This is a genomic window from Archangium sp., assembly GCF_057119385.1.
Genome location: NZ_DBNGVP010000190.1, coordinates 1 through 56,113 on the forward strand (window position 1 = coordinate 1; position 56,113 = coordinate 56,113).

52 protein-coding genes are annotated in these 56,113 nt (G+C 69.3%); 21 read left to right on the plus strand and 31 right to left on the minus strand.

Annotation, left to right across the window (positions count from 1 at the left end; translation table 11 throughout):
* Positions 1-229 precede the first annotated feature (229 nt).
* The 4 genes from AC16DP_RS44520 to AC16DP_RS44535 all read right to left on the minus strand — a co-directional run bounded on the left by AC16DP_RS44520 (position 230) and on the right by AC16DP_RS44535 (position 5,119).
* A complete protein-coding gene (locus tag AC16DP_RS44520; RefSeq protein WP_329726779.1) occupies positions 230-1,426 on the minus strand; it encodes a hypothetical protein in 1,197 nt (398 codons plus the stop codon).
* 21 nt (positions 1,427-1,447) lie between these two features.
* Complete coding sequence (locus AC16DP_RS44525; RefSeq protein ID WP_414640679.1) at positions 1,448-3,127, minus strand: RluA family pseudouridine synthase; 1,680 nt, start codon at positions 3,125-3,127, stop codon at positions 1,448-1,450.
* 246 nt (positions 3,128-3,373) lie between these two features.
* Complete coding sequence (locus tag AC16DP_RS44530) at positions 3,374-3,805, minus strand: hypothetical protein (RefSeq protein WP_329726780.1); 432 nt, start codon at positions 3,803-3,805, stop codon at positions 3,374-3,376.
* A 618-nt stretch (positions 3,806-4,423) separates the two neighbouring features.
* Entirely contained in the window at positions 4,424-5,119 is a 696-nt protein-coding gene (locus AC16DP_RS44535; RefSeq protein WP_329726781.1) for a hypothetical protein, read from the minus strand.
* Between the two features lie 250 nt (positions 5,120-5,369).
* Between AC16DP_RS44535 and AC16DP_RS44540 the strand changes: the two genes are divergently transcribed.
* Positions 5,370-6,338, plus strand: a complete 969-nt coding sequence (locus tag AC16DP_RS44540; protein WP_329726782.1) for a pyridoxal-phosphate dependent enzyme — start codon at positions 5,370-5,372, stop codon at positions 6,336-6,338.
* 10 nt (positions 6,339-6,348) lie between these two features.
* On the opposite strand, the gene AC16DP_RS44545 is transcribed toward AC16DP_RS44540, so the two are convergent.
* Entirely contained in the window at positions 6,349-7,728 is a 1,380-nt protein-coding gene (locus tag AC16DP_RS44545; protein WP_329726783.1) for a cytochrome P450, read from the minus strand.
* 17 nt (positions 7,729-7,745) lie between these two features.
* Positions 7,746-8,450, minus strand: a complete 705-nt coding sequence (locus AC16DP_RS44550; protein ID WP_329726784.1) for a Coq4 family protein — start codon at positions 8,448-8,450, stop codon at positions 7,746-7,748.
* Positions 8,451-8,570: 120 nt separating this feature from the next.
* On the opposite strand from AC16DP_RS44550, the gene AC16DP_RS44555 reads away from it, so the two are divergent.
* The 3 genes from AC16DP_RS44555 (at position 8,571) to AC16DP_RS44565 (ending at position 10,792) form a co-directional block, all read left to right on the plus strand.
* Positions 8,571-9,284: a TetR/AcrR family transcriptional regulator gene (locus AC16DP_RS44555; protein WP_329726785.1), complete on the plus strand. Its 714-nt coding sequence runs from the start codon at positions 8,571-8,573 to the stop codon at positions 9,282-9,284.
* Between the two features lie 237 nt (positions 9,285-9,521).
* The gene (locus AC16DP_RS44560; protein WP_329726786.1) at positions 9,522-10,043 is read left to right on the plus strand and encodes a hypothetical protein; all 522 of its coding nucleotides are present in this window, start codon (positions 9,522-9,524) and stop codon (positions 10,041-10,043) included.
* The gene (locus AC16DP_RS44565) at positions 10,040-10,792 is read left to right on the plus strand and encodes a hypothetical protein (RefSeq protein ID WP_329726787.1); all 753 of its coding nucleotides are present in this window, start codon (positions 10,040-10,042) and stop codon (positions 10,790-10,792) included. The genes AC16DP_RS44560 and AC16DP_RS44565 overlap by 4 nt, the downstream gene beginning before the upstream one ends.
* A 27-nt stretch (positions 10,793-10,819) precedes the next feature.
* Here AC16DP_RS44565 and AC16DP_RS44570 read toward each other — a convergent pair whose 3' ends face one another.
* The 10 genes from AC16DP_RS44570 to mutM all read right to left on the minus strand — a co-directional run bounded on the left by AC16DP_RS44570 (position 10,820) and on the right by mutM (position 21,288).
* Positions 10,820-12,034 (minus strand): cytochrome P450 family protein, encoded by a 1,215-nt coding sequence (locus tag AC16DP_RS44570; protein WP_329726788.1) that lies wholly within the window; start codon positions 12,032-12,034, stop codon positions 10,820-10,822.
* Between the two features lie 22 nt (positions 12,035-12,056).
* Entirely contained in the window at positions 12,057-12,554 is a 498-nt protein-coding gene (locus AC16DP_RS44575; protein ID WP_329726789.1) for a hypothetical protein, read from the minus strand.
* 15 nt (positions 12,555-12,569) lie between these two features.
* A complete protein-coding gene (locus tag AC16DP_RS44580; protein ID WP_329726790.1) occupies positions 12,570-13,991 on the minus strand; it encodes a tetratricopeptide repeat protein in 1,422 nt (473 codons plus the stop codon).
* The gene (gene folK, locus AC16DP_RS44585; protein WP_329726791.1) at positions 13,991-14,515 is read right to left on the minus strand and encodes a 2-amino-4-hydroxy-6-hydroxymethyldihydropteridine diphosphokinase; all 525 of its coding nucleotides are present in this window, start codon (positions 14,513-14,515) and stop codon (positions 13,991-13,993) included. Before folK ends, AC16DP_RS44580 begins: the two co-directional genes overlap by 1 nt.
* Complete coding sequence (locus tag AC16DP_RS44590) at positions 14,512-15,279, minus strand: fumarylacetoacetate hydrolase family protein (protein WP_329726792.1); 768 nt, start codon at positions 15,277-15,279, stop codon at positions 14,512-14,514. The genes folK and AC16DP_RS44590 overlap by 4 nt, the downstream gene beginning before the upstream one ends.
* Entirely contained in the window at positions 15,276-16,058 is a 783-nt protein-coding gene (gene dapB / locus AC16DP_RS44595) for a 4-hydroxy-tetrahydrodipicolinate reductase (protein WP_329726793.1), read from the minus strand. Before dapB ends, AC16DP_RS44590 begins: the two co-directional genes overlap by 4 nt.
* Positions 16,059-16,243: 185 nt before the next feature.
* Complete coding sequence (gene dapA, locus AC16DP_RS44600) at positions 16,244-17,131, minus strand: 4-hydroxy-tetrahydrodipicolinate synthase (RefSeq protein ID WP_329726794.1); 888 nt, start codon at positions 17,129-17,131, stop codon at positions 16,244-16,246.
* A 16-nt stretch (positions 17,132-17,147) separates the two neighbouring features.
* A complete protein-coding gene (gene lysA, locus AC16DP_RS44605; protein ID WP_329726795.1) occupies positions 17,148-18,389 on the minus strand; it encodes a diaminopimelate decarboxylase in 1,242 nt (413 codons plus the stop codon).
* 158 nt (positions 18,390-18,547) lie between these two features.
* Entirely contained in the window at positions 18,548-20,353 is a 1,806-nt protein-coding gene (locus tag AC16DP_RS44610; RefSeq protein ID WP_329726796.1) for a TIGR04551 family protein, read from the minus strand.
* Between the two features lie 77 nt (positions 20,354-20,430).
* Entirely contained in the window at positions 20,431-21,288 is an 858-nt protein-coding gene (gene mutM / locus AC16DP_RS44615) for a bifunctional DNA-formamidopyrimidine glycosylase/DNA-(apurinic or apyrimidinic site) lyase (protein WP_329726797.1), read from the minus strand.
* Positions 21,289-21,445: 157 nt separating this feature from the next.
* On the opposite strand from mutM, the gene AC16DP_RS44620 reads away from it, so the two are divergent.
* Positions 21,446-22,051 carry a superoxide dismutase gene (locus AC16DP_RS44620; RefSeq protein ID WP_329726798.1) on the plus strand — a complete coding sequence of 202 codons (606 nt, stop codon included), beginning with the start codon at positions 21,446-21,448 and terminating at the stop codon, positions 22,049-22,051.
* An 11-nt stretch (positions 22,052-22,062) separates the two neighbouring features.
* Here the strand turns inward: AC16DP_RS44620 and ku are convergent, their stop codons facing one another.
* Positions 22,063-22,959 carry a non-homologous end joining protein Ku gene (ku, locus tag AC16DP_RS44625; RefSeq protein WP_329726799.1) on the minus strand — a complete coding sequence of 299 codons (897 nt, stop codon included), beginning with the start codon at positions 22,957-22,959 and terminating at the stop codon, positions 22,063-22,065.
* Between the two features lie 246 nt (positions 22,960-23,205).
* Between ku and AC16DP_RS44630 the strand changes: the two genes are divergently transcribed.
* Positions 23,206-24,030, plus strand: a complete 825-nt coding sequence (locus tag AC16DP_RS44630; RefSeq protein WP_329726800.1) for a M48 family metallopeptidase — start codon at positions 23,206-23,208, stop codon at positions 24,028-24,030.
* A 24-nt stretch (positions 24,031-24,054) separates the two neighbouring features.
* Here AC16DP_RS44630 and AC16DP_RS44635 read toward each other — a convergent pair whose 3' ends face one another.
* Positions 24,055-25,125 (minus strand): YihY/virulence factor BrkB family protein, encoded by a 1,071-nt coding sequence (locus AC16DP_RS44635; protein WP_329726801.1) that lies wholly within the window; start codon positions 25,123-25,125, stop codon positions 24,055-24,057.
* A gap of 56 nt (positions 25,126-25,181) precedes the next feature.
* On the opposite strand from AC16DP_RS44635, the gene AC16DP_RS44640 reads away from it, so the two are divergent.
* Complete coding sequence (locus AC16DP_RS44640; RefSeq protein WP_329726802.1) at positions 25,182-25,916, plus strand: hypothetical protein; 735 nt, start codon at positions 25,182-25,184, stop codon at positions 25,914-25,916.
* A gap of 11 nt (positions 25,917-25,927) precedes the next feature.
* On the opposite strand, the gene AC16DP_RS44645 is transcribed toward AC16DP_RS44640, so the two are convergent.
* From AC16DP_RS44645 to AC16DP_RS44655, 3 genes are all read right to left on the minus strand, one after another.
* Positions 25,928-26,884, minus strand: a complete 957-nt coding sequence (locus AC16DP_RS44645) for a DMT family transporter (RefSeq protein ID WP_329726803.1) — start codon at positions 26,882-26,884, stop codon at positions 25,928-25,930.
* A gap of 188 nt (positions 26,885-27,072) precedes the next feature.
* Positions 27,073-28,092: a tRNA epoxyqueuosine(34) reductase QueG gene (gene queG / locus AC16DP_RS44650; RefSeq protein ID WP_329726804.1), complete on the minus strand. Its 1,020-nt coding sequence runs from the start codon at positions 28,090-28,092 to the stop codon at positions 27,073-27,075.
* 17 nt (positions 28,093-28,109) lie between these two features.
* Positions 28,110-28,670 carry a cob(I)yrinic acid a,c-diamide adenosyltransferase gene (locus AC16DP_RS44655; RefSeq protein WP_329726805.1) on the minus strand — a complete coding sequence of 187 codons (561 nt, stop codon included), beginning with the start codon at positions 28,668-28,670 and terminating at the stop codon, positions 28,110-28,112.
* A 198-nt stretch (positions 28,671-28,868) separates the two neighbouring features.
* Here AC16DP_RS44655 and AC16DP_RS44660 point away from each other — a divergent pair, with 198 nt between their 5' ends.
* Positions 28,869-29,663, plus strand: a complete 795-nt coding sequence (locus AC16DP_RS44660) for a thymidylate synthase (RefSeq protein ID WP_329726806.1) — start codon at positions 28,869-28,871, stop codon at positions 29,661-29,663.
* Complete coding sequence (locus AC16DP_RS44665) at positions 29,660-30,142, plus strand: dihydrofolate reductase (protein WP_329726807.1); 483 nt, start codon at positions 29,660-29,662, stop codon at positions 30,140-30,142. The genes AC16DP_RS44660 and AC16DP_RS44665 overlap by 4 nt, the downstream gene beginning before the upstream one ends.
* Here the strand turns inward: AC16DP_RS44665 and AC16DP_RS44670 are convergent.
* Positions 30,123-30,962, minus strand: coding sequence for a helix-turn-helix transcriptional regulator (locus AC16DP_RS44670; protein WP_329726808.1), 840 nt, complete (start codon positions 30,960-30,962; stop codon positions 30,123-30,125). The two genes, AC16DP_RS44665 and AC16DP_RS44670, sit on opposite strands and share 20 nt — an antisense overlap.
* A gap of 113 nt (positions 30,963-31,075) precedes the next feature.
* Between AC16DP_RS44670 and AC16DP_RS44675 the strand changes: the two genes are divergently transcribed.
* Both AC16DP_RS44675 and AC16DP_RS44680 read left to right on the plus strand, forming a co-directional pair.
* Positions 31,076-31,549, plus strand: coding sequence for a hypothetical protein (locus tag AC16DP_RS44675; protein WP_329726809.1), 474 nt, complete (start codon positions 31,076-31,078; stop codon positions 31,547-31,549).
* Entirely contained in the window at positions 31,546-31,902 is a 357-nt protein-coding gene (locus AC16DP_RS44680; RefSeq protein ID WP_329726810.1) for a hypothetical protein, read from the plus strand. The genes AC16DP_RS44675 and AC16DP_RS44680 overlap by 4 nt, the downstream gene beginning before the upstream one ends.
* Positions 31,903-31,939: 37 nt before the next feature.
* Here the strand turns inward: AC16DP_RS44680 and AC16DP_RS44685 are convergent, their stop codons facing one another.
* Together AC16DP_RS44685 and AC16DP_RS44690 are read right to left on the minus strand one after the other, a co-directional pair.
* Entirely contained in the window at positions 31,940-32,629 is a 690-nt protein-coding gene (locus tag AC16DP_RS44685) for a hypothetical protein (protein ID WP_329726811.1), read from the minus strand.
* A 162-nt stretch (positions 32,630-32,791) separates the two neighbouring features.
* Complete coding sequence (locus AC16DP_RS44690; protein ID WP_329726812.1) at positions 32,792-33,277, minus strand: hypothetical protein; 486 nt, start codon at positions 33,275-33,277, stop codon at positions 32,792-32,794.
* Positions 33,278-33,498: 221 nt separating this feature from the next.
* Here AC16DP_RS44690 and AC16DP_RS44695 point away from each other — a divergent pair, with 221 nt between their 5' ends.
* The gene (locus tag AC16DP_RS44695) at positions 33,499-35,343 is read left to right on the plus strand and encodes a cytochrome c/FTR1 family iron permease (RefSeq protein ID WP_329726813.1); all 1,845 of its coding nucleotides are present in this window, start codon (positions 33,499-33,501) and stop codon (positions 35,341-35,343) included.
* 52 nt (positions 35,344-35,395) lie between these two features.
* On the opposite strand, the gene AC16DP_RS44700 is transcribed toward AC16DP_RS44695, so the two are convergent.
* The 5 genes from AC16DP_RS44700 to AC16DP_RS44720 form a co-directional block, all read right to left on the minus strand.
* The gene (locus AC16DP_RS44700) at positions 35,396-37,324 is read right to left on the minus strand and encodes a response regulator (protein WP_329726814.1); all 1,929 of its coding nucleotides are present in this window, start codon (positions 37,322-37,324) and stop codon (positions 35,396-35,398) included.
* Positions 37,314-37,778: a response regulator gene (locus tag AC16DP_RS44705; RefSeq protein WP_329726815.1), complete on the minus strand. Its 465-nt coding sequence runs from the start codon at positions 37,776-37,778 to the stop codon at positions 37,314-37,316. Before AC16DP_RS44705 ends, AC16DP_RS44700 begins: the two co-directional genes overlap by 11 nt.
* Positions 37,779-37,789: 11 nt before the next feature.
* Positions 37,790-39,070, minus strand: coding sequence for a PAS domain-containing sensor histidine kinase (locus AC16DP_RS44710; protein WP_329726816.1), 1,281 nt, complete (start codon positions 39,068-39,070; stop codon positions 37,790-37,792).
* A gap of 114 nt (positions 39,071-39,184) precedes the next feature.
* Entirely contained in the window at positions 39,185-40,699 is a 1,515-nt protein-coding gene (locus tag AC16DP_RS44715) for an MBL fold metallo-hydrolase (protein WP_329726817.1), read from the minus strand.
* Positions 40,696-41,985, minus strand: coding sequence for an HD domain-containing protein (locus tag AC16DP_RS44720; RefSeq protein ID WP_329726818.1), 1,290 nt, complete (start codon positions 41,983-41,985; stop codon positions 40,696-40,698). Before AC16DP_RS44720 ends, AC16DP_RS44715 begins: the two co-directional genes overlap by 4 nt.
* A 113-nt stretch (positions 41,986-42,098) precedes the next feature.
* On the opposite strand from AC16DP_RS44720, the gene AC16DP_RS44725 reads away from it, so the two are divergent.
* From AC16DP_RS44725 to AC16DP_RS44740, 4 genes are all read left to right on the plus strand, one after another.
* A complete protein-coding gene (locus tag AC16DP_RS44725; RefSeq protein ID WP_329726819.1) occupies positions 42,099-43,229 on the plus strand; it encodes a D-alanine--D-alanine ligase family protein in 1,131 nt (376 codons plus the stop codon).
* The gene (locus AC16DP_RS44730) at positions 43,183-43,566 is read left to right on the plus strand and encodes a GNAT family N-acetyltransferase (protein WP_329726820.1); all 384 of its coding nucleotides are present in this window, start codon (positions 43,183-43,185) and stop codon (positions 43,564-43,566) included. The genes AC16DP_RS44725 and AC16DP_RS44730 overlap by 47 nt, the downstream gene beginning before the upstream one ends.
* A 36-nt stretch (positions 43,567-43,602) precedes the next feature.
* Positions 43,603-45,147, plus strand: a complete 1,545-nt coding sequence (locus AC16DP_RS44735; protein ID WP_329726821.1) for a transglutaminase-like domain-containing protein — start codon at positions 43,603-43,605, stop codon at positions 45,145-45,147.
* Positions 45,148-45,234: 87 nt separating this feature from the next.
* Positions 45,235-46,494 carry a hypothetical protein gene (locus tag AC16DP_RS44740; RefSeq protein WP_329726822.1) on the plus strand — a complete coding sequence of 420 codons (1,260 nt, stop codon included), beginning with the start codon at positions 45,235-45,237 and terminating at the stop codon, positions 46,492-46,494.
* 91 nt (positions 46,495-46,585) lie between these two features.
* Here the strand turns inward: AC16DP_RS44740 and AC16DP_RS44745 are convergent, their stop codons facing one another.
* A complete protein-coding gene (locus AC16DP_RS44745; RefSeq protein ID WP_329726823.1) occupies positions 46,586-48,664 on the minus strand; it encodes a thioredoxin domain-containing protein in 2,079 nt (692 codons plus the stop codon).
* A gap of 198 nt (positions 48,665-48,862) precedes the next feature.
* Here AC16DP_RS44745 and AC16DP_RS44750 point away from each other — a divergent pair, with 198 nt between their 5' ends.
* The 5 genes from AC16DP_RS44750 to AC16DP_RS44770 all read left to right on the plus strand — a co-directional run bounded on the left by AC16DP_RS44750 (position 48,863) and on the right by AC16DP_RS44770 (position 55,140).
* On the plus strand, positions 48,863-50,185 hold the full coding sequence (locus tag AC16DP_RS44750; RefSeq protein WP_329726824.1) for an ArnT family glycosyltransferase: 1,323 nt from the start codon (positions 48,863-48,865) through the stop codon (positions 50,183-50,185).
* A 71-nt stretch (positions 50,186-50,256) separates the two neighbouring features.
* On the plus strand, positions 50,257-51,978 hold the full coding sequence (locus tag AC16DP_RS44755; protein WP_329726825.1) for an LVIVD repeat-containing protein: 1,722 nt from the start codon (positions 50,257-50,259) through the stop codon (positions 51,976-51,978).
* A gap of 121 nt (positions 51,979-52,099) precedes the next feature.
* Complete coding sequence (locus AC16DP_RS44760; RefSeq protein WP_329726826.1) at positions 52,100-52,642, plus strand: DUF350 domain-containing protein; 543 nt, start codon at positions 52,100-52,102, stop codon at positions 52,640-52,642.
* 6 nt (positions 52,643-52,648) lie between these two features.
* A complete protein-coding gene (locus AC16DP_RS44765) occupies positions 52,649-53,593 on the plus strand; it encodes a transglutaminase-like domain-containing protein (RefSeq protein WP_329726827.1) in 945 nt (314 codons plus the stop codon).
* 203 nt (positions 53,594-53,796) lie between these two features.
* Positions 53,797-55,140, plus strand: a complete 1,344-nt coding sequence (locus AC16DP_RS44770; protein WP_329726828.1) for a hypothetical protein — start codon at positions 53,797-53,799, stop codon at positions 55,138-55,140.
* A 91-nt stretch (positions 55,141-55,231) separates the two neighbouring features.
* Here AC16DP_RS44770 and AC16DP_RS44775 read toward each other — a convergent pair whose 3' ends face one another.
* Entirely contained in the window at positions 55,232-56,020 is a 789-nt protein-coding gene (locus AC16DP_RS44775) for a tyrosine-type recombinase/integrase (RefSeq protein ID WP_329726829.1), read from the minus strand.
* Positions 56,021-56,113 lie beyond the last annotated feature (93 nt).

The window sequence follows — 56,113 nt, forward strand, 5'->3', positions numbered from 1 at the left end:
CCTGCCACACCACCGGACAGGCGGATCCGCATCCGGCGGTTCGGTTGGTTGAGGTTATCTCTCCCGACGTCCGTTTTCGTTCGCCGCCCTCGGCGCTTCGCCGCTTCGCTGGTCCTTCGGGGCTTCAGGATCGAGTGTCGCCGAGGGGCGGCCCTGCCGAGAGAGCATCGAACATGGTCGGTCATATGATCTGACCGGAACACTCAACTGACTTCCGTAATGACAGCGCTCAGGAACCGGTGGGCTCGGTCTGCCCGCCCTCGCCCGCCGCGACGGGCTGGGCCTCGGCGCTCGGAGACTGAGACAGCAGCGCACGGGCGGCGATCTCCGTGAGCGTGTAGAGGATGAAGGCGTCCTGGTCGTCGATGGGGCGCTCGTCCTGCAGGGCGTGGATCTTCTTCCGCCGCTCGTTGAGGGCCGAGAAGATGTTGTCCTCGAAACGGCCGATGAGCCGGTACTGGCGGCAGGCGCCCACCAGCTCGCCCAGTGTCGCGCGGTCCACGTCCTTGTTGCCCACGCTCGTCACCGGTGGCTCATGGGCAGCCAGCAGCCCCCGCAGCAACCGCTCGCAGCAGCGCGCGCACGCCACCACCACCTTCTGCGCCTGCCGTTCCTCGAGTGCCAGACGCGCCAGGGCCAGTTCCTGCAACAACTCCAGATCATTCGTCTGCCAGGTGAAGAGCGACACGGGCAGGGCGAGCGTATCGGTCCCCAACGAGGTGAGGGTGAGCTGTGGGCCGTGCTGCTCGTCCACCACGTCCAGGTAGCCGAGCGCCACCAGCTTGCGCAGCCGCAGGTTGAGATCCCTCGTCCCGATTGCCATGTCGTTGATCATCACCGCGGCCACATCGCTGCCACTCTGGGCCACCAGCTGCAGCACCCGGTAGTCGAGCGTGTCGAGCGGCGTGCGGGTGGACGGCAACGGCCGGGCCTCGCCGAGCGCGCTCCGCGCCGAGAGCACCTTCTGGGGGTCGAACCCCGCCAACCAGCTCTGGTGGTGCAGTACCGCTGGCAGCAGGCCCACGCTCGCCACCGAGAGCAGCAGATCGGCCCAGAAGCTCGGCAGGGAGAAGCGCTCGGGCCAGACGACGAGCAGGAAGCCGTCGAGCGCCACCAGGACCTGGAAGAAGTTGCAGAAGACGGGGTAGAGCCGCAGCAGTGCGCGGTGCTGGTACACGGACACGTCGGTGATGCCCAACCGCACCAGCACCAGCACGGCCGGGTAGGCGCCCGCGAGTACGAACAGCCCGCCCAGCCTCACCAGCAGCCGCACCTGCACCAGCGCCGAGGCCCCCACCCAGCCCGGGAAGGTGAGCCGCGCCACCAGCGGTGTCGCCACGCCCAGCGCCACCACCGCCAGGATGATCGCGGCCCGCTTGTCACGCAGGGCCCCCAGCTCCAAATGCTTGCGTCCGGCGTTCGCCATGGCCGTACAGCATAGCCCGCATCAGAACGGCGCACGGCACTCCAGCTCGACACGTGCACCCGTGTGCGGATGAACGAAGGTCACGGCCTCGGCGTGGAGCAGCAGGCGCGTGTCATCAACACCGTACAGCCGGTCGCCGGTGATGGGTGCGCCAAGACCGAGCGGATGCGCGGCATGAACGCGGAGCTGGTGCGGGAGCCAGGTGTGGGGCCAGAGCGACACCCGGGTGCGAGTGCCACTCCGTTGCGTCACAAACCATCCGGTGGTGGCGCGCTTGCCGTGGCGTGGATCGACGAGGTGGCGGCGACGGTCCTCCCGGTCGGGCCGGATGGGCAGCTCGATGATGCCCTGGTCGCCAGAGACCTGACCGTCGAGCCATGCGACGAAGCGCCTGTCGGCCTCGCGCCGCGCGAACTGCCGCTGGAGCGCCGCGTGGGTCGCGGTGTCCCTGGCCACGAGCAACAACCCGGAGGCCTCGGGTTCGAGGGCATGCACCACGAGCCATCCGGATGCGTCCGGGTCTCGACGCCGGAGACGGACGAGTACCGAATCGCGTGACGGCTCGTGACGGCCGGGAATCGACAGGAGGCCCCGCGGCTTGTCCACGACCAGCAACCACGCGTCCTCGTACAGGATCCGAAGCTCCTCCACCGGACCCGGTGCCACACCGGAGAGTGGACCCAATTCGACATGCAACCCCTCGAGCATGTACGGCAGCACGCCGCCGCACTTGCTCCGGCACGCCGGGTAGTACGCGCCCGCGTGCCGGCCGCCCGTGAGCGGCGATGCCCCCCACCAGAACTCGGCGAGCGCCAGCGGCCGCAAGCCATGACGGTAGGCCTGAGCGAGCAGCTTCGGTGCGGCGCAGTCCCCCGCCCCTCCCGGCGGCGGCTCGGGCGCGAAGAGCGCTCCCACGGTCCGGCTCTCGCCGCGCGCATTCGGGATGACGTAGCTCTCGGAGATCCGCCGCCAGAGTTGCCTCGAGCGCTCGGCGCGCACGTGCTCGAGCCCGGCACGTTCCGTATCGAGCGCTCGGAGGGCCGACACCAGGGCCGCACGCTCCTGGCCGTGCTCCACCTCCAACCGCTGGCGTTCCGCGGCATCGGCCCGGCTCTCCTGCCCGAGCGCGTGAAGCGCCACCTGCCGCTCCTCCTCGCTGACATCCCCGCTGGCCAGACGCTGGCGTGCGTCGTGCCGCAGGCCCCGGTTCGCGTCGTGGCGCTCGCGCAGGCCCTCCCTGGCGGCATCGTGGCGCGCGGTCAGCTCGGCGAGGCTCGCACGGAGAGCGGTGGGTTGCGCACCCTCGAGCAGCTCGGCGTGGCGCTCACCGAGCACGCGCAACTCCGCCTCACCCGCGGGCAGGAACGCGTCGCGCGCGATGGGGTCGAAGAGTGGCGGCGCGAACCCATCGACCTGCCAGCGGCCATCGAGCATGCCCGAGAACCCGCGAAGGTAACCGATGCGGCCATCCGGAGCCGCGACGACCAGCACCCCGAACATCTTGCCCTGGCCAGGTGCATTGAGGGCACCGAGGCCGGGTCCTCCGTGGCGCAGGAACCCCATCAGCTCCTCGGCGGCCCGGCGAGCCAGGGGATGCGGAGGGCCCTCGGCGAACGGATCCGTGAGCCGCACCGGCACCTCGGCCGGAGCCGACTGCGGCTCGAAGTACATCACGACATCTCGCGAAGGCACCCCTGTCATTACCTCGCCCGCACGCGGTTGTATTCCTGGAGGGCCGGAGGGTACTCGTCCCAGAAATCGAGCGAGCCTTTGTTCCCTCATTTGAAAGGCCCCCCGTGTGGAACCCGGGTTCCACACAGGGCGGTAGAGCCACAAAATTGGGGCGGGCGCCCCCGCAGCACATCATCCGCCGGACGGGTACCCCGATTCCACCTCATCCCTGGTTGTTGCAACTGAGGCCAAGCGCGAGAACAGAAATAGCCGCTGTTACTTGCCTCGCAGGAATAGCAGCCCCCATGTTGCCAGTGTAATGAGAGGGACCCCCCAAAGAGTGGCATTGCCCCAGAAGATCGTGCTTGCAAGCCCCATATCGCGGTTGGCCGAATCTCCAAGCAGGGGCATGGGCAAGCCAGTCTTATCCCTCACGACTCGCTCCACCTCCGCGCGCACAATCTGTAGCTTTGTGAGCACTCTCTTCGCCGCCAGAATGCTGGGCCCCATTACGAACGTGATTGCCAACCCCAACAGCATGAGCACACCTCGCAGGTGTGCTGCTGAATCGGGTGCCGCCACATAAGCATAAGCCCCAAAGAGGAATGCCTGCGATGTCATGAACGCCCCGAACCGCTGACCGATCAAATTGATCTCATGGGCAATTTTCGTTTCGTTGAGTTCACCCACGAGGATGAGTTGCTCCAACGAGAGGGCTTCATGAAGTTTTGAAGGAGCCTTGGGACGCCCCTCATCGTTCAGTGGTTCGGAAGAGACAGGCTGTAGTGAGGGACGCCCCTCATCGTTCAGTGGTTCGGAAGACACAGGCTGTAGTGAGGGACGCCCCTCATCGTTCAGTGGTTCGGAAGACACAGGCTGGAGTGGGGGTGAGCCCTGGGACATGGCGCCTCCGTGACAAACAGCGGAACCAAGGCTCATTTAACTTCCAGTGCGAGTCCATGCTCAACTTCCAGTCAAAGGAGCATCGCCCTTTCGATAAGCCTCAAGTGGCTGTGGTCCCGATGTGTGGAACGCGCCCCTGTGTAGGATGAACTGGTGCGAATCGTCGCTCCGGGCGCGCGCCGAGGAGGATAGAGCCTGCTCCGGTTTTGAGGCTCTCCCGTACTTCCTGTGGTTCCGGGGCGGCGAGTGGGCGAGCCTCGTTCGAAAGACCATCCGTGTGGAACCCGGGCTCCACACTGGGCGGTAGAGCCACAAAACCGGGGCAGGCTCACTGCTGGATTGATTGGGGCTGCCGTGGGGGGAGCATGGCAGTCGTGTAACACTTGCCCTGGTGCTCGTAGAGTTCCTCCGGGCACGGCGCCTTCAGTTCGTGAGGCACCCAGCAAGCGCCCATAATCTCCACCTCGATACGAGGAGTGCAGGGAGGCCGCTTCTGCCCTTTATAGGGTTTGCGCGGGAAGGGTGGGAGATGGCCGACGGCCCTCCGTCCACGCTGTCCATGAGCGAATGGCCCGTGAGGGGTATCTCGATGTCCGTCGGAACCTCCTGGCTCATGGGCGCTGGCGCGACTCCCGCCAGGGGAGCCGGACCTCCTGGCGCTTGGGACAAAGGCGCCTGACGGAACAGAGCGAAAACCAGGGCGAGCATGGCGACAACGCCAGCCAGTGCCAGCCCAAGACGCCATCGGAGGCGAGGTTCATCGTAGACGGGGAAGGCGCGGGCCATGCGCTTTACGCCCTCGTGCACATCCTCGAACCCGCACATCAACTCCTCCACGGAGTGCCTGTCGGGAGCAGCGGACCCTGGAGCAGGCTCCATCTCCAGCGCGAGGTAGCTGGGAGAGGCCGAGGAGATGCACCGCACCCGCCAGTCCGTCAGCGGCGCCGAGCCGTCCTCGGCGGGCCTGAGCACCAGGGCCGACGCCCCACTCGTCTCGTGCGTGGCCCGGTAGAGTTCGCCCCGGCTGTGCTCGTCCTGCGGCACCTGCTCGTGGAGCTGGTACGGCCCCACCTGCTCCACGCCCTCGCTGCACACCTCGGACTTCTTCTCCTCGTCCACGCGTGCTCCTTCCTAGCCTCACACCCCTGCGCGAGACCCATGACGCTTGTTTGCACCGGGCCCAACGCCCGCTCCAGGACGTGCATGGTGACTCCGAAAAGCCCTACTCCTCAGTACTTCAAAGATTGCGTTTCCGTCCATGACCCATCGAGTAGGCTCATCTCGCGAGGATTTCGTCATTTGGATGACCGGTGCATCCCGCCAAGCTTCTCCTGGCGTACCCCGAGGGGTATGGAGCGTTCCCACCCTCATGCGCCCCCTGCACATCACCACGCCCCTGCTCCCGCACGACGCACTCTCGGCCGCGCTCGGCAAGGACGTGCTCCTCAAGGTGGAGAGCCTCCAGCCCTCCGGCTCCTTCAAGCTGCGCGGCATCGAAAGGATGTGCCAGCGCGCGGTGGAAGCCGGTGCACGGCAGCTCATCTGCCCCTCCGGTGGCAATGCCGGCTTCGCCGCGGCGGTGGCCGGGCGGGCCCTGGGCGTGCCCACCACCATCCTGGTCCCCCATTCGACACCGGAGTCGGTGCGGCGGCAGATCGCCGCACTCGGCGCGACGGTGGTGGTGCACGGCACCGTCTGGGACGAGGCCAACGAGGAGGCCCTGCGCCGCTGCGGCTCCGGCGAAGCGGCGTACGTGCCGCCGTTCGACCACCCGGACATCTGGGACGGCAACGCCACGCTCATCGACGAGGCGGTGGCCCAGGCCGAGCAGGGCTTCTACGCGGTCGTCTGCGCGGTGGGAGGCGGCGGGCTCCTGTGCGGAGTACTGGAGGGGCTGTACCGCAACAAGCTGGAGCACGTGCCGGTCATCGCCGTGGAGACCGAGGGCGCCGCGTCGCTGCACGCCGCGGTGAAGGCCGGCAAGCTCGTCACCCTGCCGGCCATCACCACCATCGCCACCACGCTCGGGGCCAAGCGCGTGGCGCAGGCGGCCTTCGAGTGGACGCGCCGCCACCCGGTCCACAGCGTGACGGTGAGCGATACGCAGGCGCTCGATGCGTGCCTGCAGTTCGCCGATGACCTGCGCATCCTCGTCGAGCCGGCGTGCGGCGCCGCGCTCGCGGTGGCGTACCAGGGGCTCGAGGTGCTGGCGCCCTACCGCCGGCCCCTCCTCGTGGTGTGCGGCGGAATCGCCGTGGACCTGGAGAAGCTCGGGGTGTGGCGGCAGGAGCAGGCCTCCCGCCGCGCACTCGCCAGGGACGTGCCCTCGGGCCCCTGAGTGGAGGCGCTCACCGCGCTTCGATCAACATCGGCAGGCCGTTGGCCGAGCCGAGGGTGCCGAACATGTCGAACTTCGGCACGTGGCCGGGCTTCATCCGCAGCTTGAAGCGGCGTGCGAGCATCGCCGTCATCACGTGCGTCTCCAGCAGGGAGAAGTTGTTGCCCAGGCAGATGCGCGGCCCGATGGCGAACGGGTGGTAGGCGTGCGCATGACGTGCCGCCTCGTGCTCGGGCAACCAGCGGTCGGGATCGAAGCGCTCCGGCTCGTCCCAGAACTCGGGGTGCCGGTGGGTGGCGTAGGAGAAGACGATCGTCCTCGTGCCGGCCGGGATGCGGATCCCATCGAGCTCGTCATCAGCGACGGCGTCACGGGCGTACATCGGCGCAGCCGGATAGAGCCGGAGGACCTCCTTCACGACCTGGAGGGTGTACGGAAGCTTCCTCAAGTCGTTGAGTGTCGGAGGAGCCTCGCCCAGCACCGAGTCCAGCTCGGCATGCAGCCGCCGCTCCACCTCGGGGTTCTGGGACAGCGCGTACCACAAGAACGAGAGCGTCCGTGCCGTGGTCTCATGCCCGGCGGCGAACAGGGTCAGGCCGTTGTCGACGAGGAGCTGCTCCGCCATGAACGTTCCCGACTCCTCGTCCCGGGTCGTCATCATCTTCGTCAGCAGGTCGTCCGGCCACTGCTCGGTGGGGATGGCCCGGCGCCGCGCGATGAGCTCCTGGATGTAGGCCGTCACGAGCTTCTTGGCCCGATTGAACCGCAGGTTCCCGGGGGTGGGTACCCACATGGGCACCTGGATGGGGCGCATCTGCGAGTTCGAGATGTGGGAGACCAGCGTCTCGATCGAGTTCTTGACGCGCAGCAGGGTCTCGCCCGAGTCGGTGCTGAAGACCGAGTGGAGGATGACGGCGGCGGTGACCTGCATCATCTCGTCGAGCATCTCGACAGGGCGGCCAGAGCCCTGGTGGTGGGACTGCCAGTGCTCGATGAGCTTCTGCGTGTCGGAGAGGAAGATGGGGAAGAACTTCTCCACGCCGCGAGGAGTGAAGAACGGCGCCATGAGCCTGCGCTGCCGGCGCCAGTCCTCCCCGGTGGCGGTGACGATGCCATGGCCGAGCAGCAGCTCGCGGAGGGAGTCGTAGCTCTCCCCCTTGTCGTAGCGCTCGCGGCCCGTGACGTTGACGTGGCGCACGTGGTCCGGGTGGGTCACCATCAGGAGCGACTTCGAGCCCATCCGGATGCGGATCAGATCCCCGTGCTTGCGCCAGGTGCTCATCAGCCAGCCGAGGAACCCCTCTCGCCGGGTCGCCGTGAGCAGCTCGAGGGTGGAGGGGGCGTACTCGGTGAGGGTCCGGGGCCTATCGAGGGAAGGTGCCGTATTCATGGTCGTGGAGTCCTGGGTCAGGCCGGCGTCAGCGGGGGAATCCGGAGCTGCTGGCGCACGGCCTCGACCGTCGCCTCCCAGGAGCGCTCGTAGCGCATGCGGACGAGCCGCTCGGTCCGCTGGCCCCGCCGGTATGCCGCGCGCAGCTTCCGCGCGTACTTCCAGATGGGAGGGAGGCCATGCGGCCGGAGCAGCGCGGCGAACAGGAGGATGAGGACGCTCGTGCGGAGTCCCATGTTGCCGGCCACGAAGGCCTGGAGCTCCATCTCGCCGAGCGGGTCCGTCCCGTAGCCGGTCACCACGTGGTGGAGGTCGTGCGTCTCCCGGTACCACTTGACGAGGTAGTCCACGTCGTTGCGGACCTCGTAGGGGCTCTCGAACGGGCTGATGCCGTTGTCCTTGAAGTAGCGGGCGAACGCGTTCCCGAGCGTCCCTTCCGGGAGCCGGCCGAGCGCCGCGAGGTCGATGTTGCTGCCCTGGAGGCTGGGGCGCGCGGTGAGCAGCTCCCGGCCGTCCTCGCTCTTCGCCAGCTCCGTGCAGAGCCGCTGGAAGACGTCGCCGTCGAGGCTCGCGTTGAACAACGGCGCGGCGATGCCGTCATCGGGCTTCTTCTCGAGGACCTTCAGGGCGCGGACCGCCACACGCAGACGTGTGAACAGGGATGCGCCTTCGGGCAGGAAGAGGCCGTCTTCGATGCGTGCGGTGGGTGAGCTGAAGCTCATCTCGGTTCTCCGTGGGGGGTGGGCAGCTGGAGTGTGGCAGTTCATGCCACGGAACTGGCAGAAACCGCCACCTGCGCCCGGGTGTGACAGTTCCTGCCATGGCTTGTTAGGCTCCGCGCCATGCCCCAGCGAGTGCGCCTCCCCTCCCAGGAACGGCCGGCCACGGGTGCGGACCGCGAGGCTCCGCACCTCACCCTTGCCCCACGCGAGGGGCGAGACCAGGCGATGCTCGAGGCCTCGCATGCCGTCATCAGCCTGTTCCTGCGGGAGCGCACGAGCGACTTCTCCGTCAAGGAGCTCGCGGCCCACGCGGGCCTCTCGGAGCGGACCTTCTACCGGTACTTCCCCCGGAAGGAGGACGCCATCCGCCCGGCCGTCGACGCGTCGCTCGCGCGCATCGTCTCCGAGCTGCGCGCCGCCCCCCGTGGCAAGAGCCTGCGCGAGGCGCTGGTGGAGGCGCTCCGCCGGAGCCTCGCGCAGGAGAGCGCCATGAACTGGGAGAACCTCCTCTCCGTGCTGAACGAGACGGAGAGCCTGCGCGCGGTGTGGCTGCAGATCCTCACGGACGCGGAGGTCGCGCTCGCGCACGCCGCCGCCGAGTGGCTGGGGCTCTCCCCGGACTCGCAGCGGGCGCGCCTGGCCGGTGCCGTCCTGGCCACCGCGGGACGCCTCGCGCTGGAGCAGCCATTCACCGCGGGGAGGAAACGCGACGCGAGCAAGGTGCTCGCCGAGTGCCTCGAGTTGCTCGGCCCGGCCCTGTTCGAGGAGCCCGCGGGTGAGCGCGGGCCCGTGAGACGCTCACCGCCCCGGCGCTCCCGGAAGGGACGCGGGTAGGCGCGCAACAGCACCACACGCGGGATGAGAAGTCCTCCTACTCACCACGGAAATGGTGCCTTCGGATGCGCTGACACTCGGGGCACACGCATGCTTCTCCGTGGAGTAGGAACACCACCAATGGGTTCGTCGCCTTGGTTCCGCGGCCTCGTTTTCCTTCTTCAAGCCTGCCTCCTGCTTTCCTGCGGAAGCAGTATCCGTTCCGTTCATCCGCCCGCGCCCGAGGAACTCCCCAAAATGGCTCTGGTCATCCAGGAAGGAGCCGATGACCAGGTCGTGCATTCCTGGCGGCCGGCAGCGGAGTTCCAGAAGGAGTTACAGAGCCTGCCGTCCTCCATCATCAGCAGCACTACCTCGGGGGACATTGTCCTCGTCGGTGGCCGTCGTCGCGACTGTGATCAGGAGCAGATTGACTGTCACCGCAACTGCATGCGGCGCAAGCTGCCTGCGCCTCTCAACTACATTCCGCGAGGCCACCCCAGGCATGACAAAATCTGCCGTGAGAATTGCTTGAGCGCCTACAATGACTGCCTGGCTGCCGAGAAGGCCAGAGCCTTGAGGTTCTCCGCCGTAGACCATGCAACCGAGTGGCTGAAGGAGCATCGGACGCAACTCCTCCTAGGCACCGTGGTCGTCATCGCAGGTGTGAGCTTTGTCGTTGTCTTCTCAGGAGGGGGGCTGTTCGCTCTCGCTCCTCTCGTCCTGATGGCTTCGGCGGACAGTGCGGACGCACCGCTGTGTAGCGGAGGTGCGCAATGAATCGCGATGAAATGGACAGGATGGTGGGAGCCCTCCGGAGGGCGCAGGAGCTTCTCAACGGCTCGCCCGGAGCCTCCGATGCCCTGCGGCCTGCCCTGAATGTCTCGTACTTCATCATGGAGTCAGGACACGCACACAACTTCGAGGACTACCTCGCGACCTTTCGCGGTGCGCCTGTTCCAGTTGTCGGTGCGTTCTCCAGCCGGGAAGAGTTGGACACCTGGTTGAGAGCGCACCCGGTGCCTCCTCCGAGAGGTGCGGTCGAGCTCGGGGGAGAGCGCTACACCCTCGGCTACTCCCGGAAGAGCGGGCAGCATTTGCTGTTGCGGCTCCCATCGGCCGCGGACGTGAGAAGACCGGGGAGTGTCCAGGAACAGGAGCGGCTCTGGCTCGCGCTCGATCAAGCCCAAGCAGTACTCCATTCCTCACCGGAGGACCTGAAAGGACTGCAGTGCGCCGCACTGGCGCTTCACTTCGTACAGGAGTCAGGCTGTGCGCAGGAGTTCGAGCACTTCGTGGCGCATTTCGACGAACCCAGTCCCCCGCTCTGCTCCTTCACCACATGGGAAGAAGCAGACGCGTGGTTGAAGGAGCACCCAAGTCCTCCGCATGGCGCCACCGTGCGGGTAGGGGAGGACGAGTTCTCTGTCGGGTACTGGCCCCAAAGTGACCACCGGGTTCTATTGCGCGCTCCCACATACGAACCACTCGATGACGTGGAAGAGGAGGACGAAGACCCCGCTTCATGAGCGAGGTCCCCTGCCTCGTCCCGCGTCCTAGGAGAGCTTGACCGGCAGCTGCCTCGGCCCGCGCATGAGGATGCCCGTGCGCCACTTCAGCGACTCGGCCGGCCTGGCCAGGCGCAGGTTCGGGAACCGGTTCACCAGCGTCTGGATGGCGATCTGCCCCTCCAGCCGCGCGAGCGGCGCCCCCAGGCAATAGTGGATGCCCATGCCGAAGGACACGTGCTTGTTCGGCTCCCGGCCCAGGTCCAGCGTGTTGGGGTCCTTGAAGTAGCGCTCGTCCCGGTTCGCCGAGGCCAGCACCGCGAAGACCAGGTCCCCACGCGGAATCGCCACCCCGCTCACGGTGATGTCCTCTCGCGCGACGCGCTCCGTGGAGACCTCCACCGGGCTCGCGTAGCGCAGCAGCTCCTCGACCGCCGGCTCGATGAGGGCCGGGTCCTTCCTCAGCCGCTCCAACTGCTCCGGGTGCTGGAGCAGGGCGAGCGTGCCGCCGGAGATCAGGTTCACCGTGGTCTCGTGTCCGGCCACGAGCAGCAGGAACGCCATGCTGACCAGCTCGTCCGGGGTCAGCTTGTCGCCCGCCTCCTCCGCCTGGATGAGCGCCGAGAGCAGATCGTCCCCCAGGGACGTGCGCCGCTGCGCGATGAGCTTGCGCAGGTAGCGCGTGAACATCACCACGCTCGGGACGGAGAGCAGCACGTCCGACATGTCCGTGTTCGAGACGAGCCGGTTGGACCAGCGCTGGAACTTCCGGTAGTCGCCCGGAGGCACGCCCAGCATCTCGGCGATGATGGTCACGGGCAGCAGGAACGCGAACTCCTCCACGAGGTCCATGGAGCCCTTGCGCGCGGCCGCGTCCAGCAGGCTGTCCGACAGCGTCTGGACACGTGAGCGCAACCGCTCGATGTACTTCGGCGTGAAGGCCTTGTGCACGAGCGCGCGCAGCCGGGTGTGGTCCGGCGGATCCCGGCTCAGCATGTTCTGCACGAGCGGCGTGAAGAACTTGAAGAACCAGGGCAGCTTCGCCCGCTGCGCCTCGGTCATGCTGCCGATGCGATCCTTGCTGATGCCACCGTGTTTCAACACCTGGTTGACGTCTTCGTAGCGCGTCACCAGCCAGCCCGCCTCGGCGCCGGGGACCTTGATGCGGAAGACGGGTGCCTCCTCGCGCAAGCGCGCGTAGAGGGGGTATGGGTTGGCCTTGAAGCGCTGAGACTTGAAATCGGGCTGCGTCAGGGTCTGCATGACGATCCTCCCAGGGGAGGATCTAACACGGCCCGGACAGCGGCGCGGCGGCGCATCCGGACTCCGTCCCCGCGAAAGCGCCTCCGTACAGCTGGCGCCGCACGCGCTCGGCCTCGGTCCGCAGTCCCGCCTCGTCGAGGTGCCACGCCGCCCAGGCCCTCGCCGAGTCCATGCGGGTCACCAGGGTGTAGGGCACCGGCGGCGGCCGGAAGTGGAAGATGACACTCATCGTCAGCACCACCGTGGGCGAGGTGACGACGTACGCGAGCCCCAGCAGCGTCTGGCGCATCAACGCCGCGTTCTTCTCGAGCCACAACGCGTGCCGCTGCCGCTGCTCGCTCGACAGCAGCCACAGGGCGCTCAAGTCGAAGATGCAGACGTGGGGCCCTCCCCGCTGCAAATATCGAGTGGAGCTGTCGAGGAAGGCCTCGAACTCCTGGCGCGAGGGCTCGCCCGTGAGACGCACGCCCAACAGGGGCCAGAGGGAGTCGTCGAAGGTGAAGGGGGCCGCGCGATTCATTATGGGTTTCCGGGACTACTGGCTCAGCTTGGCCTGCAACGAAGCCTGGGACGCGTAGTCCGGCGCCGAGGCGGCCAGCTTCGTCCAGAGCGCCTTCGCGCCCTTCATGTCGCCCTTGGCCTTCAGGGTCTCGCCCAGCTGGTCCACCGCCGCCGGATCCGAGCCCACCGCCACGCCCCACACCCGGTCCGCCGTGGGCTTGCCCAGCCCCACCAGCGTCCACGCCAGGCCCGCCTTCACCCGCCCATCCGGCCGCAGCGGCATCACCTGCCGGTACGCCGCCAGCGCCTCGTCGTAGCGACCCTTCGCCAGCAGGTCCTCGCCCTGCTCCACCGTCTGCGTCAGCTGGGCCTCGAGCTCCGGCGTGCGCTCCACGTTCTGCATCGCCTGCACCGTCTCTTGCGAGATGTTCGGCGCCGCCGTGTTGTCACCGCCACCCGCCATCGGTCCGGCCGCGCCGCCGCCTCGCAGGCCACCGCCCGCCATCGGGCCCTGCGCCATCATCGGCCCGCCACGCGACAGGTCCAGCTTCGAGGCCCGGATGCGCCGGTCCTCGGCGCGCGAGACCTGCCACTTCGCCATGCCGCCGGCCTTCACCGCCTCGTCCGTCATGCGGCCCAGCTTGCGCGCCAGCGCCGCCCGCGGCGAGTCCGGGTGCGCCGCCAGGAAGGCCTCGAAGCCCTCGTGCGCGGACTGCAGGGACTTCAGGTCCTCGCCCTTCGTCTCGTACAGCAGCGCCGAGCGCCCGAAGAGCGCGTCCGCCGACGTGGGCTCCACCTCCAGCACCCGCTCGTACGTCTTCAGCGCTCCCGCCACGTCGCCGGAGAGGAAGTGCGCGTTGGCGCGCATCGACTCCACCTCCAGCACCGGCTCCAGCGCCGCGCGCGCGCAGGCCGCCGCGCCCGCCGTGTCCCCCTTCTTCGCGCGCTCGGCCGCCACCGACGCCATCTCCTCCACCGGCGTCGCCGGAGAGAAGCCGCACTTCGCCTCCGTGGGGTTCTGCACCGCCGCCTTGCCCAGCTTCTCGCGCTGCGCCAGGAAGAGCTCGCGCGCCGCCTTCCCCTTCTCCTCGGCCTGCAGGAAGTAGGGGATGGCGTCCGCCGCCCGGCCATTCGTGTAGTAGAGCTTGCCCAGCGACGAGGCGATCTCGAACGTCTTCTCCCGCTCGCGCAGGCCCTGCATGCCGTCCAGCTGCTGGAGCAGCTCCGCCGCCGTGGGCGGGGCCCGGCCCGTCATCGGCGGGTGGCCCTCCGGCATGGCACCCGGGTCCGCGGCGCCCGAGGGGCTCGAGCCGAAGGTGGGATGGCCCTCGGGCAGGCCCTGGGAGGCGGCGGCCGGACGCTGGGCCTCCGAGCCGAGGGGCGGGTGTCCGGCGGGCAGGTTGGGGGGCTCGGCCGCGAGCAGGGCCGCGGCGGTCAAGGCGAGGGAGAGGGTCATCACTCGGTTACCGGGAGAAGGGTTTCGGGCCACTGGGTGGCCTCGCACCGGCGCACGTCCTGGGGAGCCAGCTGGGAGAGCAGCTCCGCCACCGTCATGCCGAGCACCGGGTGCTCCGCTTCGGGAGCGAGCTCGAAGAGCGGCTCCAGGGCGAAGCGGCGTTTGTGAAGTTCCAGGTGCGGCACCTGGAGGTTGGGGTCCGCCACCACCTCACCCTCCCACAGGAGGATGTCCAGGTCGATGGGCCGGGGCCCCCAGCGCGGTCCGCCGGGTTGGCGGCCCAGGTCGCGCTCGATCTGCTTGAGGATGCACAGCAACCGCTGCGGTGGCAGGCCGCACTCCAGGGCCACCACGGCGTTGAGGTAGTGCGGCTGGGGCGGGCCCACGGGCGCACTCTCGAAGAGAGACGAGCAGTGGAGGACCGCCACGGCATCGATCCGGGACATCGCCTCCAGGGCGGAGACGAGTTGGGCTTCGCGGTCTCCCTCGTTGGAGCCCAGCCCTACATAGACGGTGGCGCTCAAGGCCCCATCTCAACAGGGTTGGCCAGGGTCCCGATTCCCTCCAGCTCCACTTCCACCACGTCCCCGGCCACCAGCCGGCCCACGCCCGAGGGCGTCCCCGTGCTCACCAGGTCGCCCGGCAGGAGGGTCATGATGTGGGAGATGAAGGACACCAGCCTGGCGGGGCTGAAGACCATGTCGGACGTGCGGCTGTCCTGTCGCACCTGTCCATTCACCCGGCAGAGAATCTGGAGGTCCGCCGGGGACAGGCCGGCGACGCTCCAGGGCCCCACGCACGCGAAGGTGTCGTAGCTCTTGGCGCGGGTGTGCTGGATTTCGCGGCGCTGGATGTCGCGGGCCGTCACGTCGTTGATGCAGGTGAGGCCCCAGATGGCGCGCGCGGCGGTGGCCTCGTCGGCGTTCTTCAGCCGCTCGCCGATGACGAGCCCCAGCTCCGCCTCGTGGTGCACCTCCTGGCTCGCCTTGGGAATCTGGATGGGCGAGCGGTGCGCGTTGAGCGCGGTGGAGGGCTTGATGAAGAGGAGCGGCTCGGCCGGGACGGGCTTGCCCATCTCCTCGGCGTGCTTGCGGTAGTTCTGCCCGATGCACACCACCTTGGAGGCCTCGGAGGGCACCAGGAGTTGCACGGCGCTGAGGGCCACGCGCCGGCCGGTGTCCGCTCCGCCGGCCCACGGCGCGCCGGAGAGCACCACCACCTGGTCACCCTCGATGCGGCCGTGGTGCGCACCGCCCTCGTGTTGGAAACGGCAATAACGCGTCGTCATGACGTCCTCTGGAAGCCGAGCACGTCGGCCATGTCGTAGAGCCCCGGCGAGCGCCCCGTCACCCACCGCGCCGCCCGCAGCGCCCCGAGGCCGAACTGGTCCCGGTTCGTGGCCCGGTGGGTGAGCTCGATGCGCTCGCCCTCGCCAAAGTAATACACGGTGTGCTCCCCCACGACGTCTCCGCCGCGCAGCGTCTGCACGCCGATCTCCTGCTTCGGACGCGCGCCGATCTGCCCATGCCGGGCGAAGGTCAGGTCCTCCTGGCTCCGGCCCAGCGCCGAGGCGAGCACCTCGGCCAGCTTGAGCGCCGTGCCCGAGGGCGCGTCCTTCTTCATGCGGTGGTGCGCCTCGAGCACCTCCACGTCGTAGCCCTCGCCCAGCACGCGGGCCAACTCGGCGGCCATGCGGATGACCACGTTCACGCCCACCGAGGTGTTGGGCGCCAGCACCACGGGGATGGACTTCGCGCTCGCGGCGACCTCGGCACGGGACTCGGAGGTGAAGCCCGTGGAGCCGATGACCATGGCCACCCCACGCTCGGCGCACTGGCGCGCGTGGGCCACGCTCGCCTCCGCGCTGGTGAAGTCGATGACCACCTGGGCCTTCGCCGTGTCGAGCACCCGGCCGAGAGCATCGCCTCCGGGCACACCGAGTGAGTCGAGGCGCGCGGTCTGGCGCGTCGTGGCTCCGGCGAGCTCCAGGTCCTTGGACTCACGGACGAGCCGCAGCAGGGTGCCGCCCATGCGGCCAGTGACTCCAGTGATGACGGTGCGGATCATGGTGTCCTCGATACCCTCACCCCGTCCCTCTCCCGGAGGGAGAGGGGATGTGTTGGCCCTCTGTCCACAGTGCGTGGTTCACAGTGCGTGGTTCACAGTGCGCGGTCCACAGTGCGTTGCTCCCTCGCGCCATTCCCCTCTCCCCTCGGGAGAGGGACGGGGTGAGGGTGCCACGCATCCCAGGTTCAGCCCTGGACGAGGCCCAGCTTGCGCAGCTCGGCCTCCAGCTTCTTCGCGTTGGGCTCGGACATGGGGACCAGCGGCAGGCGCAGCTCCGGTCCGAACAGTCCCAGCTTGTGCAGGGCCCACTTCACGGGAATCGGATTGGACTCGATGAACAGCAGCCGGTGCAGCTCGTTCATCCGCACCTGGATGTCCCGCGCCTTCGCCAGCTCACCGGCGCGGGCGGCGGCCACCAGGTCCGCCATCATCCGCGGGGCCACGTTGGAGGACACCGAGATGACGCCTTTGCCGCCGCAGGCGATGAAGGGCAGCACCGTGAAGTCATCCCCGGACAGGAGCGTCAACCGCTCGCCGCACTTCTCCACCAGGTCCACCGCGCGGGCCATGTTGCCCGTGGCCTCCTTGATGGCCACGACCTCGGGGAAGTCGCACAGGCGCAGCGCCGTCTCGGGCAGCAGGTCCACGCCCGTCCGGCCCGGCACGTTGTAGGCGATGATGGGGAAGCCCGGGTGCGCCTTCGCCACCGCGCGGAAGTGCTCCACCAGGCCCGCCTGCATGGGCTTGTTGTAGTAGGGCGTGACGATGAGCGTGCCATCCGCGCCGGCCTCGCGGGCGCGCTTCACGTTCTCCACCGTCTCCGCGGTGCTGTTGGAGCCCGCGCCGGCCACCACCGGCACCCGGCCCGCGGCCTCCTCCACCGCCACGCGGATGGCGCGGAAGCGCTCCTCGGCGGACATCGTCACCGCCTCGCCCGTGGTGCCCATGGGGATGAGCACGTTCGTCCCTCCGGCGATCTGCTGCCGGACGAGCGCACGGAAGGAAGCCTCATCGAACGCTCCCTCCCGGAACGGGGTGGCGAGCGCGGTCATCGAGCCTTCGAAGGTCCTCATGCTGCGGCTTATATGTTCAGGGCCGCTCGCCGCGCCAGAGGTCCTCGACGCTCTCCCGTTCCCGGACCACCCGCCAGGCATCCCCGTCCACCAGCACCTCGGCCGGCCGGGGCCGCGAGTTGTAGGTGGACGCCATGCTCATGCCGTAGGCCCCGGCCGTCATCAGCGCGTACAGCTCGCCCTGGTTGGGCAGCACCACCTTGCGTTGACGGGCCAACACGTCGGTGGACTCGCACACCGGCCCAACCACGTCCACCTCCACCTCCTTGCCGCGCCGCTGCACCAGCGGCTGCAGCCCGTGGTGGGCGTCGTAGAGGGCGGGGCGCATCAAGTCGTTCATGCCCGCGTCCACCACCACGAACTGACGGGCCGGCGTCTTCTTGCGGAAGAGCACCCGGGTGACGAGCACGCCGGCGTTGCCCACCAGCAGGCGGCCCGGCTCGAAGATGAGGGTGGCGCCCGTATTGCCCGCAGCGGCGATCGCGGTGCGCGCGTACTCGGCGGGCGTGGGGGGCGTCTCCTCGGTGTAGGTGATGCCCAGGCCACCCCCAATATCCAGGTACTGCAGCGCGTGCCCCTGGGCCTTCAGCTCCTGGTAGAGCCCGGCCATCTTCGTGAGCGCGGCCTTGAAGGGCGCGGTGCGCGTAATCTGCGAGCCGATGTGGCAGTCCACCCCCACCGCCTGAAGGCCCTTCATCTTCTTGGCCCTGGCGTAGAGCGCCACCGTGTCCTCGAAGGGGACGCCGAACTTGGACGTCTTCAGGCCGGTGGAGATGTGACGGTGGGTGCGTGCGTCCACGTTGGGATTCACGCGCAGGGCGAAGGGCGCGCGCTTGCCCTGGGCGCGGCCCACGGCGTCGAGCAACTCCAGCTCCTCGGCGCTCTCCACGTTGAAGAAGAGGATGCCGGCGGAGAGGGCCTGGGCCATCTCGTCCGCCGTCTTGCCCACGCCGGCGAACACCGTCTTGCCCGGCTGGCCGCCCGCGGCCTTCACGCGGGCCAGCTCACCGCCGGAGACGATGTCGAAACCACTGCCCTCCTCGGCCAGCAGCCGCAGCACCGCGAGCGTGGAGTTGGCCTTCATCGCGTAGCACACCAGGTGCGGGTGCGAGCCGAAGGCCTCCGTCACCACCCGGAAGTGCCGGCGCAGCGTGGCGGTGGAGTAGACGTACACGGGGGTGCCCACGGCGTCGGCGATGGCCGGCAAGGGCACGTCCTCGGCGTGCAGGACACGCTTGCGGTAGCTGAAGTGATTCACGGCGTCCCAGCGTCAGGGGAGAGAGTCGCGGCGGGAGGCGGCGGCTGCGCCTCCGGAGCGCGGGCGGGCGGGCGAGGCGGCCCCTTGATACCGCAGGCCGCCCCGGCCAGCACCACGAACAACAGGATGAAACGGCGCGGCCCGGGCATTCCGCGCGCCTAGAAGCGGATGCCCAGCGTGCCGCGAATGGCGTGGGCCGTGGCCAGCTCCACCCGCGTGGCCGCGGTCGACTCGTTCAGGCCGCCGAGCGGGAACAGCACGGACCAGTCCACGCGCGCCACGAAGCCGTCCTCCGTCTCGTAGCGGGCGCCCAGGTTCGTCTCGATGCCCAGCATCCGCTCCGTGCTGGAGGGCGTGGACTCGGCGTAGATGGCCTGCGAGTAGATGGCGCTGCCGAAGAGATCGAACCCCTGCGTCAGCGTGTAGCGGATGGTGGGCTTCACGTAGACGGCGTCGGTGACACTGCCCACCAGCTCGCGCCACAGGATGCTGTCCACGCGGTAGGCGCGGTTGAAGCGGAAGTTGCGGATGGCGCTGTCGCGGCAGCCGCCGGTGCCGCAGGCGAACTGCGGACCCTCCACGTTGCCCGGCTCGGTGGCCCCGTTGGTCCCCGTGCCCAGCGGCTCGCCCGGGTAGGCGCCGAAGCCCGGCGCCCGGTCACCCGAGGCGAAGCCCACCTCCAGCTGGAGGTTGAGCTGCCCGTTGAGCAGCCGGTACTCGCCCACCGCCGCGCCGCCGAAGGACAGCACGTCCAGCGTCTGGTTGAAGCCCGCCGTGCCCACCTGCCCCGCCGTCTGCGCCAGGCCGGTGATCTGCCCCAGGTACGCCGCCAGCTCGAACTCCAAGCGGAAGTTGCGCTCCTCGTAGCGCAGCCACACGTCCGGGATGTAGAGGTTGGCGCCCCGCGGCACGAACCCGCCCTCGGGATCCAGCTCCCCCTCACTGGTGCGCGCCACGCTGTAGCGCTGGGTGCGCCAGCTGAAGTGCAGGCCGTAGTTGAGGATGCCCTGGTTGTTGTCCAGCTTGGCCTTCACCTGCTGCGGGGTGTCCCGGCGCGCCACGGCCAGCACCCAGCTGTGGCTGTCGTCCGCGTTGGAGATGTCCACCGGCTGGCCCTGCTCGCCGTTGGGGTAGGTGGTGAGGCCCTCGCTGTTGAACTCGAACATGGGCGTCACGTAGAAGCCGTCGAAGGGCTCCGTGACGAACATGACGCGATCCACCACGTCACCGAAGTCGCACTCCAGGCAGTTGCCGTCGTTGCGCAGCAGGCCCAGGCCCCAGTGCGCCGTCATGCGGCCGAAGCGCAGCAGACCCACCGGCGTGGACACCTCGCCGTAGGCCTCGCGCAGCATCAACGAGTCCTTGAAGCTGTTGATGGCCGAGCGGGGAGACACCTGCCCGTCATTGAAGACGTCGAAGAGGTAGAAGTACCGGTCCACGTCGCTCACCGGATTGGAGCCCAGGATGACGTTGTCCAGGGCGTCCAGCTGGAGCTTCACCCGCACCTCCTCGGAGATGTTGAAGGTGGGCTCCAGGCGCAGGCGCATGTCGGCGAAGGACTGCGTCTTCTCCGTGGGCCGGGGCGACGGGAAGAGACGGCCCGGCCCCGCGGGCTTGCCCAGGCTGAACTGGTAGTAGAGGTTGGGGCGCATCCGGTAGTAGCCGTCGAGGGTGAAGACCTCGAGCTTGCGCTTCTCCTCGACCCACTCCTCCTGCCAGTCGGTGGCGAGCGACTGGGTGGCGAGCTGCGCGCGAATCTCCTCGCGCATCTCCTGCTTGGCGGCCTCCACGCGCTTCTCCACCTCCTGGCGGATGCGCTCCTCGGCGGAGTCGGCACCCTCGGGGGTGGCGGGAGCGGCGTTCTCCTGGGCGGGAGCCGGCGACCCGGACGGGGGCGCGGGAGTCTGGGCGGAGGCCGTGGCGGAGGCGACGAGCAGTGCCGCCAGCAGGGCGTTGGACGACATAGGGGATTCTTCTCCGAGGCCGCGCGAGTGCGGCGGGTGCAAAGGGCGGGCGAGTCAAGCGGACCCGGCCAGGGGTGTCAACGACGGCGAGCGCTTGTCTTCCTTCGTCCGTCCGGGGGTTTACGGCCAGGGTGTTTCGGTTGGCACTGCGGACAGCAATGGGTGGTGCGGCCTCCCTGGGGGAAGGATTGCACGGTCGTCCCGCACCGGGCACACGCCGTCCCGGCGCGCCCGTAGACCAGGAAACGGTTCTCCGCGCCGTCCTCCAGGTACGCGGGCTCCTCGCCCTGCTGCTCCTCGAGGCCGAAGGTGATGGAGGCGTGGATGGCCTCCGCCAACCGCAGCCACTCCTCGGGCGTGAGCGAGCCGGGCTTGCGCGAGGGGTGCAGGCCGGCCCGGTAGAGGGCCTCGGCGGCATGGATGTTGCCCAGCCCCGTCACCCGGCCCTGGTCCATCAGCGCCACCTTGAGCTCCTGCTTCGAGGGGCCCACGGCCTCCTGGAGCTGCGCGGCGGTGAGGCCATCGGCGAGCGGGTCCCGCCCCAGCTCCTTTACCGCGTCCAGCGCGTACAGGCGCGAGGCGGCGCACGGCTCCATGCGGCCGAAGAGGCGCGAGTCGGCGAAGTGGATGACGTCGCCGGAGTCCAGGTGGAAGCGGGCGCGGCTGTACGGGACGGAGGCACCCTCGGGGCGGCGGACGAAACGGCCCGTCATGCCCAGGTGGGCCATGAGGCCCCGGCCTCCCTCGAAGGTGAAGAGGAGGTATTTGCCGCGCCGCTCCAGGGACACGAGGCGGCCCTTCAGGGACGCGAAGTCCTCGCGGCGGGCCCCGCGGAAGACGCGGGAGTCATCCGCCTCGGCCCGCACCACGCGGCGGCCGTCCAGCCAATGGACGAGGTTGCGCCGGGCGATTTCGACTTCCGGAAGCTCGGGCATGCGGGTGTGCGGCATAACACCCCGCGCACGTCCCACGCAGTGCTTAGTTGTTGCCGCGCTCACATCTGCGCGAAAGAACCCCCCGCGCCCCGGCGCGCCCCGAGTACAAGGGACGCCCTCTTCGCAACGCTCCTTCTCCCCATCCGGAGGCCCTCACATGGCCGACATCCAGAAGAAGTACACGCCCATGCAGTTCACCCACCTCAAGGGACTCAAGGGCATCAGCGACGCGGTGCTCGAGTCGCACTTCAAGCTGTACGAGGGCTACGTCAACCGCACCAACAAGCTCACCGAGCTGCTCTCGGGCCTGCAGGCCAAGGGCGAGGCCCTCGGCTCCAACCCGGCCTACGCCGAGATGACCCGCCGCATGGGCTTCGAGTACAACGGCATGGTCCTGCACGAGTACTACTTCGGCAACATGAAGCCGGGCGGCTCCAGCACGCCGGGCGGCAAGCTGAAGCAGGCCATGGAGCAGAGCTTCGGCTCCTATGAGAACTGGCTGACGGACTTCAAGGCCGTGGGCACCTCGCCTGGCATCGGCTGGGCCGTCACCTTCCAGGATCCGCGCACCGGCTGGCTCTCCAACCACTGGATCACCCTGCACGAGAACGGCAACATCGCCGGCTACACGCCCATCATCGTCATGGACGCGTGGGAGCACGCCTTCGTGCCGGACTACAAGCCGTTCGAGCGCGCCAGGTACGTGGACGCCTACTTCCAGAACATCGACTTCGACGCGTGCGAGGCGCGTCTGAAGAAGTAGTCCCTCACGGGTCAGGACTTCTTCTTCCCACCCCGGGGCCGCGGCGTCCGTTCGCGGCTCTCCCGCGCGGCCTGTGGACGCACCCGGAGCGAGCCCCGGGTGGCGGGCTCGCGCACCTCGCGGCGTCCGGCCGCCCTGCCCTCCCGGGCGACGCGCGGCACCTGCACCTCCTCCACCCGCGCCTCCGGGGCCGGAGCCTCGGGAGGCACCTCGCGGACGCCGTGCTTCTGGGCCCGCCGCTCGAGGAAGCCGAGCAGCCGCTCGCGGTGCGTGTCCTGGTAGCGCTGGGGCTCGAAGTCCACGGCGCGGGCCTCGACGGCGCGCAGCACGGCCTCCACCTCCGTCTCCACGGGACGGGGCGTGGGCAGGGACAGCTCGGGGAAGCTGTCCTGGGAGATGACCTCGTCCGCGTAGTGCAGCGTGGAGAGCACGAGGCCCCGTCCATGCGGCCACACCACGCACAGGTGCCCCTTGAGGTGCATCACCAGCCGCCCGATGCCGGCCCGGCCCGAGGCCCGCAGCGCCATGGCCAGCGTGGCGTAGGGCCGCAGCGCCTTCTCCCCCGGCATCACGTGGTAGGTGGTGTCGAAGAGGATGGGATCGATCTCCGACAGCTCGATGAAGTCCTCCAGGTCCACGGTGCGGCTGGCCAGCGGGTCGAAGGCCTCGAGCTCACCCCGCGTCACCTCCACGTAGCGGCCGGGGCGGATTTCATAACCCTTCACCACGTGCTCGAAGGGCACCTCCTCCCCATCGGCGGAGCACACGCGCTTCTGCTGGATGCGGGCACCCTCCGCGTCGTGCAGGAGATGGAACTGCACCTGCCGGGGCGACACGGCGCCGTAGAGCCGCACCGGGACGTGCATGTGCCCGAAGCCGATGGCGCCAGTCCAGACGGGACGAGACATGTGGGGCCTCCCTGGCACCCGCAGGGGCGCCGTCTCCTAAAATCCGCAGTGCCCGGAAGAGCGGCAAGGCACTCCGCGCTCACGGCCAGGGGCCCGCAGGGACGGCTGCCTCGGCACATTGCATCTCCGTTCACAGGCGGCCGTCTGGCGATGAAGACACCCGGCAACGGACGCTTGCCCAGTCCCGGGACGCTGAGTACGACCCCCGGGTCATTCCGGCAGCACCCAGAACAAGGAAGGCAACGCATGAAGCGGATTCTCTCGGTGGTCATGACCCTCTCGCTGGCCATGGGGTTCACGACCGGTTGCGCGGCGGGCAAGAAGGTCAACGTGGGGCGCACGGCGGCGGCCCTGCTCATCTCCGACCAGCAGGAGGCGCAGCTGGGCATGCAGGTGAAGCAGGAGCTCGAGACGAAGGAGAAGATCAAGTACGTCGAGGACCCGGCGGTGGTGGAGTACGTGAACAACCTGGCGAAGCCCATCCTCCAGGCGGCGAACCGGGACCGGGCGAACGTGAAGTGGAAGGTGAGCGTCATCGATGACCCGAAGACGGTGAACGCGTTCGCCACGCCGGGCGGCTACCTGTACGTGTACACGGGCCTGCTGCTGGCGGCGGACAACGAGGCGGAGCTGGCCGGAGTGCTCGGGCACGAGGCCGCGCACGTGACGGGCCGGCACTCGGCGCAGGCGCTGATCCTCCAGTACGGCCAGCAGGCCATCATCGAGGCGGCGCTCGGGAAGAACCCGGGCACGGCGGCGCAGATCGCCTCGAGCCTGGCGGGCACGGGCACGGGGCTGGCCTTCAGCCGGAGCAACGAGACGGAGGCGGACGAGCTGGGCGCGAAGTACACCTCGGCGGCGGGCTATGACCCGCACGGGCTGGTGACGTTCTTCCAGAAGCTGGCGTCGGCCGAGGGCAAGACGCCGGGCTTCATGAAGTGGCTGAGCACGCACCCGCCCAGCGCGGACCGCGTGCAGCACCTCAACAGCTACATCGCGAAGAACCACCTGACGGGCTCGAACCAGGGAACGGGCGGTCTGGCCGCCATCAAGGCGCGCCTGAAGCAGTAGGCCGCCGGGCCCACGCCGGGGCCCTCAATGCAGGGGGGGGTGCTGTCCCGGCTCCTCCCGCGGCGGCGAGCCCTCGCCGGAGTCCTCCTGGACCTCGGCGGGGGGAAGGACCTCGGGGGAGGCGCGCTCGGCCATGCGCCGGCGCCAGCGCCAGAAGGCGAGCCGCTCCCGGCCCGAGCGCGGCCCCCGGGGAGCGCCCTGGAGGTGGGGCGCCTCGATGGGCGGAGGCTTGCCTTCCGCCTGGGCGGCCTCGGCCTCGGCGTGCTCGAGGACGGCATTCACCTCGCCGCCGAGGATGAAGATGAGGCCGGTGAGGTAGAGCCACAGCAGCAGCACGACGACACCGCCGATGGAGCCATAGGTGACGTTGTAGCGGCCGAAGTGCTCGACGTACTGCGTGAAGCCCCAGGTGGTGAGCAGCCACAGCAGGGTGGCGAGCACCGCGCCGGGCGAGAGGAACTGGTAGCGGTGCCGGACGGCGGGCAGGCGCCAGTAGCACAGGGCCAGCGCCAGCATGACGAGGCATGCGGTGAAGGGCCAGCGCAGCCAGTACCAGACGGCGTGGTAGACGTTGAGGAAGTGGAGACGCCCGGCGATCCACTCGCCCACCCGGCCGCCCAGCAGGAAGAGCGCGAAGGCGAGCGGGAGGAGCAGCGAGCCCGCCACGGTCATGAGGATGGCGAGCCCCTGGGTCTTCCAGTAGGGCCGGTACTCGGGGACGTCGTAGGCGAGGTTGAGCGCGCGGCGGAACGCATCCACGCCCCGCGAGGCGGTCCAGAGCGCCACGAGGAAGCCGAGCGTGATGAGGCGCGGCTGGCTGTCCTGGACGAGCGACTGGAGGTGGGCCTGGACGACCTGCAGGGCCTCGGCGGGCATGAGGGGGCCGAGCCGCTCCATCATGGCGTCCACGGCGCCCGGGGCGAACGGCAGATAGGCCGCGAGCGTCACGAGGAAGAAGAGGAAGGGGAAGAGGGCGAAGAGGAAGTAGAAGGCGAGCTGGGCGGCGCACTCGGTGACGGCGTCCTCCTCGAGCTCGACCCAGAGACGCCGGGCGAACTCCCGCCAGGTCAGGTGTCCGGGCTTTCGGAACGGCATGGCCTCCCCGCACTGTCGCGGATTGAAGCCTCGAAGGTGGGGACGGGTGGGCCTTCGTGCAGCAAGGAACCGGGCAGGGGCTCGGCGTCTACTCCCCTGCCCTGGACCTGCTAGCCTTCGCCTCCACCATGCTTCCGTTCCCTCTCGTCGTCTTCCTGACGCTCGCCGCTGGATCCGATCGCACCGTGCCCGTGGGGTGCCGTGAGGATTTCGAGACCTGCCGCGAGGACTGCACCATCGACTACGGTGGCAGCACGACGAAGTACCGCCAGCTCCGCCAGTGCCTCCAGGGCTGTGAGAAGGAGCAGTCGGAGTGCACCACCCGGCACTACTCGCTGCGGGACACGGGCTACGACGAGCCCGAGCGGGACAACCAGGAGCCGGCGGCGCGTCCGGAGACGCCTCGGGACGGGGTGCGCCGGGGGGTCTACCGGGCCGGGGACTCGGACCCGGCGCCCGAGGCGGAGCCGGCCATGACGAAGGAGCCGGAGCCCGAGCCGAAAGCGGAGGCGGAGCCGGAGCCCGAGCCAAAGGCGGAGTGGAAGCCGGAACCCGAGCCCGAGGAGCGGCCGGCGCCGAAGCAGAAGAACGCGGTGAAGAAGGCATCGGGGAAGAGCGGGGACATGCGCATCTTCGGTGATGAGGAGCCCGAGGCCGAAGCCGCGGCCGAGCCCGAACCGGAGCCCGCGCCGAAGCCGGCACCGAAGCGGATGGAGCCGCCACCGCGACCGGCGCCGCCGCCGGAGCCGAAGAAGAAGGACATCTCGGACTGGGATCCGAACGAGCGCTGATCTCCCCGCCCCTACGCCTCCCCCGCCACCTCCACCTCGCGCCGAGCAGCGGGCACGAGCGGAGCACTCTGCGTCAGCCGTACACCCGCAATCACCAACCCGCCCCCGAGCGCCAGCCCCCAATGAAGCGCCTCGCCGAGCAACAACCAGGCGGCGAGAGCGGTGGTGGCGGGCTGGAGGTTGGAGAAGACGGCGACGCGAGAGGCGGGGACCTTGGAGAGGGCGTAGTACCAGATGAGGTAGGCGACGACGGACGTGAGGACGGCGAGGTACGCGATGCTGCCGAGCGCGGGGAGGCTGGCGGAGAAGGTCCGGGCGGGAGCCAGCGCGAAGGGAGTGACGGGCAACAGCAGCACGGCGGCGGCGATCATGCTCCAAGCGGTGGAGCGAATGGGCCCGTGAGCGGCGGCGAAGGGCTTGCCCTCGGTGGTGTAGACGACCCAGGCGCTCACGGCGGCGAGGATGAGCAGATCACCCACGAGCGAGCCGCGAGCCGAGGCCAGTCCACGGCCGAGCAGCAGCACCACCACACCGGCGAGCGCGGTGAGAATCCCGAGCGTGGCGCGAAGGGACGGAGGCTCGTGCCCGCGAGCGAGGCTCACCAGGTACACGCCGAGCGGCGTGAGCGCATAGAGCAGGGCGGCATGGGCCGCGGTGGACTGGGAGAGCCCGTAGAAGAACAGCATCTGGTTGATGGGGCCGGCGAGCAGGCCGAGCATCAACACGCGGCGCCACTCGGAGCGCGGAGGCAGCTTGGGGCCGGGCGTGAAGAGGAGCAGCAGGCAGAAGACGGAGGCGCAGAGGAGGAAGCGCCAGAGCACGACGGTGACGGGAGGCAGCTCCTCCATGGCGCGTTTGCCGGCGAGGTAGGTGCCCGTGTTGATCAACACCTGGACGAGCAGCGCGGCGTAGATGGGGCCGAGCGACGCCTGGCGAGGAGAGACGGCTTCGAGGGAGGATGCGCGCATCGCTTCGCGCCACGTAGCAGATTGCCCGGCGGCCCGGAACATCGCCGGGCACTTCGAGCAGGTGACGCGCCGCATCTTGTCGGCTGGAAGGAGGCCCGGCGCACCCCGAGTCCGCGCGAGGCGAGCCCCGAGGTACGGGGGCGGCCAGGGCGAAGCCGCTCCGGCCACCGGCGTGCGGAACGAGGCAGCTACGCGTCCAGGTGACGGAGCGCCCACTGCGCGGCGTGACGCACCTGCTCGCTGGAGTCCTGGCTCAGCGTCTCCAGCAGGGAGCGGGCCTCGGCCTGCTTCATCGCGCCCAGGGCGTACACGGCATTGCGGCGCAGGCCGTCGTACCTGGCCCGCGCGAGCGGCGTCCCGGGAATCAGCCGCTCGTACTGCTCCGGGGTGAGCGCGGCCAGCTCCATCACGCCGAGCTCCGCCACCGCCCGGGGCGAGAACCGCTCGTTGGGCGTGAACACGGGGCTGCGGTTGAGGGGACAGACGTCCTGGCAGATGTCGCAGCCGAAGACGATGTTGTCCATCTCCACGCGGAAGGACTCGGGCACCTCGGCGTGGCGGTTCTCGATGGTCTGGTAGGAGAGGCAGGCCCGGGCGTCCACGCGGCCCTGGCCCAGCAGCGCGCCGGTGGGGCAGGACATGATGCACTTGCGGCAGTGGCCGCAGCGGTCGCTGGCGGGGCCTCCGGCGTACGCATCCACCTCCGCGTCCAGCACGAGCGCGGACAGCAGCACCCACGAGCCGAAGGGCTCGGTGATGAAGCACCCGTTCCTGCCCACGTAGCCCAGGCCCGCGCGCGCGGCCCACACCTTCTCCATCAGCGGGCCCGAGTCCACGCTGCCGTAGTGGTGCACGTCGGGGTACGCCTCCGAGAACAGCTTGCGGAAGGCCTTCAGCTTGTCGCGCAGGGTGGAGTGGTAGTCGCGGCTGCGCGCGTAGCGGGCGATGGGCGAGTCCGCGGCCCGGGGCTCATCGCGGTAGTAGTTGGTGGCGAACGCGATGACGGTGCGCGCACCGGGGAGCAGCTGGGAGACATCCAGCCGCTCGGCGGCCCGCGTGCCCATCCAATCCATGTCCGCGGCACAACCGGACTCCAGCCAGCCGAAGAGGAACTCGGGAGGAATGGGCTCCGCGCGCGCGAAGCCCACCAGGTCGAAGCCGACCTGCTCGGAGAGCTGACGGAGATGGGCGGTGGGCAGCGGAGTCACGGTCCCCTACATAACGGCTACTTCGACGGCTTCTCCGGTATCCACTTCACGTCCTCGACGCCAGCCCGGTGGTTGGCGATGCGAGCCATGACGAACAGCAGGTCCGAGAGCCGGTTGAGGTAGACGACGGCCTCCTGCTGGGCCTCGCCCTCGCGCAGGGCGGCGACGACGCGGCGCTCGGCCCGGCGGCACACCGTGCGGGAGAGGTGCAGCGCGGCGGCCGCCTGGCTGCCTCCCGGCAGGATGAAGTGCGTCATGGGCGACAGCTCCGTCTCGAAGGTGTCGATGGCCTTCTCCATGTCCGTCACCCACTCGGCCTTGAGCTTGGGGATGTGCTCGGAGGCCTTGGTCCCCACCGGTGTGGCCAGCACCGCGCCCACGGTGAAGAGCTGGTCCTGCAACCGCAGCAGCAGCGCGTCCAGGTCCGACGGCATGGACAGGGAGCGCGCCAGGCCCAGCGAGGCGTTCAGCTCGTCCACCTCGCCGTAGGCGTCCACGCGCACGCTGTCCTTGCGCACCCGGCCTCCGCCGAACAAGCCCGTCTCTCCCGCGTCCCCGGTCTTCGTGTAGATCTTCATGGCGGCGCCCTTCTAATGGCTTCCCGTACGTCACCGCCACCGGAAGGCGTCTCCATCGTGTACGGCGGGCTCGTACCGGGTGCCTCCGTTGTGGATCCAGCATCCCCCGTGCGCCGGAATGTCGCGCGTTCCACAGCACCTGGGATAGAAGCCCGTCCCCCCTTTGCGCCTGGCGACGGGCGGGTGATCGATCCGACCATGAAACAGTACCTCGCCCTGCTCGAGCACGTCCTCCACCACGGAAACAAGAAGAGCGACCGGACCGGGACCGGGACGCTGAGCATCTTCGGCCATCAGATGCGGTTCGACCTCACGCAGGGGTTCCCGCTGGTGACGACGAAGAAGCTCCACCTCAAGTCCATCATCCACGAGCTGCTGTGGATGCTCGCGGGTGGCACCAACGTGAAGGACCTGCAGAAGCACGGCGTCACCATCTGGGACGAGTGGGCGGACGCGGAGGGCAACCTCGGCCCCATCTACGGGCACCAGTGGCGCTCGTGGCCCAGGCCCGGCGGCGGCTCCATCGATCAAATGAGCCAGCTCGTCGAGCAGCTGAAGAAGAATCCGGACTCGCGCCGGCACATCATCAGCGCGTGGAACGTGGCGGACCTGGACGCGATGAAGCTGCCGCCCTGCCACATCCTGTTCCAGTTCTACGTGGCGGACGGGAAGCTCTCCTGCCAGCTCTACCAGCGCAGCGCGGACATCTTCCTCGGGCTGCCCTTCAACATCGCCTCCTACGCGCTGCTGACGATGATGGTGGCGCAGGTGACGGGGCTCCAGGCCCACGAGTTCATCCACACCACGGGCGACGCGCACCTGTACCTCAACCACGTGGAGCAGGCCCGCGAGCAGCTGAAGCGCGAGCCTCGTCCGCTGCCGAAGATGACGCTCAACCCCGACGTCCGCTCGCTCTTCGGCTTCAAGTACGAGGACTTCACGCTGAGCGGCTACGAGCCGCATCCCGCCATCAAGGCGCCCGTGGCCATATGAGGACCGTCTCCGCCATCGTGGCCATGGCCACCAACCGGTGCATCGGCCGGGACAACACCCTGCCCTGGCGGCTGCCGGCGGATCTCAAGCGCTTCAAGCAGCTCACCCTGGGGCACACGCTCGTCATGGGCCGCAAGACGTACGAGTCCATCGGCCGGCCACTGCCGGGCAGGACCACGGTGGTGGTGACGCGCCAGCGCGACTACGCGCCCGAGGGCGTGCAGGTGGCGCACTCGCTGGAGAAGGCCCTGGAGCTGGCGCGCGGCGACGAGGTCTTCATCGCGGGTGGCGCGGACCTCTACCGGCAGGCCATGGCGCACGTGCGGCGGCTGTACCTCACGCGCATCGGCCGCGACTACGAGGGCGACACCTTCTTCCCCGAGGTGGACCTGTCCGCCTGGAGGCTCGTCTCCGAGGAGCACCACCCGGCCACCGCCACCGAGCCGCCCTTCTCCTTCCTCACCTACGAGCGCTCGTAGGGACTCGAACCGGCTGGCCGGGGAGAGCCGTCTCCGCTCGCGCGCGAAACCAGCGCTCCGCTGCTTCGTCCACCGGGAACAACGACTCGATCGTGAGCTCCTGCGAGGTCACGTCGAGCGGCGTGCCGATCGTCGTGAGCAGGGTGAAGAGCCGCAGCTCGTCCGGGCCTCGGCGAAGATGGAGCACCGCCACCGGAGCGGCCCCCGGCGGCGTCCCCCCGGAGAGCGCCGAGACCCCTGGATAGGTTCGAATCTCCTCGAGCAGCTCGCGGCGCTCATCGTCCTCGGGATGCGACAGGTGCGCGCGCTCGACACGCTCGAGCACGACCGCGGCGACCTCGGTCCAGTTGACGATGTGCGGCCGAAGACCTTCGGGGTGCAGCGCCGCGCGCACCAGGTTGGTCGCGATGCGGGCTGGAGCTCCCCCAGGCTCGAGGAAGGCCGCGAGCAGACGCTGGGCACCTTCATTGACGCGCAGCACGTTCCAGCAGCGGTCGATGAGCACCGCGCCGTAGGGCTCCTGCTGGGTGAGCACGAGCCCGATCGCCCGGTTCACCGGCGCCATGGCGAGTCCATCCAGGGGGGTCGCCGGATAGACGGCGGCGAATCCGGCGCTCACGAGGAGCGCGTTGCGCTCCCGCAGCTCGAGCGCGAGCACGCCGGCGAGCAAGAGCACCATCTCGCGGCTCGGCCGCGCCTTCCCCGTTTCGAGGCAGCTCAGGTGACGGGGCGAGACCCCGGCTTCCAGACCGAGCTGCTCCTGACTCCACCGGCGGTGGGTCCGGTGTTGTCGGAGGAGACGCGGGAAGCCCTCGGGCATCGCTTCACTGTAGCCGCGCGCGCCTCGTGGCCGCCATGACCTTCGAGGTCATGGATTTCACCCTGGGGACGCCGCATGGATAGGCGCGTGATGACAACCAACGAGGAGCCCCAATGACACACACCCTCCACAAGCGCTGGCTCAAGCTCACCGCCATCGTCATCGGTTCATTCGGACCGGTGTTCTTCCTCGGCACGATGGCGGCCACGCTGGAACCCGCGCGCTTGACGCTGGACCTCTTGAGCTGGCCCGTCGACGGTGCGACGACCTATGCGCATCCCGACACGCGCTTCCTCTCGGCGCTGACCGGCGGCTTCCTCTTCGGCTGGGGCGTGACGGTGTGGTGCCTGTCCACCTGGGTCTACGATCTCGCTCCCGAAGCCGTGCGCCGCGCCGTGCTCGCCGGGCTCTGCGCCTGGTTCTGCCTGGACAGCTCGGGCTCCCTGGCCTCGGGCAATGCCTCGAACGTGCTCTTCAACGTGCTCGTGCTCGCCCTCGCCGCGGGGCCACTCTGGGTGCCCGCGCGGGGTGGAGCCGGCGGCGAACGCCTCCAGACGGCCGGGGCCCACGAGGAGACCCGCTCATGAGCGCGTTCCGCTTCCTTCTGCTGCTCATTTTCGTGGCCGTCGGCGGCTACACCAGCGTCGTCGCCTCGAACCACGGCATGGGCCTGCTTCCCATCTTCTTCGGCGACATGGCGAAACTGGGGTGGCCGGGCCAGTTCAACCTCGACTTCATGTGCATGCTCGCGCTGTCGGGGCTGTGGGTCTCCTCCCGGCATCGGTTCAGCGCGCCTGGCATCGTGCTGGGCGTGGGGGCGTTCCTCGGCGGTGCGCTGTTCCTGAGCGTCTACCTCTTCGTGGAGTCATTCCGGGCCAGCGGCGACACCGCCTCGCTCCTCCTCGGAAAGAGCCGGGTGCCCGCCTCCTTCCCGAAATAGGCCGGAGACACCGGGGACCGGTCGTGTCCCGGCGCGCTCACCGCGTCCGGCGCAGGTTGCCGTCGTACTCCACCAGGGCCTCTCGTTGTTCCGGTGTGGCCATGTCGCGAGCGGCCGCGAGGATGGGCTCCCACTGGTATCCCGCGAAATCGTTGAGCGCATCGATCACCACCTCGGCCCAGTCGTAGGGGTCTGTGACGGGTGAGAGGCTACGGAACCAGGCCGGAAGCACTGCTGCCCAGTCCACGCCGACCTGCCATGAGCCGGCCTCGTCAGCGAAGAAGACGATGTCGGCCTCGCAGCGGTCGATCTGGCGCATCAGATCGATGAGAAGACCCAGCCCCTCGCGGGCCACGCCGAGGTCTCCCGCGCGCTCCGCCCTCATGCAGGCGTCGAGCAGCCGCGAGTGCTCCGCGATGAAGGTCTCCGTGCCGCGTGACTTCTCCATGAAGTTGCGCGAGCTCACCGTGAAATCCTGGTAGTAGCGCCCGGCGAGGCTCTCGCGATGGAAGCGACGGATGGTGTGCAGCAGCTCGGGCTCCGCCCGGCCGTCCGCAACGACATCCTCCAGGCGGACGTAGTCGGCGACGAGCTCGGGGAGCACCTCGTTCGGGAGGAGGTCGATGGCTCGGTCCAGCCAGACCCGGAGCCCCACGCCATCGAGCCCGCGAGCATGGGCGCGCACCTTCTCACGGTCGAATCGGGCAGTCTTCTCGCGTCGGCTCATCGGTCGAATGCCTCCTTGGCACGGCCCGGGTCGAGGCCGCCCGCCACCAACCAGGGTCTGGCGTGCATCCTGAACAGACTGACGGGAAAAGTCACGTGGTGGGTGGATGACCTGGGAGATGATGCGCCTCAGGGGGCTGGAGTGCCCGCCCGGGACCAGTGGCTATTGCGGCCCGGTCCCTGCGGGAAGGCCGCGCACGGGGGCCAGGACCTTCTTGCCCTGGAGCCGGGCAATCCACCGCGTCGCCGCCTCGCCCCGGTGGGTCGTTTCGAGGCGGAAGGTGCCGTCACGGCGAACAATGACGTCGGTCTTCATACAGCGCCCGCGGACGTAGTCGGCGCTGAAGTGGAGCTCTCCGCTCTCGAAGCGGAAATGGCGCAGCATGTCACCGGAGGTCCAGTGGTCGGTGGCATCGAAGTCCATCTCCGACACGCCGCGCGGACGGGCATCAGCGAACGAGAGCAGGCCGAGCGAGTACAACAGCCCCATGCCGGCGAACTCGACATCGTCGTCCTCTGCCTCGCCCAGGCGCCCCTCGATGACCAGGTGCCAGTCGTCGGCGGACGTGGGCTGCTTCTCGGTCTTGACGACCTTGATGTCCACACATGCGATGCTGCGGATCAACTCGTGCTCGATGGGTTCGGTCATGCGGCGCGATACTACCGCAGAAGTAGTAGTGGAGAACGGATATCCGGTCGAGAGCAGCCCGGCATGGTGAGAGCGCTCCGCCCCTGCCTTCGAGGCGCCCCCCCCGTCCTCCGAGCCCCCACGAACCCCACTGTTGGAAACGATGAGCTCGGCCCCTTCCATCGAATTGATTTTGATTATCAAAATTGAAATACGAGCGAAGGACTGGTAGACCGTGGAATGTGAAGCGCACCGGCCTCCTGCTCCTGTCCCTGTTGCTCACGGCGCCCCTGGCGTCCGCGGAAGAGGGTGCGTCCGAGGGGCGCACCTGGCACCGTCTGGTGGGCATCCTCCAGTACCTGCAAGCCGACTACCCGGCGGCGGTGGAGTCGAAGTCCGACTTCGAGCTGGCCGAGCAGCGCAGCTTCATCGCCGAGGCGACCGAAGCGGCCGGTGAGCTGGGCTCCCGGGGCCAGGCGTTCCTGCCGCGCCTGAAGGAGATTCAAGCGCGCGTGGACAAGGCCGAGGATCCCGAGGGCGTCAGCCGGGACTGCGGCGAGCTGGTGGAGGACCTGGTGCTCGCCGGGGGCCTGGCGCGCAGCCCGCGGACGCCGCCGGACCTCGAGCTGGGTGCCCGGGTGTACCAGCAGAGCTGCGTGGCCTGCCACGGCACGGACGGACGCGCGCAGGTGCCCATCGCCGAGACGATGGAGCCCAGGCCCGCCAACTTCCATGACGCGGACATCATGGCCGGGCTCACCCCGTACAAGGCCTTCAACACCGTGGGCTTCGGCGTGCCCGGGACGCCCATGCCCGGCTTCCCCACCCTCACCGAGGAGGAGCGCTGGGCCGTCGCCTTCTACGTCCACACGCTGCGCCAGCCCGCGTGCGAGGGCAACCCGCCGCGCGTGTCGCTGGAGAAGCTCGCCAACGCCACGGACCCCGAGCTCGTCCAGGCCCACGGGCAGGAGCACCTCGCGTGCCTGCGCCGCAAGATGCCCGACGTGGACGAGGAGCGCGGCCTGCTGGCGGCCCGGAGCCACGTGGAGCAGGCGCTGAAGCTGGGTGCCGCCGGGGACTCCGTCGGGGCACGCAACGCGCTGCTGGACGCCTACCTCAACGGGCTCGAGCCGGTGGAGTCCACGCTGCGGGCCCGCAGTCCGGACCTGGTGCTGAAGCTGGAGAAGGCCTTCCTGGACACGCGGCTCGCCGCCGAGAAGAAGAGCCCGCACCTCCAGGACGAGGGCCGCATCCTCCTGTCCCTGCTGGACGAGGCGCGGCGCGGCAGTGGCACCACCGCGGGCTTCGTCTCGGTGCTGTGGCTCACCGTGCTCATCCTCCTGCGCGAGGGCTTCGAGGCCACCGTCATCGTCGCCGCGCTGCTCGCCATGCTGCGCAAGATGCAGGCCACGGCGTACGCCCGCGTGGTGCACGCCGGGTGGATCTCCGCGCTGGTGGTGGGCGCCCTGCTCTTCATCTTCGGCCGGCACCTGCTGGGCGGCGCCAACCGCGAGATGCTCGAGGGCGTGGCCGCGCTCGCCGCCGTGGTGATGCTGCTGTACGCGGCCCTGTGGCTCAACGCGCGCGCCAACATGAGCCAGTTCATGGGCGAGCTGCGCGAGAAGATGAAGGGCGCGCTCGGCAAGGGCAGCGCCGCCGGCCTGTTCGCCATCGCCTTCTCCGCCGCGCTGCGCGAGAGCGTGGAGACGGCCATCTTCCTGCAGGGCCTGGCCTTCGACTCGGCGTCCGGCGTGGCCTGGGGTTGTGCCGCGGGCGCCGTGGCGCTCACCGTGCTGGTGCTCTTCATCAACCGCGTGGGCTACAAGCTGCCCATGAAGACGCTCTTCAAGGCGTCCACGGTGCTGCTGGTCGTCACCGCCGTCATCCTGCTCGGCAAGGGCCTGCGCGCCCTGCAGGAGGTGGGCATGGTGCCGCTCAGCCCCATCCCCCTCTTCACCTTCGAGCCGCTCGGCATCTTCCCGGATGCCCTGACGTTCTTCCCCCAGGTGGTGCTGGCGGCCATCCCGCTCGTCATGCTCGTCATCAAGCGGCGCGGCGGCAGCACGAGGCTGGCGGACGCCTCGTAGTCGAGGACGACCCTCACCCCCCGCCCTCTCCCAGAGGGAGAGGGCGCGCACCTCACGACACGGCGGCCAGCAGCGACTGCACCAGCCCGCGCAGCTCCTGGGTGGAGAAGGGCTTCTCCACGCGGTGGTTGGGTACCTGGTTCAGGAAGTCGCGGGCATTGGCCGTGAAGGCTCCACCGGTGAGGAACACCATGCTCCCGGCCAGCCCGGGCGAGTGGTTCGCCACCGCCTGGTGCAGATCCATCCCGCTCATCTCCGGCATCATCAGGTCGCACAGGATGAGGTCGAAGCGCTCTCCGCTGATGAGCCGCGCCTGGGCCTCCCGCGCGCTCGTCAGCGCGATGACCTCGTGCTCCCGCTGCAGCGTCCGGCGGATGGCCATGCCAATCATGGGCTCGTCGTCCACCACCAGGATGCGGCCGCGCCGGGAGGCCGCGGGTGCCACGGCCTCCTTCACCGGCTCGCTCGGGCGCACCACGTTGGCCGCGCGGAGGATGACGCGGAAGGTGCTCCCCTTGCCCACCTGGCTCTCCACCTCCATCCGTCCACCGAAGCTGGTGATGATGTCCTGACAGATGGGCAGGCCGAGCCCCGTTCCCACGCCCACGGGCTTCGTCGTGAAGAACGGCTCGAACAACCGCTCCAGGTTCTCCGGGGGAATCCCCGAGCCCGTATCCCTCACCTCGATGGCCAGGCCCTCGGCATGCGTCCGCGTGAGCACGCGGATCTCATGGAGCTCCACGTTCCCCTCGGGGATGGCCTGGGCCGCGTTGACGAGCAGGTTCACCATCACCTGCCCGAGCCGGCCCTCGTGCGCCTCGGCCACGAGCGGGTCCGTGAAGTCCCGCACCAGCCGGGCGCGGTGTTTGATCTCATTGGAGGCCATGCTGATGGCGCTCTCGAGCACGCGCGTCACCTCCACGGGCTCGGGCCGGGCCTGCTCGTCCGCGCGCGAGAACATCTTCAACTGCCGCACGATGTCGCGCACCCGCGTGGCGCCGAGCTGCGCGTCGGAGACCAGCTTGCGCACATCCTCCTGCTCGCCCGTGGGCAGCTTCAGCCGGGGGAGCACGTCCGACTCCAGGTGGCTGAGGTTGGCCACCGTGAAGGCGAGCGGATTGTTGATTTCGTGCGCGATGCCCGCGGCGAGCGTCCCGAGCGAGGCCATGCGGTCGGCGCGCACCAGGCGGGCCTCCATCTGCCGACGCTCCGTCATATCCCTCACGAGCCAGACGATGCACGGATGGCCGTCGAACACGCTGGGCGCATGGGCGAGCTCCACGAAGACCGGAGTCCCGTTCTTGCGCACCATGCGGATCTCCATGGGAGGAGGCGCCTTCGACTCCTTCTCCGCCTGGTCGTCCCGGGGGAGCAACGCCCGCGACTCGGCGTGGATGAACAGCGCCTCCAGCTCGGCCCGCGAGCCCCCCAGCAGCTCGTCCGCGGACGACAGGCCAATCAGCGACACGAGCGCGGGGTTCGCATAGACGAGCCGCTCGTCCTGCGTCACGCCGATGCCGTCCGGCAGCCGCTCGATGAGGGCGCGGAAGCTCGCCTGCGAGCGGCGCAGCGCCTCCAGCGTGCGCGCGTTCTGGAGCGCGTAGCGGATGGAGCGCGCCAGCAGCGTGGGCGTCAGCTGCGACTTGTCGAGGAAGTCGGCCGCTCCGGCCTTCAGCGCCTGCTCGTCGAGCGCATCGTCACTCATCCCCGTCAGCAGGATGACCGGGCCGAGCCACCCCTGCTGCCGCATCCGCGCGAGCAGCTCGAGTCCCGTGCTGGCATCCAGCCGGTAGTCGAGCAGGCACACGTCATGGCGCCCGGTCTTGAGCTCCGCCAACGCCTGCTCGCCGTTGTCCACCCACTCGAGCACCATGCGTCCGTTGCTGATGGTGCGAAGGGCGTCCCGCGTCAGGACGAAGTCATCCTCGTCATCCTCGACCAGCAGGATGCGGATGAAGGGCTGTTCTGCATCAGGTTTCATGGGGACCAGCGGGGCGTGGCAGTTCGACGATCTGGAACCAGTGCTTGTCGAGAACCTTCACCACCTCGACCAGCCCATCGAACGTCACGGGTTTGGAGATGAAACAATTGGCCCCGAGGTCATAGCTGCGCAGGATGTCCTCCTCGGCCTTGGATGTAGTGAGGACGACCACCGGAATCTGCCGCAGCGTGGGGTCGGATTTGATCTCCCGCAGCGCCTCGCGGCCGTCCTTGCGGGGCATGTTGAGGTCCAGGAGGATCAACCCCGGCCGGGGCGCGCTCTTGGGGTCCGAGTAGGCGCCGCGGCGGTAGAGGTAGTCGAGCAGCTCCTCCCCATCTTCGACGAACCGGAGCTCGTTCATGAGCCGGCTCTCCTGCATGGCCGTGCGGGCGAACTCCCGGTCGTCCATGTCGTCATCCGCCATCAGGATCGTGACGGGCTTTCGGTGTGGCATGGGTCTCCTCTCTACCTGGGTTGGGGCGGCTTGAGGGGCAGGGTGACGAGGAAGGTCGCCCCCTGGCCGGGAGTGCTCCGCGCGCCGATGCACCCACCGTGTCTCTCGACGATCTTCCGGCAGATCGCCAGACCAATTCCCGTGCCCTCGTATTTGCCGCGCCCGTGCAGCCGTTGGAAGACGTTGAAGATGCGGTCGAGGTACTTCTCGTCGAAGCCGATGCCGTTGTCCGCCACCCGGAGCTCGTACTGGCCCGCGTTCGCATCCACGGTGGCCGAGATGGAGACGGCCGGCACCACGCCCTCCCGGCGGAACTTGAGGGCATTGCTCAAGAGGTTCTGGAGCAGCTGGCGCATCTGCATCGGCTCGGCCTGGAGCGTGGGCAGCTCGCTCACCGAGACGGACGCGCCCGCCTGCTCGATGGCCGTCTCCAGGTCCATCAGCACCTCGCGGGCGACCCGGCCGAGGTCCACGCGGGCGAAGGTGGGCGCCTTGGAGGAGATGCGCGAGAAGGAGAGCAGGTCGTCGATCAACCTGCGCATGCGGCCCGCGGCGTTGTTCATCCGCTCGAGGTAGTCGCGGCCCTCGGGGCTCAGGGCCGAAGCGCACGTCGTCTTCAGGCGCTCGCCGAAGGTCTGGATCTTCCGCAGCGGCTCCTGCAGGTCGTGCGAGGCCACGGACGCGAAGCTCTCCAGCTCCCGGTTGGACTGCTCCAGGCGGAACTGGGTCCGCTTGAGGTCGGAGATGTCCATCAGGCTCATGGTGAAGCCGGCGACCCGGTCCCCCGAGCGGATCGGCGCCAGGTGCACGCCGAACCATTCGGGACCGTAGCCGATGTTGGGCCGGTGCTCGTAGAAGACGGGCTCGCCCGTGGTGAGGACATGCCGGACGTGGCCCCGTACCATCTCCAGGTCTTCCGATGGGGTGAACTCGTAGTACCGCCTGCCCACCACGTCGGAGAGCTTCAGACCCGGGAAGGTGTAGTTCATGAACTGGATCCGCTCGTCGGCGTCGCACGCCATCATCGCGACCGGCGACTGCGCGACCAACACCTCCGCGCCGAACATCCCGTCCGGATGGACGCGACGCGACTCGAGCTCACCGGCCAGCGTGTTGAGCGCCGTGGCCACCGGCGTCAGGGGCCCCTCTCCCACCCGGCACCGGACATGGGGCTCGTTCGCCACCATCCTGGCGATCACCTCGAGCAGCTCCTCGACCGTCGTTTCCCGAGGCGGAGCAGTGGAGGCATCGGAGGGGAGAGCGTCCCCCTGGGCACTACGGCGCGTTTCCAAGCAGGTGCCCCCTGATGGCACTTCGTGTCGACTGGACGAGGCCCCCACCGGGCCCCGCGCCTTTATTTTGATGGCAAGAAAGCGGCTGAATCAAACCAGCCCCTGGGGTGTAACTCAGGTACGGAAGTAACGGCCAGCGGCCTCCCGTACCCTACCTTCGCCCACGAGCTTGAGCAGCACCGCGAGTGCACTCCGTTCCGCCACCGGGTGGAGAAAGGGAGGTGTGTCCGAGTACGCCCGCTCGACCACCTGCTCGAGCGAGACGCCGTCCGCGGGCACGGCCTCCACGATGCGGGCCTCGCGCGCCGCGCGGTGGTCCAGGTACTCCTGGAGCTTGGCCGGCCCGTCGGGAATCGCCGTGCCGTGCGAGGGGTGCAGCGTCGTCACCGGCCAGTCCCTCAGGCGGGCGAGCTGCTTCAGGTACTCGGCCATGTCGCCCTCGGGCGGGTCGATGACGATGGAGCCCACGCTGGCCACCATGTCGCCCACCACCGCCGCGTGCGTCCGCTCGTCCACCAGGCACAGGTGGCCCCGGGCGTGCCCCGGCGTGTACAGCACGCGCCAGCGCTGGGGCGGGCTGCCCGCGAGCTCCAGCACCTCGCCGTCCTCCAGCAGGCGGGCCGCCGGCACGTCCACCCGGTCCGCCGTCCGCGCGTGGCACCACAGCGGCACCTTCAACCGCTCCGTCACCGCGCGCACGCCGCCCACGTGGTCCCCATGGTGGTGCGTGAGGACCACCGCCTGGACGCGGTGCCCCTCCTGCAGCAGCCCGTCCACCATCTTCAGCAGCCGCTCCACCTCGGCCTCGTCGTCCGCGCCCGGGTCCACGATGAGCAGCTCGCCGTTGCCCAGCACGTACGCGTTGGTGTGCGTGGCGGGAGGCAGCGTGGCCGTGCGCAGCGGGAACACCCGCACGCCCTGGTGGAACTCGATGCGCTGGGCGATGAAGTCCGGGCAGTCCGGCTGATCTCTCAGGCGCGCCAGGGCCCGCTCCGGCGTGTCGAAGTCCGCCATCACCCGCAGCACGTGCAGGGCGGGCGGGTGCAGCAGCGCGGTGCCCTGCTCCCAGCGGGCCAGCGCGTCGGCCGGCTTCACCCACGCGGCCTCCGACAGCTCCCCGGGCCAGCACTCGGCCTGGGCGTACTCGGGCGTCTCCACCAGGTAGAAGAAGGTGTCGAAGCGCACGGGGGCGAACTCCGGCGTCACCCACCGCCCCGCGTCCGGGAAGTCCTCCGCCCGGAGCACCAGGCCATGCCGCTGGAGCAACTCCGACCACGTGCTCCGCTTCTCCAGCAGCGCGCGGCGGGCTTCCCGCACGTCCTCCGGGCTCAGCCGCCGGGCGCCCTCGGCCACCAGCACCCCGGCCTCCTCGAGCAGCTCGCGCGCCGCCGCCACCCGCAGCGCCGCGTCCTGCCCCGAGGCCCCGCGCACCGGCACCAGCGCGTCCGTCTTGTCCACCTTGCCGCCAGGGAAGGCATAGAAGCCCCCGGCGAAGGCGAGCGCCTTCTCGCGCCGCACCCAGAAGACCTCCACGCCCTCCGGCGTCCTGCGGTAGGGCACCACCACCGACGCGGGCCTCGTCGCCGCCACGGGGGGCGGCGGGGGCATCCCGGGAAACGCCTCGCTCATGATTGAACCGCCTGTCCCAACAGCCGCGCCATCATGTTGCGCGCGTCCTCGATTTGATCCGGCCGGACGTACAGCCGCGACAGCCTCACCGCGCCGCTGTAGCGCTGGTAGAGCGGCGTGTAGCGGGCCACCTCCGTCAGCCGGCCGGTGGACATGTCGGCGATGAAGAGGCTCGGGCCCGAGCCCTCCGAGAAGTACTTGGAGAGCACCCCCTTGGACTCCACCGTGAAGTGCTCGAAGCCGCCCGTCACCAGCGCGCTGCGCAGCACCTCGAGGTCATAGCCCACGTCCCGCTCGGTGAACTGCGCCAGCAGCTTGAAGCCCCGGCGCGTGGAGATGCGCTCGGCCCACTGGTTCCTCGAGCGCCGCAGCGTGTACCAGAGCGCCACGTCGTCGCAGGTGAGGAAGGCCTCCGGGTCCGAGGGAATCTCGAACTCGCCGGGCGCCTCCTCGTAGTAGCGCCGCAGCATGTAGTCGAAGTTCACCGAGGTGTGGTGGTAGTAGACGGAGACGAACATGTGGTAGCGGCTGAGGAGGAAGTCCTCGAAGGCGAACGCCGCCGCCCGGCTCAGCGCCAGGTAGACGCGCCCATCCTTCACCGCCGGATTCAGGTTCGAAATGAGCCAGTCCATGTCGTACCGGCCGTAGTTGACTCCCGTATAGAAGGAGTCGCGCACCAGGTAGTCCATGCGGTCCGCGTCCAGCTCGCCGGAGACGATGGCGCGCAGGAGCGGCGTCCAGTCCACCCCCCCGTGCGAGAAGCCAGGGTCCTGCGGCGCCCGGGCCCCGGTGATGAGGCCCACCACCGCCGCGGGGGTGATGCCCATCGGCCCATAGCGCTGCTCGATGATGGGGGTGAGCGAGCTGTCCAGCAGGAGCTTGGCGGTGAAGTCCTCGTGGGTGGCCTGCTCTCCCTCCGCCACGGCATCCAACCAGGGGGGCAGCCGCAGGGAGGCTCGCGACGGGGCGATGCGCTCCGAGGCGTGGGAGAGCGGCATGTGGCCCAGGTCATGACACAGCACGGCCAGACGCACCGCGGCACTGAAGCGGCCGCGAATGTCCACGGGGAGACTGGAGCGGCCGGTGACGGCCTGGAAGACTCGGGAGGCGACGTGCATCGCGCCCAGGGAGTGGGCGTGCCGGGTGTGGGTAGCGCCGGGGAAGGCCAGGTCGCCGAAGCCCAACTGCCGGACGTGGCGCAGCCGCTGGTAGTAGCGGCTGTCGATGACGGCCTTCTCCTCGTCACTCACGTCGATGGTGCCGTGAATGGGGTCGCGAATCCGCATGGTTCTCCTCTCATACTTCCGGGACCAGCTCGGCGGCCAGCCAAACGGGCCATCTGTGAACTGTCATCCCCCGGGGGGACGTGCTAACCCTCGCCGCCGCACACGCACCGCGCATGCATATCGCCATCCTGTACAACCGAGACCATGAGCTGTTGGAGGACGACCCGGGTCGGGAGGCGCGAGAAGACGTGACGCGCGTGGCTTCCGCCCTGTCGGACGCCCTCTCCCACGGGGACACCCACGCCGAGCCGCTCGCCGTCGAGGGCTCCGGCCTGGAGTTCGTGGACACGCTCGCCCGGATGCAGCCCGACCTGGTCATCAACCTCTGCGAGTCCGTGGCCGCGGATGCCCGGGGCGAGATGGTCATCCCCTGCCTGCTGGACATGCTCGGGCTGCCCTATACCGGCTCGCCGGCGCTCTCGCTGGGGCTGGCGCTGCACAAGGACAAGGCCAAGGAGCTGCTCAAGGCGCGCGGCGTGTCCACGCCGGGGTTCGCCCGGTTGGACCGCGTCGAGGACGTGGCCACGCTGGAGCTGCCCTTCCCGCTCATCGTCAAGCCCGCGCGCGAGGACGCCAGCGTGGGCATTACGAGCGACTCGGTGGTGCACGACCGGGCCTCCCTGGGCCGCGCCGTGGAGGCCGTGCTGCGCACCTTCCACCAGCCCGCCCTCGTGGAGCAGTTCATCCCCGGGCGCGAAATCTACGTGCCGCTGCTGGGCAACCACCCGCGCCGGGCGCTGCCCCTGACGGAGATCCGCTTCGGCAAGCTCTTCGAGGACCGGCCCAACATCGTCACCTACGCGGCGAAGTGGGAGTCCGAGTCGCCCGACTACCAGAACACCCCCACCGCGCCCTGCCTGCTGGAGGACGCCGCGCTGGAGGCCCGCCTGGTGCGCACGGCGATGGATGCCTTCGCCGCCCTCGAGTGCCAGGACTACGGCCGCGTGGACCTCCGGGTGACTCCGGAGGGCGTGCCCTACGTCATCGACATCAACCCCAACTGCGACCTCCACCCGGAGGCGGGATTCGCCAAGGCCGCTCGCGTGGCCGGCATCGACTACCCCGCACTGGCCAACCGGCTGGTCGAGATCGCACTAGAGAGAGCCCATGCCCATGGACATCCGACCGCTCGAAGGAAAGGACCGGGAGCCACTCGCCTCCCTGATCCGTCGAATCGAAACGTTCTCGCAGGAAGAAATGGGAGTCGCGATCGAGCTCGTCGATCTCGCGCTTCAGCCGAATAACCCCGACTACAAGATTCTCGTCGCGGACCGGGACGGCTCGCTGGTGGGGTACGTGTGCTACGGCCCCACGCCGATGACGGAGGGGACGTACGACCTGTACTGGATCGCGTCCGACCCGACGGTGCGTGGGCAGGGCATCGGCGCCTCGCTGATCTCCGGCATGGAGGCGGACCTGCGCCGCATCCAGGCCCGCATCATCCGCGTGGAGACGAGCGCCACCGAGGCCTACGGTCCCACCCGCGGCTTCTACGCCTCCATGAAGTACACCGAGGAGGCGCGCATCCGCGACTTCTACAAGGTTGGCGACGACCTCATCATCCTCACCAAGCGGGTCTGACGAGCCACCCGCCCCCGCGCCGGAGCGCAGCCAGCGATGCGACTTCCCAGCAGAGTCCTCCTTCCCGTGGGCGCCGCGCTGCTGAGCCTGGCGCTCGTGCAGTGCAAGCAGCAGGAGCCCGCGCCCCGGGCGGCCCCCGTCCAGGCCCGGACGACGCAGCAGCCCCAGGAGCAGCAGGCGCAACAGGCGCAGGCTCCGGCCACCGTGTCCGACGTGCTCAAGGCCCCCCGTCCCCAGGGCGGCGAGTACCTGGGCCTCTACCTGGTGGACAAGAAGGTGGGCTACGTCTTCAACGACCTGGCCCTCGTCCCGGGCCGCGCGGACCGGGTGCGCAGCATCAACGAGCTGCACTTCAAGGCGCAGGTGGGTGCCCGGCTCTCCGAGCGCGTCCACCGGGAAGAGCGCATCTACGAGTCGCGGCCCGGCGGCAAGCTGGTGGCCTTCACCATCGAGCAGCGGGGTGACGGCGGCAACCAGACGCTGGTGGGTACGGTGATGGCCGGCGGGATGAGCGTGGTGCGCAAGCGTCCGGGCCTGCCGGACGAGACGGTGAACCTGCCAGCCACGACGGAGTTGGTGGAGGACGCCGACCAGGTGCGCGTGGCGCTGCTGCGCCAGACGAGCGTGAGCGGCAGCGCGCTGGATGGGACGGACCTCGGCACCTACAAGATGAGCACCACGGTGCAACCGGCCGAGGAGCGGCTCATCAGCGGCGTCAAGGTGAAGGTGGGCAAGGCCGTCAGCCTGTCGGAGAAGGAGAAGGTGCCCGTCACGGCGTGGGTGGCCGAGGACGGACGCCTGCTGGAGCTGGAGTACGGCCAGACGATGAAGGCCCGCGCCGAGCCCGAGGACGTGGCGAAGCGGCTGGACATGGTGGAGGTGTTCGGCCTCACGCGCGTCGTGCTGCCCAGGGCCCTCCCCCCCGAGGCGCAGGCCATCCCCGGACAGGTGAAGCTGGTGGTGGAGAACCTGCCGGAGAAGTTCCAGCGCGACACCTACCGGCAGACGTACCAGGCGCAGCCGGACGGGCGCGTGCTGGTGACGCTGTCGGCGCGGCCCCCCGAGCCGAAGAAGCTCGCGCCCAGGCCCCTCAAGGACCCCGAGGGCGGCGAGAACCTCAAGAGCTCCATCATCGTCGAGAGCGACAGCACGCAGATCCGCGAGCTGGCCGCGCAGCTGGTGGGCACCGAGAAGGACGCCTACACGGCGGCGAAGAAGATCGTCGGCTGGGTGGCCACGAACCTGAAGAAGGACTACGGGGCGAGCGCGGACCGGGCCACTGACGTGCTGCGTCAACGCAAGGGGGACTGCACGGAGCACTCGCTGCTGACGGTGTCCCTGCTGCGCGCCTCGGGCATCCCCGCACGGAGGGTGGATGGCGTCATCTACATGGTGAACCAGGACGGGGTGCCCGCCCTCTACTGGCACGAGTGGGTGGAGGCCTTCGTGGGCGAGTGGACCCAGATGGACCCCACCTTCAACCAGGAAGTCGCGGATGCCACCCACTTCGGGGTGGGCCAGGAGGCAAACGCGGAAATCACCCCGCTGATCGGCTCCCTCAAGGTCGTCGAGGTGAAATAGGGGGGGCCAGGAACCCCCCCTCTTGGCAACACGTTGGGGAGTCGACTATGGAGCCCCTGCCTTTGTGGCAATCATTACGGGGGTTACATGAACAAGTTGACTCAGAAGTTCCTGGCGGTCTCGCTGCTCGCCCTCGCGGGCTGTGAGGGCGAGGCCAACAGTGGCCGGCTCGTGGGCTTCATCGTGGACGGCCAGACCGGTCAGCGGTTGAACTTCTTCAAGGAGACGGGCGAGAAGGGCAACCTGGGCGACGACGCCGACGCCACGAGCCAGGTGTACGCGATCATCGACGGTGAGTTCCGCCGGGCGAAGCCGTGCGGCCGCGGCGATCTGAACGACAAGAACGCCATCGAGGCGGACGGTTGCTTCCAGATCGACAACATCCCCGAGGGGATGACCATCCCCGTCTTCGCGCAGGCCCCGGGCTACGAGCGCTTCGTCGGTGAGTACACCTACGCGCTGCTCGACTACGATCAGGAGCACGCGCAGAAGGTGGCCAACATCCGGCTGTTCCCCAAGGGCTTCTCGGTGGACTACCGGCTCAACGTGAGCTTCAACAACAACCCGGTGCCCAACGCGCAGGTCATCTGCCAGTACACGCCGACGACCGCCAACACGCTGCAGGTGTCGGGCATCTTCATGGATCCGGTCACCACCGGGACCACCACCGTCACCGCCACGACCAATGCGGATGGCGTGGCGGCCATCCCGGGCTCGGCGCTCGTCAATGGCGCGAGCTACCGCTGCGAGGCGGTGATGGCGCAGTCCATGGACGGGCTGACGCTGTCGGGACAGGGCAACTTCACGGCCGGCGTGAGCCAGGCCGAGCAGCGCATGACGATGACCACCAGCGGCTCGACCGACACCCTGCTCTACGCGGTGCGCTCCAACGCGGACGACACCAGCAAGCTGATGGGCGCGGACGGCAAGCTGATCATCACCTTCAACCGCGCCGTGGAGATCGTCCCGGGCACGGCGGACTGCCAGTACGCCACGGCCTCCATCGGCTTCCCGGACGCCGACGGTGTCACGGGCGCCATCTACCCGACGCCCGCGGGCTCCACCACCAACGGCGTGTCGGAGTCCGTCACCGCGGACATCTCCACCGACGGCCTCACGCTGACGCTGGGCTTCAAGGCGGAGCGGCCGTTCGATCCGGATGATCGCGGCACCTACGTCAACTTCAGCGGCATCATCGTGCGTCCGCGCGGCACCACGTCCTCCTCCGAGATCCGCGCCATCGGTGGCGTGGGCGCGTGCCCGGCCGTCGCCGGCTACAGCGTGGGCGACGTATCCAACCTGCGCACGGGCGGCTCCGATCAGCTCAACTACATCCAGCTCTTCTGAGCCTCGGATGGTGAGCCCGGAGCGAGCGGAAGCCATCGCTCGCTTCGGGTAGGAGCGGACGCTCATGGCCACACAGGGCCATGGGCTCCGCTCATGAAGTGAGCTTTCTCGCGAGCTCGCCCGGATCCTTCATGGGCGGCTCGCAGGCGAAGTGGCGGCACAGGTACGCGGCGCCCTGGCCTCCTACCGGCTCGCGGCCCTCGAAGGTCTCCCGCATCGACGGCGGCACCGGCGCTCCCGGCTCCTTCCACGCGAAGGCGAAGGTCGGAGCGTAGGCCGCCCGCGTCACCGACAGCAGCGGCTCCACCGCTTCCCGGCTCCCCGAGAAGGTGACGCTCGGTGCGCCCTCCACCAGCGCGTCCGCGGCCAGTCCCAGGTGCCCGTAGCCCATCGGGTTCTGCCGCAGCTGCTCGCGCATGCGCGAGACGTAGCGCTCGGCCAGGTCCAGGTACTGCTTGTTGCCCGTCAGCGCCGCCAGCGCCACCTGCGCCTCCGTCAGCGTCGAGGCCCCCGAGGGAAACGCGTTGTCGAACGTCGCGTAGGTGGCCACCACCAGGTCCTGCTGCTCCCTGGGCGCCGTCAGGTACGCCTGCTTCTCCCCATCCCAGAAGCGCGCCTCCGCCGCCTTCACCAGCGCCTGCGCCGCCTCCAGGTACTTCGGCTCGAAGGTGGCCTGGTACAGCGCCGTCAGCCCCGAGGCCAGGTCCCCGTAGTCCTCGAGGAACCCCGGGATGCGCGCCTGCCCCTCCTGGTACGAGCGCAGCAGCCGCTGCCCGTCCCACAGCTCCTTCAACAGGAAGTCCGCCGCCCGCCGCGCCACGTCCACCCAGTCCGCCCGCTCGAAGACGCGTCCCGCGAAGGCCAGGCCCCGCATCATCAGCCCGTTCCACCCCGCGAGGATCTTCTCGTCCCGCCCCGGCTTCACCCGCTTCTCCCGCGCCTCGAAGAGCTTGCGCCGGGCCTCCCCCAGCCGCGCCGCCACCTCCTCCACCGGGAGCTGGAAGTCCTTCGCCAGCGTCTCCACCGGCACCACCGCCTCGAGCACCGTCGCGCCGTGCTCGAAGTTGCCTCCCGGGGAGAGCCGGAAGTGGCGCAGCGCCAGCTCGGCCAGCTCCGGCGTCAGCACCTCCCTCACCTGCTCGGGCTTCCAGACGAAGAACTTCCCTTCCTCGCCCTCGCTGTCCGCGTCCTGCGTGGCGTAGAAGCCGCCGCGCGCGTCCGTCATCTCGCGCCGCACGTACTCCGCCGTCTCCTCCACCACCTTGCGCCACAGCGGCCTCGGCGCCACCTGGTACGCCTCCGTGTACAGGTGCAGCAGCTGTGCGTTGTCGTACAGCATCTTCTCGAAGTGCGGCACCGTCCACCGCTCGTCCACCGAGTAGCGGTGGAACCCTCCCCCCAACTGGTCGTAGATGCCGCCGAGCGCCATCCGCTCCAGCGTCAGCAACACCGCTTGCTTCAGCGCCTCGTTGCCACTGTTGCGCCGCCAGGCCCGGAGCATCAGCGCCACGTTCATCGGGTTGGGGAACTTGGGCGCGCCACCGAAGCCCCCGTTCACCCCGTCCACCCGGCGCAGCATGGACTCGCCCATGGCCACGATGTCCTCGCCCTTCAGCGTCCCCGCCACCGCGTCCAGGCCGTAGCCGGCCAGCTCGCCCAGTCCCTCGCGGAACTCCTCCGACTGCCGCAGCACCTCCTCGCGCTTCGCCGTCCACGCGTTGTGCAGCGCCTCCAGCACCTTCGGGAAGCCCGGCCTCCCGTACTTGTCTCCCGGCGGGAAGTACGTGCCCCCGTAGAAGGGCAGCAGGTCCGGCGTCAAAAACACCGTCAGCGGCCACCCACCGCCCTGCCCCATCAGCTGCACCACGCCCTGGTAGATTTGATCCACGTCCGGCCGCTCCTCGCGGTCCACCTTCACGTTGATGAACCACTCGTTCATCAACCCGGCGATGGTGGGGTCCTCGAAGGACTCGTGCGCCATGACGTGGCACCAGTGGCAGGCCGAGTAGCCCACCGACAGCAGGATGGGCTTGTTCTCCGCCCGGGCCCGCGCGAAGGCCTCGTCCCCCCAGGGGTACCAGTCCACCGGGTTCGACGCATGCTGGCGCAGGTAGGGCGACGGCTCTCGCGCGAGGCGGTTCTTCGCACCGGAAGACGGAAGCTGGGCCACGGGATGCTCCTGACGAAGGGGGCGGGCTCACTGTGATAAGGGGCGCACACGGCGCGAGCAAGCGCCTCCGAGCGTGCGTGTCCCCCGGTACCCTTCCGAGTGTTCAAGGCCGGGTGGAAAAGGGGCTGGGCAAATGCCCCGGGTTGCGCTTTGTCCTGGGTCGTGGCCGAGCCCCTCCCCACCCGTGCCCCCTCCCCCGTGACGCTCAGCCTCGTGCTGCTGGCGGTGAGCGCCGGGGTGCGGCTCGCGCTCGCCTTCGGCACGGACATCTACTTCGACGAGGCCTACTACTGGCAGTGGGCCCAGCACCTCGACTGGGGCTACTACGATCACCCGCCCCTGGTGGCCTGGCTCATCGCCGCGCTCGGCATCCGGCTCACGGCGCTGCTGTGCGGCGCGGGCACCGTGGCCGCGGTGTGGGGACTCGCCCGGGACGTGTACGGAGACAGGGAAGCGGCCTGGCGCGCGGCGGCGCTGTGGAGCGTGGTGCCCGCGGGCGTCCTCGCCGGAGTCTGGGCCACGCCCGACACGCCCCTGCTGCTCTGCTGGGTGCTCGCGCTGTGGGCGCTGTACCGCGAGCGGTGGGTGCTGGCGGGGCTCGCCTGCGGGCTGGCGCTGCTGTCCAAGTACCCGGGCGTCCTGCTCGCCGCGGCCTTCGTCGCCGCCTGCGTGCGCGCGCGCCGCCTGCCCGCGGGAGCGTGGCTCACCGCGCTGCTCGGGGTGCTGCTCTTCCTGCCCGTCGTGCTGTGGAACGCGCGGCATGACTGGGTGGGCTTCGCCTTCCAGCTCAAGCACGGCCTCGGGGGCACCGGGGGCTGGCGCAGCTTCGGGGAGTTCCTCGCCGGCCAGCTCGCGCTCGGCGGCCCCGTGCTGCTGGCGTTGACCGTTGTGTACGTCCTCCGCGGCCCAAGGGAGCAGTTCCTCCTGCGCGCGGCGGCGGCCGCTCCCCTGCTCCTCTTCGGCTACGCGTCCATCCGCACCCGGGGCGAGGCCAACTGGCCGGCCGCCGCGTACCTCTCCGCGTGCGTGGGACTCGCGGGCATGCGCCCCGGGTGGTTCCGCGCCGCGGCGCTCGTCAACCTGGCCGGAGTGCTCGCGGTGGGCTCGCACCTGCTCTTCCCCGTGCTGCGCTTCGAGCGCGACGTGCCCCTGGCCCGCACCCACGGCTGGTCCGTGCTGGCCCGGCTCGCCGAGCCCTCGCGGCTCTTCCCCGGACTCGAGCGCGAGGACGTGGCCGGCGTGTTCTCCCCCAGCTACCAGCTCGCCTCCGAGGTGGCCCGGTACGCCCGGCTGCCCACGAGCACCGCGGGCGGCGCCCGCTACAGCCAGTATGACCTCTGGCCCAGACCGGCGGTGGCGCCCGGCCAGGACGCGTTGTGGCTCACCGAGGACAAGCCGCCTCCCGAGGAGCTGACGGCGCGCTTCGCCTCGGTGGAGGGGCCGGTGGAGCTGCCCGCCGACTTCCGGGGGCGCCGCGTGCACACCTTCTTCGTCTGGCGGCTGCGCGACGCGAGGCCCTGAGGCCCGGCCCGGACGGCCGCTCCGCCACATCCGCTATGCTGCGCCGCTCCTTCCCTTCCGTGGAGCACGCGATGCAGCGCAGCCGACTCGCCGTCCTGCTGTTTCTCCCGTTGGTCTTCGCCACCGGATGTCCCGACCCCCAGTGCAAGGACGACTCCTGTGACGGCGGCGATGCCGGACTGGACGCCGGAGTGGATGGCGGCGCCGTCGACACGGGGGACTTCGAGGCCAACGGTCCCCTCGCCAACTGCCACTTCATCCAGGGCACCACGGGCACGCAGTGTGGGGAGCTCCCCAGCTTCGACCTGTCCGCGTGCCCGCGCTCCACGCTCGGCGGCGCCAGCCAGGAAGGCGTCTTCACCACGCACCTGCGCGGCGAGCAGAACGATGGCGGCGCGCGCTACTACATGCAGAGCCATTCGCTGCGCAATGACGGCGGCGTCGAGACCTTCAACAGCTGGTCCACACTCAGCCCCACCATGAACCTCACCAAGCAGTTCGCGAATGACACCTGGTTCGTGGCGCGGCACACCACGAGCCGGCTCGCGGACGGCGGCACGAGCAACGTCACGTGGGGCTATGCCGGCTGCGAGGCCCAGGACACCAACCACGTCACCGGGTGCTACGCCGTGTGCCGCAACGGGCAGACCACGGAGGTGGGCACCTTCAAGACGGCCCGCATCGTGCCCGCGCGCAACGAGAGCGAAGCCAACGGGCTCACGCTCGTCTCCGAGTCGCCCATCAACGACATGTACGCCCCGAGCTACACCTTCGGCCTCCCGGTGGACGTCTACGTCACGAAGAGTCACGCGTATGTCGTGTCGCTCGAGGGCTCGTACCAGGGCTGGGGCGGCCTGTCGGTCTTCGACGTGAGCAACCCCGCGCACCCGCGGCTCGTCAATCAGATCTCCGCCGAGAACGGCTACTGGAACGGCGTCTGGGCCAAGGGAGACGCCCTGTACATCGCCAGCGGCAAGCACGGCGTCATCACCTACGACATCTCCAACCCCGCCAACCCCGTCCTCTCCCACGTGCAGGTCCAGGAGAACGTGGACGCCCACACCGTCTTCGTCGAGGGCAACCACCTCTACGCCATGGGGGCTCCGACGCGCATCTATGACATCTCCACGCCGACCGCGCCCGTGCTGCTCGGCCGCTACGTGCCGCCCGGCGCCGAGTCCTATCCGTACGCCTACGTGCACGATGCCTTCGTCTACAAGGGCCGGATGTACAGCTATTACTGGTCCTACGGCATGCAGATCAGCGACGTCTCCCAGCTGAGCAACGAGCAGGGGCCCGTGGCGCTCGGTAGCTACCGCTACGGCATCCACCGCGATGGCAGCCCGATGCTCAGCTACGCCCGCAGCCACGCGGGCGCCGTGGGCACCTACGTGGACCGGCTCATCGCCTTCGAGGGCGGCGAGACCTGGGGCGCCCACCTGCGCGTGCTCGACGTCACCGACCCCACGCAGGTGAAGCTCATCTCCCGCTACCGCCTGCGCGAGGAGGCCTCCATCCACAACATGATCCTCGATGAGGCCCGCAAGCGGCTCTACATCGCCTACTACCATGAGGGTGTCCGCGTCCTCGACGTCGCCAACCCCGCCCAGCCGCGGGAGATCGGCTACTTCAACACCTTCCGCTCCGAGGACCCGATGCGCGGCCTGGGCTTCTACGAGGGCGCCATCGGCATCCGCGTCCCCAAGGCGCCGGACGTCACCCCCCTCAACGCGGGCCTGATCTACGTCGTCGATACCTCCCGCGGTCTGATGATCCTGCGCGAGACGAAGTGAGAAACCGGGAATCGGGGTGAGCGGCCGAGCAGACCCTCACCCCGGCCCTCTCCCAGAGGGAGAGGGAGCACGTTGAATGATTCCGTCCCCGCGGGCTTCCTCCTAGAGTGAACCCGCTCCCATGAACCTGCTCCTCGTCGCCATCGGGTTGTCCAAGGTGATCTTCGGTGGGCTGGTGGCCGCGCTCGGCATCTGGCTCGCGTTCCGCGGTCTCAACCGGCTGCTCGGCACGGACCCGACCGTCGACCTGCGCCAGGGCAATGCCGCCGCCGGAATCGTCCACGCCGCCAGCCTGCTCGCCCTCGGCGTGCTGGTGAACAACGCCGTCGGCGCCACCTTCGACGCCGTGGACCTCACCTTCCGCGGCACCTCCGTCGCGCCCGGGGCCCTGGCCCGGCTCACCTTCTTCGCCCTCACGCACGTGGGCGTGGCCCTGCTCGTGGGCACCGGGGTGCTCGCGCTCGGCGTGCTCCTCTTCGACAAGATGACTCCCGGCGTCGACGAGCTCGCCGAGGTGCGCCGCGGCAACGTGGCGCTCGCGCTCGTGCTGGCCGCCATCCTCCTCGTGCTCGCGCAGCTCACCGCGCCGGGCCTCCAGGCCACCCTCAACGGCCTCATCCCCTTCCCCGAGCTTCCCCCCTCCACCTTCCAGTCTCCTTCCTGACCGTCCTTGGCCGACCCGCCGACCAGCCCGCGGAAGACGCTCCTCCAGCTCTTCCTCGCCCTCTTGCTCGTCTCGAGCTGCTGCTTCCTCGGGCTGCGCTGGCTCGCTACGCCCGGAGTCGGCTCGCACACCCCCGCGCCAGGCTCGGCCCTGCCTCCCGAGCTGCCCGATACCCGGGGCACCCACCTCGGCATGGTGCTCGTGCCCGACTCCACGCCGCTGAGCCAGGCCCGCACCTATGAGTGGCGCGCCGAGTCGCTCCTGCCTCCCGAGTACCGGGTGGGCTACGGCCTCGGGACGTCGCTCGCGAGCACGCTGGAGGGGCAGCACCGGGCCTATGGCCGGAAGATGCGCTTCCGCGCGCTGAGCCACGCCCGCTTCACCTACCAGGCCCCGCCCGGGTGCCAGCAGGACATGCGCTGCATCTACGCCGAGCTCATGCGCAGCAACGCCGAGCCCGTGCACGCGCTGGGCACCCGCTTCGTCGAGCACATCCGCGCGCGGCACCTGGACTCCCTGGAGGCCGCCGAGCTCATCATCAGCTTCGTCCAGCGCATCCACTACGTGGAGCCCGAGGGAGAGCCCTTCGGCGTCATCCCGCCCGCGCTCGTCGCCGCGCGGGACGAGGGCGATTGCGACTCCAAGGCCGTGCTCGCGGTGATGCTGCTGCGCCAGGCGGGCATCGACGCGGCCATCCTCTACTCGGACCCGCTCGCCCACGCCGCCGTGGGCGTGGCCCTGCCCGTGCACGTGCGCGGCCCGCCCTTCCGCCTCGGCGGCCGCGTGTACCGCTACGCGGAGCTCACCACCGAGGGATGGCCCCTCGGGATGATTCCGCCCCAGCACGACAAGCCCCACTTGTGGAAGGTTCTGCCCCTGCCGGAACTGCCCGGGGAGACGGGCTCGCCTGTTGATGGGGTGGACACTCCCGTGCCCGGAGACGTGGAGTAGTCGAAGCGGCATCTGGCCCGAAGGGTGGGTTCCCCGAGCACGCCCGGGGACGAAGCTTCACCTCCCAACCCCGAGGCGCCCCCCCGCCGAGCCCTTCTTCATCCACCGTACTTCTTCACTCGCATTGGCTCGCTCCGTTGCGTCCCGTTCGACACTCGGGTCGCACCGGAGTGCGTGGTGGGCACCCCTTACCGGAGGTCGCCGTGCCGTCCATCTCCCGCTGGCTCATCCTGTCGTTGCTCGGCCTGTGGACCCTACCCGCCTGCCTCGCGCTGCCTCCCGAGCAGGAGGACGAAGCCGCCCTCGAGGCACCCGCTCCCGAGCCACAACACGTGGCCCAGGCCCTCACGGGGAGTGACGGGCTCGCCACCCCGGGCTGCCTCGCCGGGCCCCTGCTGTCCGCCCTCGGAAAGAGCCGCGTGCTCGTCGGCGGGAAGATGAGCGATGCCATCGCCTCGCAGGCGCCGTTCGACGTCCGCTACCTGTACCTCGCGGGTGGGTTGTTCGACTCGGCCGAGCCCTGTGGCTCGTGTCTGAGCTGCACCGCCCAGGCGCACTCCTGCTCCAACGCGAGCGGTGGCTGCGCGTGGTGGGGCTGCTGGCAGTGGGACCAGCAGGCCCCGGGGCAGTACCTGCGCGACTTCCTCCAGGCCGCCGCCGCCCGCCGGCAGATTCCGATGATCACCTACTATGAGATCCTCCACGCCAGCGGCGCCGTCGATGGGACCGCCGAGGTGCTGCGGGTGGTGGATGTCTCGCTCATGCGGCGCTACTTCAACGACTGGCGCTTCGTGCTGAAGCAGATTGGAAGCTCCACCGCGCTGCTCCACCTCGAGCCGGACTTCTGGGCCTACGCGCAGTTCCTCGCCGTGGATCCCCGCCTGCTGCCCGCGGCCGTCGCCTCGGCCAATCCCACTGACTGCGGGCATCTGCCGAACTCGGTGGCTGGGATGGGGCGCTGCCTCATCTCCATGGCTCGCAAGTACGCACCCAACGCCAAGGTGGGCCTGCATGCCTCGGCGTGGGCCACGAAGATCGACGCCCACCTCAACACCAACCCGCTGTTCGACGTAACGGTCGAGGCCCGCAAGGTGGCCGACTTCCTGAGCCTGTGCGGCGCCGCCGAGGGAGACTTCGTCGTCGTCGAGGCCAGTGACCGCGATGCCCAGTGGTACGAGGTCACCACGGGCACCCGGCGCTGGTGGGACCCGAGCAACTTCAACTACCCCAGCTTCCGCCAGGCCTTCACGTGGTCCAAGGCCCTCTCCGAGCGGCTCGGAAAGCCCCACCTGTGGTGGCAGCTCCCCGTGGGCAACATGTCCCTGCCCGGCACCTGGGAGCAGTGGCGCGACAACCGGCTGGACTACTTCTTCGACCACCCCGACCAGGTCGCCGCCGCTCATGGGTTCGGCATGGTGTTTGGCGCCGGCATGGAAGGACAGACCAATCCCTCCACCGATGGCGGGAACTTCGTGCGGCGCTCGAAGGCCTATTTCTCCAGTGGCGGGCAGCCCGTGTGTCCCTCGGGACTGAGTGAGACGCGGTAGGGGGCACGGGTTCAAGTCCCGTACTCCTCGCCAATAGAAGGGCCCGGAATCAAGAGGGAAACCTCAACGATTCCGGGCCCTTCGCCTTTTCTCATCCACCTGTCTTTCCCGGCGTCGCGGAGCCCGTCTCCAGCATGTCTCCAGAAAGCTGGGGGTCCGCTGTGTCGAGCAGGCTGATGGCCGCGTCCTTCGCCGCCGGGGTGAGGTGCATGTACCGCTGCGTGGTGGTGAGGCTCTCGTGGCCCGCCAGCTCCTGGATGGCCTTGGCGGGAGCCCCACGCATCGCCAGCCGCGAGCAGAAGGTATGCCGGAGGATGTGGAGCGCCCCGGTGACCGGCAGCCCGGCCCGTGTCTGTGCCTTCTTCATCCAGCGGGAGACGGTGGCCCTGGCCACGGGCTCGCCGTCGTCGCGGTAGAGCACCCGGGCCCCTCGCAGGTGACGGTTGGCCGCCAACAACGCCGCCAGCCGCTTCGTCATCGGCACCCGGCGATCCCGTCCGCCCTTGGGCACGGTGACGTGGCCGCGCCACTCGGCCTGCCGGATGTGGAGCTGGCCCCGGCGGAAGTCGATGTCCGGCCACTCCAGCGCGATGATCTCCCCGCTGCGCAGCCCCGCATCACCCCCGAGGAGCACCATGAGCTGAATGCGCCAGTCCAACTTGCCCGCCGCCTCCACCAGCCGCTCGTACTCCGCGAAGTCGTAGAAGGCCATGGTGGGCTTGGGCGCCTTCAACAGCTTGATGCTCGCGGGCAGCTTGTCGAGCACGCCCCACTCCACGGCCACCTTCAACAGCCGGTTGAACACCGTGAGGACGTTGTTCACCGTCTTGGTGGACAGGTCGCGCAGTGAGCCTGCCCCGGTTTTGTGGACACACCTCATAAGTCGGCTACACGGGAGGTAGTGTTCATGGAGCGAAGGAAGAGGCGGAGTTTCACCCCGGAGTACAGGGCCGATGCGGTCCGACTGGTGCGC

Excerpts from the sequence above, each read along its gene's own strand:
- AC16DP_RS44520 (WP_329726779.1), bottom strand. The coding sequence starts at position 1,426 with ATGGCGAACGCCGGACGCAAGCATTTGGAGCTGGGGGCCCTGCGTGAC.
- AC16DP_RS44525 (WP_414640679.1), bottom strand. The coding sequence starts at position 3,127 with ATGACAGGGGTGCCTTCGCGAGATGTCGTGATGTACTTCGAGCCGCAG.
- AC16DP_RS44540 (WP_329726782.1), top strand. The coding sequence starts at position 5,370 with ATGCGCCCCCTGCACATCACCACGCCCCTGCTCCCGCACGACGCACTC.
- AC16DP_RS44545 (WP_329726783.1), bottom strand. The coding sequence starts at position 7,728 with ATGAATACGGCACCTTCCCTCGATAGGCCCCGGACCCTCACCGAGTAC.
- AC16DP_RS44550 (WP_329726784.1), bottom strand. The coding sequence starts at position 8,450 with ATGAGCTTCAGCTCACCCACCGCACGCATCGAAGACGGCCTCTTCCTG.
- AC16DP_RS44555 (WP_329726785.1), top strand. The coding sequence starts at position 8,571 with ATGCCCCAGCGAGTGCGCCTCCCCTCCCAGGAACGGCCGGCCACGGGT.
- AC16DP_RS44560 (WP_329726786.1), top strand. The coding sequence starts at position 9,522 with ATGGCTCTGGTCATCCAGGAAGGAGCCGATGACCAGGTCGTGCATTCC.
- AC16DP_RS44565 (WP_329726787.1), top strand. The coding sequence starts at position 10,040 with ATGAATCGCGATGAAATGGACAGGATGGTGGGAGCCCTCCGGAGGGCG.
- AC16DP_RS44570 (WP_329726788.1), bottom strand. The coding sequence starts at position 12,034 with ATGCAGACCCTGACGCAGCCCGATTTCAAGTCTCAGCGCTTCAAGGCC.
- AC16DP_RS44575 (WP_329726789.1), bottom strand. The coding sequence starts at position 12,554 with ATGAATCGCGCGGCCCCCTTCACCTTCGACGACTCCCTCTGGCCCCTG.
- AC16DP_RS44580 (WP_329726790.1), bottom strand. The coding sequence starts at position 13,991 with ATGACCCTCTCCCTCGCCTTGACCGCCGCGGCCCTGCTCGCGGCCGAG.
- AC16DP_RS44590 (WP_329726792.1), bottom strand. The coding sequence starts at position 15,279 with ATGACGACGCGTTATTGCCGTTTCCAACACGAGGGCGGTGCGCACCAC.
- dapB (WP_329726793.1), bottom strand. The coding sequence starts at position 16,058 with ATGATCCGCACCGTCATCACTGGAGTCACTGGCCGCATGGGCGGCACC.
- dapA (WP_329726794.1), bottom strand. The coding sequence starts at position 17,131 with ATGAGGACCTTCGAAGGCTCGATGACCGCGCTCGCCACCCCGTTCCGG.
- AC16DP_RS44610 (WP_329726796.1), bottom strand. The coding sequence starts at position 20,353 with ATGTCGTCCAACGCCCTGCTGGCGGCACTGCTCGTCGCCTCCGCCACG.
- mutM (WP_329726797.1), bottom strand. The coding sequence starts at position 21,288 with ATGCCCGAGCTTCCGGAAGTCGAAATCGCCCGGCGCAACCTCGTCCAT.
- AC16DP_RS44620 (WP_329726798.1), top strand. The coding sequence starts at position 21,446 with ATGGCCGACATCCAGAAGAAGTACACGCCCATGCAGTTCACCCACCTC.
- ku (WP_329726799.1), bottom strand. The coding sequence starts at position 22,959 with ATGTCTCGTCCCGTCTGGACTGGCGCCATCGGCTTCGGGCACATGCAC.
- AC16DP_RS44630 (WP_329726800.1), top strand. The coding sequence starts at position 23,206 with ATGAAGCGGATTCTCTCGGTGGTCATGACCCTCTCGCTGGCCATGGGG.
- AC16DP_RS44635 (WP_329726801.1), bottom strand. The coding sequence starts at position 25,125 with ATGCCGTTCCGAAAGCCCGGACACCTGACCTGGCGGGAGTTCGCCCGG.
- AC16DP_RS44645 (WP_329726803.1), bottom strand. The coding sequence starts at position 26,884 with ATGCGCGCATCCTCCCTCGAAGCCGTCTCTCCTCGCCAGGCGTCGCTC.
- AC16DP_RS44655 (WP_329726805.1), bottom strand. The coding sequence starts at position 28,670 with ATGAAGATCTACACGAAGACCGGGGACGCGGGAGAGACGGGCTTGTTC.
- AC16DP_RS44660 (WP_329726806.1), top strand. The coding sequence starts at position 28,869 with ATGAAACAGTACCTCGCCCTGCTCGAGCACGTCCTCCACCACGGAAAC.
- AC16DP_RS44665 (WP_329726807.1), top strand. The coding sequence starts at position 29,660 with ATGAGGACCGTCTCCGCCATCGTGGCCATGGCCACCAACCGGTGCATC.
- AC16DP_RS44670 (WP_329726808.1), bottom strand. The coding sequence starts at position 30,962 with ATGCCCGAGGGCTTCCCGCGTCTCCTCCGACAACACCGGACCCACCGC.
- AC16DP_RS44675 (WP_329726809.1), top strand. The coding sequence starts at position 31,076 with ATGACACACACCCTCCACAAGCGCTGGCTCAAGCTCACCGCCATCGTC.
- AC16DP_RS44680 (WP_329726810.1), top strand. The coding sequence starts at position 31,546 with ATGAGCGCGTTCCGCTTCCTTCTGCTGCTCATTTTCGTGGCCGTCGGC.
- AC16DP_RS44685 (WP_329726811.1), bottom strand. The coding sequence starts at position 32,629 with ATGAGCCGACGCGAGAAGACTGCCCGATTCGACCGTGAGAAGGTGCGC.
- AC16DP_RS44690 (WP_329726812.1), bottom strand. The coding sequence starts at position 33,277 with ATGACCGAACCCATCGAGCACGAGTTGATCCGCAGCATCGCATGTGTG.
- AC16DP_RS44700 (WP_329726814.1), bottom strand. The coding sequence starts at position 37,324 with ATGAAACCTGATGCAGAACAGCCCTTCATCCGCATCCTGCTGGTCGAG.
- AC16DP_RS44705 (WP_329726815.1), bottom strand. The coding sequence starts at position 37,778 with ATGCCACACCGAAAGCCCGTCACGATCCTGATGGCGGATGACGACATG.
- AC16DP_RS44715 (WP_329726817.1), bottom strand. The coding sequence starts at position 40,699 with ATGAGCGAGGCGTTTCCCGGGATGCCCCCGCCGCCCCCCGTGGCGGCG.
- AC16DP_RS44720 (WP_329726818.1), bottom strand. The coding sequence starts at position 41,985 with ATGCGGATTCGCGACCCCATTCACGGCACCATCGACGTGAGTGACGAG.
- AC16DP_RS44725 (WP_329726819.1), top strand. The coding sequence starts at position 42,099 with ATGCATATCGCCATCCTGTACAACCGAGACCATGAGCTGTTGGAGGAC.
- AC16DP_RS44730 (WP_329726820.1), top strand. The coding sequence starts at position 43,183 with ATGGGAGTCGCGATCGAGCTCGTCGATCTCGCGCTTCAGCCGAATAAC.
- AC16DP_RS44735 (WP_329726821.1), top strand. The coding sequence starts at position 43,603 with ATGCGACTTCCCAGCAGAGTCCTCCTTCCCGTGGGCGCCGCGCTGCTG.
- AC16DP_RS44740 (WP_329726822.1), top strand. The coding sequence starts at position 45,235 with ATGAACAAGTTGACTCAGAAGTTCCTGGCGGTCTCGCTGCTCGCCCTC.
- AC16DP_RS44755 (WP_329726825.1), top strand. The coding sequence starts at position 50,257 with ATGCAGCGCAGCCGACTCGCCGTCCTGCTGTTTCTCCCGTTGGTCTTC.
- AC16DP_RS44760 (WP_329726826.1), top strand. The coding sequence starts at position 52,100 with ATGAACCTGCTCCTCGTCGCCATCGGGTTGTCCAAGGTGATCTTCGGT.
- AC16DP_RS44775 (WP_329726829.1), bottom strand. The coding sequence starts at position 56,020 with ATGAGGTGTGTCCACAAAACCGGGGCAGGCTCACTGCGCGACCTGTCC.